Source organism: Desulfurobacterium atlanticum (genome assembly GCF_900188395.1).
GTDB classification, from domain to species: domain Bacteria; phylum Aquificota; class Aquificia; order Desulfurobacteriales; family Desulfurobacteriaceae; genus Desulfurobacterium_A; species Desulfurobacterium_A atlanticum.
This window is the reverse complement of the sequence record NZ_FZOB01000005.1, coordinates 1-56302: the sequence shown is the minus strand read 5'-3', so window position 1 is coordinate 56302 and position 56302 is coordinate 1. Positions and strand designations below refer to the sequence as shown.

Sequence of the window (56302 nt, the reverse complement as noted above, 5' to 3'; positions counted from 1 at the left end):
TAAATTTTTTGGAGAAGAAAAGGTTAACAGAGTTCACCGTTTGTTTGAAGCCTACGAAAGTATGATTATTCTCACAGCAGGATTTACTCCACTCCCCTATAAGCTTTTTACAATTACATCAGGTGTTCTGTATGCAAGCCTTTCAAAACTTATTCTATTTTCAATAATAGGAAGAGGATTAAGATTTTTCGCAGAGGCTGCTCTCTTCTATTTCTACGGAAAGGAGATTACCGATTTTGTGCAACACAATTTAAATCTTATATTTACAATATCTGGAATTTTACTAATAGTTGCATTTATAATTTACAGAAGAGCTAAAAAAGGAACACTTCCATGAGTAGCAGAAGAGATTTTTTTAAAGAACTGTTTACTTCCATAACAAAAGCAGCAGCAGAATTAGCCTATGAGGTGTCAAAGACAACAGACAATGTTGTATATCCTCCTGGAAGCGGAGACGAAGATAGATTTACAGCTCTGTGTGAAAAATGTGGAAAATGCGTAGATGAGTGTAAAAGCGGTGTTCTTGAGAAATACAGTAAACTAAACCCAGTACTTCTTGACCTTCCTGTAATGAACTTTGACAACAACTACTGTGAACAGTGTTTCACCTGTATAGAGGTATGTCAATCAAACGCATTAAGCAGGGAGAACCTTAAAAAGTTCAAATACGTAGCAAAACTTTTAAAAGACAAATGTGTGGCTTTTAAAGAGATGTTCTGCCTTTCCTGCTACTGGAGCTGCCCGAATCTTGATAAAGCCATAACGATAAAAAATAGAAGTTATCCCGAATTTCACAGCAGCGAATGTAAGGGATGCGGAAGATGTATAAACGCCTGTCCCACAGAACCAAAATCCATAATCATGGTAAAGGTTAAAAATGGCTGAAGTCTCTGCTGGAGATTTTATAAAACAGATAAAATCCGGAAAAATCGGTAAAAACAAGATATTCATACACGGTAATGAAATCTACTTAATAAAGCAAGTTATAAAAGCTTTATCCGAAAAGTTTGAAACCGAAAAAGTGGATGTTAATGACAATGACTTTTTAAATAAGCTGTTTAAAGGAACAACTCAGAACCTTTTTACACAAAAAGAACCTTTTTTAATAGTCCTGAATATAAACTCTTTAAATTCCAAAATCAGGAAAAAAACCGATAAAGAAAAATTTATAGGGTTTCTTAAAAACTCTTCTGCTTACCTTCTTGTTTCTGAAACAGAAATAGATAAAAAGACCCTTAATACAGAACTCTTTAAAGAGATATTGAAACATAGTAAACATATAGTAGTTGCCCGGCATTTTGATAGAAAAAAAGTATTTCAAATTCTAAAGAAAAAATTCAAAACAGCAGGAAAAGAGATAGATGATGAAACAATCCTTTTTATTATTGACACTCTCGGAACAGACCTTCAAATCCTTAAAGTTGAAACCGATAAACTTATTTGTTTTCCGGGTAAATTAACAAAAGAAACGATATCTGAACTTATCTTCGCCACAAAAACAACCAACATATTCTCTTTAATTACACACATACTTAAAAGAGAAAAAAGAAATTATATTGAAAATTTAAACATTCTTTTGTCTGAAGGAACTGAACCGTTAAGCCTTATCGCACTTTTACAAACCCAATTAAGACAGATAATTGAGATAAAATCGGGGAAAAGAGTAAGGCTTCCCCAGAAAGTCATAAAGGAATACATTAATCTTACACAGAAAATCTCTTTAAAAGAGCTATACAATCTGCTTAAAACACTCCATGAAGTAGAATTTGCCATAAAAACAGGATACAGAAAACCTGAAGAAGCTCTTAAAGAGATAGTATTTAAGGAGGTTTAATGATAACAATCTTAGCTTTTATAGTTGCCCTTGGAATCTTAATAACTATCCACGAGGCAGGCCACTTTCTGGCGGCAAAATTTTTCGGCGTAAAAGTTGAAACATTCTCAATAGGATTTGGACCTGCAATATTTAAAAAACGTTACGGAGAAACAGAATACGTAATCGCAGCTATTCCCTTAGGCGGATATGTAAAGATGTCAGGAGAAGACCCTGATGAACCTATCAAAAGTGAAAGGGATTTCTATGCCAAACCACCGTGGCAAAGAATAATTATAGCTCTTGCAGGTCCTTTTATGAATTTGGTCCTTGCTATTTTTCTTTTCTGTGCTGTTTACTCAATAGGAAGATACGTCCCAACCTACAGCATTGAAGCGGCAAAGGTTGGATTTGTTCCTGAAAACTCCACACTAAAACAGGGAGATGTGATAGAAAGAGTAAACGGCAAAAAAATTAAAACATGGAAAGAGTTTGAAAAAATAGTAGCACTAAATCCTAACACGGAACTAACCCTCACTGTTGAAAGAGGCGGAAAAGAGATAGATGTTTCTCTGAAAACAGGATTTGATAACCAAACAGGTGTTGGAACTGTAAATGTTGTCCCTGCATTAAAACCTGTAATAGGCCAGATCGTCAAAGGTAGCCCTGCAGAAAAGGCAGGATTAAAAAAGAAAGATGTGATTTTAAAAATAAACGGAAAAGAGATTAGAAGCTGGAATCAGGTGGTTGATGAGATTAAAAACAGCAACGGAAAAGAGATTACCCTTGAGATTTTAAGAAAAGGTAGAAAACTAACTATCAAAGTTAAACCTGAATACAACAAAGAGTATAAAAAGTATGTAATAGGCATAGTCCCTGAAATTGACCAGACCTTTATTAAATATCCCTTCCCAGAAGCTATTAAGATGGGAATAAAAGAGTTTATCTCCCAATCAACTCTATTTTTCACATTTCTTAAAAAATTGATAACAGGAAACGCATCTGTCAAAAGTCTCGGCGGTCCCATAATGATTGCTCAGGTAGCAGGTAAAGCTGCAAAAGCCGGACTTTCAAGCTTCTTATACTTTATGGGATTCATAAGCCTTCAGCTTGGCTACTTTAACCTTCTTCCACTTCCTGTTCTTGATGGCGGATTAATCGTTATGTTCTTGATAGAATGGATAAGAGGCAGGGCTCTTTCTCCTCAATTTAGGGAGAGATTTCAACAGATAGGATTTGCTCTTCTTGGAATACTGATGATTCTGGTGTTTTATAACGATATAATGAGATTGTTCCACTAACCTTATAAGGAAAACACAATGAGGAAAATATTTTTAAGCCTGTTAGCAGCACTTCTTCTAACAGGAAGTGCTGTTGCAGGAACTTTTGAAGAAAGTGTAAACAACTTCAGTTTAAAATTTTTAAACGCTTCTTACAAAAAGAAGAAAAATATCCTTATTTCACCCTACAGTATCTACATAGCATTTTCACCAGTGTATGAAGGAGCAGAGAACAATACAGAAAAAGAGCTTAAAAGAGGCTTTCTATATCCAGAAAAATCTGTTCTCAGAAAACTTATAAAAGAGGAAATAGAAGAGAAAAAATCGGATGAAAATTTAAAACTCTTTAACGGAATCTATATCCAGAAAGGATTTAAACTAAAAGGAAATTTTTTAAAAACTGTAACAAATTTTTATCAACCTGAGATAAAACAGGTTGATTTTAAAAACAAAACAGAAAGGATAAAAACCGTTAACCTTATCAACAGGGATGTGGAAAAAACAACTAAAGGTAAAATAAAAAACCTTTTAAAACCATCCGACGTAAACTCCCTTTCCCGTTTAATAATAGTTAACGCTATCCATTTTAAAGATAACTGGCTGATACCTTTTAAAAAAGAACTAACAGAAAACAAACCTTTTTACACATTAGGTAAAACTGTAAAAGTACCGATGATGAAAACATCAGGAAGGTTTAAAACTTTTGAAAATGAAACGGTGAAAGCGATTTCCCTTTTCTATAAAAATTGTTACAGAATGAACATATTTGTTCCAAAAACGGAAAACTTTAAACTCACATATGAAAACTACAACAATGTTTTAAACAAACTAAATTTTAAAAATGTTGACCTTGAAATGCCAAAATTTAAACTTAAAAACAGAACATATCTTAAAAAACCACTTTCAAAAATCGGAATAAAAGATGTTTTCAACATGGAAGCAGACCTTTCTGAAATGACCGGAAAGAAAAATCTTTACGTTCAGAAAGCGATTCATCAGACATTTATTAATGTGGATGAAAACGGAACAGAAGCTGCCGCTGCAACAGCCGTTGTAATAGGTTTAAAATCTATCCTTCCAAGACCTAAAAAACTGTTTAAAATAGACAGACCATTCTTTTTCACCATAACAGATAAAAAAGGAACTATTTTATTTACAGGATATATAGCTAATCCTCTGGAGGAGTAAAATGGAACTGCTTCCCTTAGAATACGGAAAATTCCTTGTAAAAGTTGCAAGGACAACAGTGGAAGAGCTTCTAATAAACGGAAGAAAATTTCCTATACCGCCAGATACACCACCAGAGCTATTTGAGAAAAGGGGTGTTTTTGTAACCATAAAAACTTTCCCGGCAGACCAGCTCAGAGGATGTATAGGATTTCCAGAACCTGTAATGCCACTTATAGAAGCAACAATAGACGCTGCAATTTCTGCAGCAACAAAAGACCCGAGATTTCCTCCGATGGACCCATCAGAACTTGAAAATGTAACATTTGAAGTTACCGTTTTAACACCACCTGAACTTTTAGATGTTCCACCTGAAAAACTACCTGAAGAAATAAAAGTCGGAAGAGATGGATTGATAGTTCGGTGCGGTTTTGCAAGTGGCCTCCTCCTTCCTCAGGTTCCTGTAGAGTGGGGATGGAATGAAGAAGAGTTTTTATCCCAAACCTGTCTAAAAGCCGGGCTACCGCCGGACTGCTGGAAATCTCCATACTGTCAGGTTTACCGCTTTCAGGGACAGATTTTCAAAGAGGTGGAACCTTACGGAGATATTGTTGAAGAAAAAATTTAAAACCAAATATGAAAGGAGGATATCATAAACGCAACAGAATGGATAATAGGCATCCCTGCAATACTATGGGCATTAACAATCCACGAGTTTGCCCACGGATATGTAGCTTACAGATTGGGAGACCCAACTCCCAAACTTTACGGAAGATTGACTCTAAATCCAATAGCCCATATAGATATTGTTGGATTTATAGCTCTTTTGCTTGTTCATTTTGGCTGGGCAAAACCGGTCCCTGTCAATCCACTTCTATTTAGAAAAATAAAAAATAAAAGGCTTGGAATGTTACTTGTAGCTCTTGCAGGCCCGGCATCAAACTTTATAAGTGCCTTTCTGTTCCTTATATTCCTTAAAGTATTATCTACAGTATACATCCCTGCATCTATAGGTCTGCCCTTAACAATATTCTTTACATGGGGTGCATTTATAAACATCGCATTTGGAGTATTTAACCTTCTTCCCATACCACCTCTTGATGGATACAGAATTCTTGAATATTTCTTACCGGCTGAAACACTTTTAAAAATCAGAAAGTATGAGCCTTATGGAATGTTTATTCTCATAGCAATAATAATGCTTCCGCCGTTTACCTCCATACTAATGAACACAATAAACAGTATAAGCTTTCTCATGGCAAAAGTTGTCGGAGTAAACCTTTTTTAAAGGGAAGTTAAGATGTTGTTTAAAGAGATAATAAAAAAGAAAAGGGACGGATTTGAGTTATCAGAAGAAGAGATAAGAGAAACTGTTAAAAAATATGTAAGTGAAGAGATTCCGGATTATCAAATGGCTGCACTTTTAATGGCAATTTACTTTAAGGGAATGACCGATAGAGAAACACTTTTTCTTACAGATGCAATGCTTAAAAGTGGTGAAACGGTAAATATAAACATTGACGGAACAATCGTTGACAAGCACAGCACAGGAGGAATAGGAGATAAAGTTTCATTTGTTATAGCGCCTGTTCTTGCAGAACTTGGACTGCCTGCTGTGCTTTTATCAGGTAGAGCCCTTGGATTTACCGGCGGAACAGCAGATAAAATGGAAAGTACCGGAATGAAAGTCACCCTAAACAAAAAAGAGATAGAAGATGTGGTGAAAAAGTTTGGATTCTCAATATCCTGCCAGACCCGGGAAATAGCCCCTGCTGACAGAAAAATTTACGCTTTAAGAGATGCAACATCAACAGTTGAAAGTATCCCTTTAATAGTCTCAAGTATTTTAAGTAAAAAGCTGTGTATTAATACAGACGGAATAGTGTTTGATGTAAAAGTTGGATCTGGAGCATTTATGAAAAAGATGGAAGATGCAGAAAAGTTAGCAGAAGGACTGGTGAACGTATCAAAACTTTATGGTAAAAAGGCGGGAGCCGCAATTACAGAGATGAATCAACCACTTGGAAGAACTGCCGGGAATGCCATTGAGATAGAAGAATCTCTTAACGCCCTATCGGGAGATATAGCAAACGATCTTCTTGAAGTAGTAACCACATTGGTGGGAATAATTTTCAAAATTACAAAAAAAGGAACTTTCAAAGAAGGAAAAGAGAAAGCAGAAAACATAATTCTCTCGGGAAAAGCACTACCCCGCTTTTGTGAATGGATAGAATATCTTGGCGGCACAACAAAACTGCCTAAAGGAAAGAACAAAATTTGCGTTAAAAGTAAAAATGAAGGTTACATAACAAAAATTGATGGAGAAACCCTTGGATTTCTTATTGTAGAAATGGGGGGAGGAAGAAAGAAAAAAGAGGATAAAATAGACTACACTGTAGGACTTAGATTTTTCAAAAAAATTGGAAGCTACGTTAAAAAGGGAGAAACAATCGGAGAAATAATTTTCAACTCCGGAGATGAAACAGCTTTTGTTAAGAAATTTCTATCAGCATTTAAAATAGAAAAGGAAAAACGTGAAAAACCTGAACTGATCAAAAAAATTATCTATTGATAAAGATTGTTTAATTGAAGGAAAAATGTTATATTTATGTACGTTTATAAAAAGAGGCTGGCACCTGCAGGTGCCAGCTTTCTCCATATATGGGGAGGGAGGGGGAAAAGGGGGGTATGATGAAGACAAATTTACTCCGCTCCCGCACAAATGTCAACAAGTGGCGTCCCCAGGGGGATTCGAACCCCCGTCGCCGGCGTGAAAGGCCGGTGTCCTAGGCCGGGCTAGACGATGGGGACAACAGCGTAGGAGGAAATATAGGAGAAGTAAGCGTAAGTGTCAACCCTTAAAAAGGAAATTTTTACAAAAAATTTACCTTGCAACGCTTAATTCTTATAACAATTTAATATAATCCCTATAAACACTTTATTAAAAGGGAACTTATGAAACTTCCACTGACAGTTGCAATGATAACCTACAATGAAGAAGAAAATCTGCCCAAAACCCTTGAAGCCATTAAAGATATAGCTTCAGAGATTGTAATAATTGACAGTCACTCAAAAGATAAAACTGTAGAAATAGCTAAAAACTATGGGGCAAGAGTTTTTATTGAAGATTGGAAAGGCTTTAGAGAACAGAAAAACTCTTTAATAGAAAAATGCACACAGAAATGGATTCTATTTCTTGATGCTGACGAAGTTGTTTCTAAAGAACTTAAAAAAGAGATAATTGAAGCTATAAAAAAGAACAAAGCAGATGGATTTATACTTAATAGAAAAACTTTCTACGCAGGTAAATTTCTAAACCATGTATGGCAGCCAGACCGGGTTTTAAGACTTGTAAAAAAGGAAAGTAATCCCAGATGGGAAGGCGGCAACGTTCACGAATACCTTGCAATTGACGGAAAAGTAGAAAAGTTAAACGGTTATCTATTCCACTACACATATAAAAACATCTATGAGCACTATCAGAAATCTATCAAATATGCAAAACTATCTGCTGAAGAGATGTATAAAAGTGGCAAGAAATTTAAAATACATAAACTTTTACTTAACCCAACATGGGCTTTTATAAGAGAATATTTCATACACATGGGATTTTTGGACGGCATAAGGGGACTAACAGTAGCAATTACTACATCTTATTACAAATTTGCTAAATACATATTTCTATGGGAACTTGAAAAAAACAAACAACACTAAAAAATACCTTAAAGTTTAACTCAAGAAAGATAAAACCTTTTCAGTAATTTCTGCCACACTAACCTCCACTTTCTCTCCTGTTTTTCTAATCTTCAACTCCACAACTCCATCAGAAACTTTCTTACCAACAACAATCTGAAAAGGAATACCTATAAGGTCAGCATCTTTAAATTTGAAACCAGCTCTTTCATTTCTATCATCAAGAAGAACGTCAATACCTTTTCTCTTTAACTCCTCATAAATCTTCTCAGCCATTTCCATCTGCTGACTGTTTTTCACATTTACAGGAATTACCTCAACCTCAAAAGGAGCTATTGGAACAGGCCAGATAATTCCCGACTCATCAAAATTTTGCTCAACAGCAGCAGCCATTACTCTTGTCACACCAATTCCGTAACACCCCATTACCATCGGCTTTTCCTTCCCATCCTCATCAACAAAAACACAGTTCATAGCTTCACTGTATTTTGTTCCCAGTTTAAATATGTGACCGACCTCTATTCCTCTCTTCTCTATAAGAGAAGCACCACACTTTGGACATCTATCTCCACCTTTTACCTCAGAAATATCAACAAACTTCTCAACATCAAAATCCCTTCCCCAGTTTACATTTTTTAGATGGTAATCTTTTTTACCACTACCAGCAGTAAAATTAACCATGGAAGCTATAGATACATCAACAACAAGTGGAATCTTAACATCTAAAGGAGATAGAAAGCCCGGCTCCTGACCTGTAAACTCTCTAACTTCTTCATCTGTGGCAAACCTAAAATCTTTAACACCTAAAAGCCTTGATAACTTTAGTTCATTAATCTCCCTGTCACCTCTTAAAAGAACAGCATAAGGTTTTTCATCTGCAATAACAACTATAAGCTTTGCAATTTCACTTTTATCAATTCCTATAAATTCAGCAACATCATCTATACTTTTAACATCAGGTGTATGTATCTCTTCAACAGATGAAAACTTAGATTCTCTATCAGTATCCACTTCTGATTCTGCCTGTTCAGCCTTCTCAGTACTTGCAGCGTATCCGCAGGATTCACAGTAAACAAGCTTTCCTTCTCCTGTATCAGCAATAACCATAAATTCATGGGAAAATTTCCCGCCAATCTCTCCAGTATCAGCTTCAACAGCTTTAAACTCAAGACCCATTCTTTGAAAAATCCTTGAATAGGTTTCATACATATTCCAGTATTCCCTTTCAGCATCCTCATCAGAAACATGAAAAGAGTAAGCATCTTTCATAATAAATTCTCTACATCTCATCAATCCAAACCTTGGTCGTATCTCATCCCTGAACTTCCTACCTATCTGGAAAAGATTGATAGGTAACTGCTTATATGAACGAATCTCCTTTCTCACAAGGTCTGTTATCATCTCTTCGGCTGTTGGTCCAAGAGCATAATCCCTTTCATGTCTATCTTTAAACTTTATCATCTCCTTACCGTAAACATCCCACCTTCCGCTTTCAATCCACAATTCTGCAGGATGCATAATTGGGAGAATAACCTCCAGAGCTCCTGCTCTTTCCATCTCCTCTCTTATTATTTTCTCTATTTTCATAAGAGTTTTCACACCAAGAGGCAAAATATCATAAAGGCCGGCTGCCTTCTTCCTGATAAATCCAGCTCTTATCAAAAGTTTATGACTTGGAATTTCAGCGTCTGAAGGTGACTCTTTAAGTGTTGGAGCAAAAAGTTTAGAAAATCTCATTAAACAACCTCCTGAAACTGCTTTATATTAGGACTATAATTATACCCGGTTTTTTTTAAAAAAAAGATGTTAAATTAACATTAAACTTTTATCTTATTTTTAATAAAAAAGTATGTTTAATTTAAAAATATCTAAATATAGAAAGAAAAACGAAAAACATTTTAAATATCTTCCATTTTTTTAGTCGCATTTTAAAAAAATTTTAAGCGCAAAAGTTTACTTTTAAAAAAAATCTCAAACTCAGTTGTTGTAACAACTGTCCGCCAACTAATAGAATATTGCATAGTTTTTAATAAAATTCTTTAAAACCTTGCAACACTACATTGAATAAGCACATTTTATTGTCAACAAAAGCCAATCAGACAGGATACTAAAGTAGCTCACTACAGTTTTAAACAAGTGACAAACCTTCACAAAAAATTATATATTTACACCCTGCAATTTATCCACACCAAATCTCCAAATTGATAGAATGGTGGATACACATTATGAATTCGTGGGGAGGTATCAAAGTGAAGGCAGTATGGGACAAATGCTTAAACGAGCTTAAAAAAAGCATAAAACCACACGAATACAAAACCTGGATAAAGGACCTTGAATTTATATCTGTATCAGGAAATAGATTAACTTTAAAAGCAAAAGACAATATAACCAAAGAGTTTGTAGAAAAAAGATACCTCCCCCTAATTCAAAACGTGGTTGGAAAAAATTTCGGCAAACCCCTAAAAATATCAATAGTTTTACAGGAAAAAGCATCAAAAGGTGTTATGCTTGAACTTAACTTAAGCACAAAAAAAGCACCAAAAATAGAATCAAACCTTAATCCAAAATACACCTTTGAAAACTTCATAGTCGGTTCAAGTAACCAGTTTGCCCATGCTGCCGCAATAGCTGTTGCCGAAAATCCAGGGAAAGCTTACAACCCTTTGTTTATCTACGGGGGAGTTGGGCTTGGAAAAACCCACCTTATGCAGGCAATTGGAAACTTTGTTAAAGAGCATTTTCCATCAAAAACGGTAGTTTATGTAACAACAGAAAGCTTTATGAACGACCTTATAGATTCTTTAAGAAACGACAGAATGACACAGTTTAGAGAAAAATATAGAACGGTTGATATTCTTCTTATAGACGATATCCAATTTATAAGCGGAAAAGATAGAACACAGATAGAATTTTTCCACACATTTAACGCTCTTTACGATTCAGGAAAACAGGTTGTCCTAACAAGCGACAGGCCACCAAAAGACATTCCAATGTTAACAGAAAGACTGAGAAGCAGATTTGAGTGGGGACTTATAGCCGACATTCAGCCGCCAGATTTTGAAACAAGAATAGCCATACTGAGAAGAAAAGCTGAAGACGAAGGAATAGAAGTGTCTGACGAAGTTCTAAAGCTCATAGCAAGCCGTATAAAGTCAAACATAAGACAGCTTGAAGGAACATTGCTTAAACTTAAAGCAAAGGCACAGCTTGAAGGAAAACCGCTTGACGCAGAACTTGTCAGAACAACTCTAAGTATAGAACCTGGAAATTCTACATCAGTTTCTGAATCATTTTCAGAAACCCTTCCTGTAGATGAAATCAAAAAAGCAGTATCACAGATAATGAACGTGAAAATAGAGGACCTTGACGGAAATTCAAGGAAAAAGCAGATAGCACTGGCAAGGCAGATAGCTATGTATCTGTGTAAAAAACTTGGGAATTACTCCTATCCAAAGATAGCCGCAGCATTTAACAGAAGCGACCACACAACAGCAATGCACGCTTACAACAGAATAAAAGAGCTAAGAGAAAAAGATGCTCAAATTCAATCCCTCTTATATGAGATTGAAGGAGTGTTAACACGCTCAGTTGATAGTGCCCTGTAACTTATCCACATATATTGTGGATAACTACTGTGGATAACTACTGTGGATAATCTTAGACCTGTGGATAAAGCGAAAAACTTTCCACTTATCCACAGTTTATCTTTAAATCTGTGGATAACTTTCTACTTATCCACATGGTTATCCACAAATTTATTCACATCTACACAAAAATTTTTATACAATAGGAAAGCCTACAGGAATTTTGCACATAATATAGTCATTCTACTACTACTATGAATGTAAGGAGGAAGAATGAAATTTAAAATAAACAAAGAGGTAATAAAAGAAGGAGTAAAAAAAGTAGCGCCAGCTGCGGACAAAAAAGGAGCCATTCCAATATTGTCAAATGTTTTACTCAATGTTTCTGATAATACCCTTACTCTTGCAGCAACAGATCTTGATTTGGGTGTTGCTACAGTTGTAAGCTGTGATGCGGTGGAAGAGGGAAGTATAACTGTAAATGCTCAAAAACTGCAGAAACTTGTTTCAAGCCTTTCTGTGGAAGAGATAGAGTGTGAAGTTGAAGAAAATATGTTTATTATAAGGACGATGAAATCGAAATTTGCGCTGGCAACTTTGCCATCTGATGAGTTTCCCCAGATAAAACTTAAAGGTGGTAATGAAGTTTCTATCCTTGTAGATGAACTTGACAAAGCAATTAGAAAAGTAGCTTATGCAGCAAGTAAAGATGAGGTAAGATATAATCTTATGGGTGTTTATTTAAACTCTTCTGGTAACAAAATTGATGCTGTTGCAACAGATGGTCACAGATTAGCTCTATACACTATAGAAGCTAATGTGCCTGAATTTAACGTAATTGTTCCAAGAAGGACACTTTCAGAGCTTAAAAGGCTTATGAGAGGTTCTCAAGAGGTGAAAATCTCAACTGAAGGTAATCAGATATTTTTTGAGTTTGATGATACTTATCTTTTTAGTTCTGTTATAGAGGGTGAATATCCAGATTATATGGCCGTTATTCCTGAAGATAATCCGTTAAAAGCAATTGTAAACAGAGATGAGATTTTAACAGCTCTGAAAGAGGTTTCTGTAATTTATGATAAGGAAGATGCACAACCTGTAGTTATGAAATTTAATCCTGATAATGTAAAGCTTATAGCTAAAAAGTTTGATTCTATAGATGCTGGAGAGGAAGCTGAAGTTGAAATACCCTGTGAGTATACAGGTGAGGAGTTTGAGATAGCTTTCAATATTAGACATATGATAGAGGCTGTAGCAAGTTTTGATGGAGAAACTGTTGAGATAATGATGGATGGACCTATGACTCAGGTTCTTATCTCTTCGCCAGAAGAAATTCAATTAAAATGTGTAATAATGCCGATGAAGATTTAAGATTATGAGCGCTATTCCGAATATTCTAACTATTTTAAGGATTATTTTCATACCTTTTATAGTGTTTTTTATAATAGAAGGGATGTATTTTATATCGATTATTCTTTTCGTTATTTCCGCTTTTACGGATTTTCTTGATGGTTATCTTGCAAGAAAGATGAGAAGTGTTTCAAACTTTGGAAAACTTTTTGACCCGGTAGCGGATAAAATTCTCACGTCTTCTGTTCTAATAGCTCTTTCCTATAAACATCTGTGTGATCCTTATTCTGTTACTGCAATAGTTGCAAGGGAAGAAGCGGTAACAGGATTAAGAGCTATTGCTGCATCAAAAGGTATTGTATTACCTGCTGGAAACCTTGGAAAGATTAAAACGGTTCTTCTAATGGTATCTATAATTACTCTTCTTTCAGGTTTTTTAAAGCTTGGAGGATATCTTCTGCTTTTTTCTGCAGCTGTTGCTGTTTATTCTGGTGTTCTTTATTTTTATCATTTTTTTAAATCTGTAGAGGAGTAGAAATTATGGATAAATCTCTTTTAACTGTTCTTATAGTTGTTTTTTCATTTCTTTCTGGTTCAATTCCTTTTGGATATGTTATAGGTAAATTAAAAGGTGTTGATGTTAGGAAGTACGGAAGTGGAAACATAGGAGCAACAAATGTTTCAAGAGTTCTTGGTAAGAAAATCGGTCTTATCGTTTTAATTCTTGATGCTTTAAAAGGAGCTATTCCTGTACTTACTGTAAAGTATGCAGGATTACCATTAAAGTTTCAGCTTATGGCAGCACTTTTTGCTGTTCTTGGCCACTGCTTTTCCCCTTTTCTTGGGTTTAAAGGCGGTAAAGGTGTTGCAACCGGAATAGGAGCTTTTGCTGTAATTTCTCCAGTTTGTGCAGGAATAGCCGTTGCGGTTTTTATGTTGGTTTTTTTCATCACAAGATATGTTTCTTTAAGTTCCATTACTGCTGTTGCTTCTTATGTTATAGCTTTTAAATTTCTGGTTTCTTCCTCCGATATTTATATTTATGTTGCTCTTGCTGGATTTGTAATAATAGTGAAACACTATAAGAATATAATCAGGCTGATTAGAGGTGAGGAGAAAAAGTATGGAGTTAAAACAGTATCTTAAAGAGCGTAAAGAATTTATAGATGGAATAATTTACAACTTTTTACCTGATAAACCTGCTTATGGGACTAAACTATATGAGGCTGTTGAATACTCTTTAACTGTTGGTGGTAAGAGACTTCGTCCTATTCTTTGCCTTGCAGGGTGTGAAATTGCAGGTGGAAAGCTTGACGATGCTGTTCCTGTTGCAGTTGCTCTGGAGATGATTCATACCTATTCTCTTATTCATGATGACCTTCCGGCAATGGATAATGATGAATTAAGGAGAGGACATCCCACAACGTGGAAAAAGTTTGATGAAGCTACAGCCATTCTTGCCGGCGATGCTTTACTTAACAGGGCTTTTGAAATTTTAGCTGAGTGGGATTTCTCTCCAGAGATAAAAATTGAAGTTATGAAAGAGATAGGAAAAGCTGCCGGGATGAGAGGTATGGTTTTAGGACAGCAGTGTGATATGGAAGCTGAAGGAAGAAGTGATGTTTCACTTGATGAACTAAAGTATATTCATAAACATAAAACAGGAGCGCTTATTACAGCTTCTGTTGTCTCTGGTGCTGTTGTAGGCGGTGCGAATAAAGAGAGTCTAAAAGCTTTGAGAAGATACGGTGAGCTTATAGGTTACGCTTTTCAGATAGTTGACGATGTTCTTGATGTTGTAGGAGATGAGAGTAAGCTTGGTAAGAAAGTTGGTTCCGATTTAGAGAATAATAAGGTTACGTTTGTTACAATTTTTGGAGTTGAAGGTGCAAAAAAAGAAGCTGTTAAAGCTATAGATGAAGCTATTGAATCTTTAAAACTGTTTAAAAAAGAAAAAAGAGAGCCGCTTGAGAAAATTGCCCGTTTCATAGTTGAAAGAGAGTTCTAAAATATAAGTTATAATAATTTAAGATTTGTCTGTTTTGGAGGAATTTTATTGTTACTTGATAGAATAAACTCTCCTGATGATTTAAAAAAGCTTTCGGTTAATGAACTTAAGCAGTTAGCCGATGAGCTACGAACCTTTATAGTTGATGTTGTAACTAAGACCGGTGGGCATCTTGCATCTTCTCTTGGTGTTGTTGAACTTACTTTAGCTTTACTGAAGGTTTTTTCACCTCCTGAAGATGAGATAGTGTGGGATGTAGGCCATCAGGCTTATCCTTACAAAATATTGACAGGAAGAAAAGATAAATTTCCAACTTTAAGGCAGTATAAAGGTATTTCCGGTTTTCCTTCCATTAAAGAGAGTGTTTATGACGCTTTTGGAGCAGGTCATAGCAGTATTTCTATATCGGCTGCTCTTGGGATTAAGGTTGCAAAACGTTTAAAGGGAGAAGATGGAAAGGTTGTTGCTGTTATAGGTGATGGAGCTTTAACAGCTGGTGAAGCTTATGAGGGCTTGAACAATGCAGGCCAGCTTGGAGAGGATTTGATAGTTATTCTTAATGATAATAGAATGTCTATTTCTCCCAATATAGGAGCTATGGCAAACTATCTTATAAAGGTTACAACAGATGAGTGGCTTAGAAAGGCAAAGGGCCATTTTGAATACGTTTCAAAAAAGATATTTGGTGAAAGGGTTTATAAGAAGTTTAAAAGATTTGAAGATTTAATAGTTAAGGGTCTTTTCCCTCCCGGTATGCTTTTTGAAGAGCTTGGATTCAGATATATAGGTCCTGTTGATGGCCATAATCTTGATACTCTTATTCCTGTGTTAGAGAATGTTTCAAAAATGAAGGGGCCAACTCTTGTTCATGTTATAACCAAAAAGGGGAAGGGTTATAAACCGGCTGAAGAGAATCCTGAAAAGTTTCACGGTGTATCAGGGAAGAAGAAAACTGTATTAGTAGAAAAAAAGATACCTAAATGGACATCGATATTTTCTGAGGTGCTTATAGAGCTTGCAGAAAAAGAAGAAAATATAGTGGCTATTACAGCTGCAATGCCAACTGGTACAGGTCTTGATAAGTTTAGAGAGAAATTTCCGGAGCGTTATTTTGATGTTGGGATAGCCGAGCAGCATGCAGTAACGTTTGCAGCTGGTCTTGCAAAGAAAGGATTAAAACCAGTGGTTGCAATATATTCAACATTTTTACAGAGAGCTTATGACCAGATTATTCACGATGTTGCACTGCAAGAGCTCCCTGTTGTTTTTGCAATTGATAGGGGAGGAATAGTTGGTGAGGATGGGCCGACTCACCATGGTGTCTTTGACCTTTCTTATATGAGAATTGTTCCAAATGTGGTTGTTTCAGCACCAAAAGATGAAAATGAGCTTAGAAATCTTTTATATACGGCGATAAAATCAGATTTACCTTTTGCTATAAGGTATCCACGGGGAGCTGCTGTTGGGGTTGATATAGAAAGAGAATTTAAAGAGATACCTATAGGAACATGGGAAATTTTAAAGAAGGGAGGGGAAATTTTAATTATTGCTACAGGATGGGAGGTTTATCAGGTTCTTGAAGCTGAAAAACTTTTAAAAGAAACGGGAATAGAACCCACTATAGTGAATGCAAGGTTTATTAAGCCTATAGATGAAGTAATGTTAACTGAGCTTGCAAAGGGACATAAAATTATAGTTACTGTGGAGGAAAATACGGTAAAAGGCGGGTTAGGTAGTGCAGTAAATGAGTTTCTGGCCAGCTGGTATGATGGCAGGATTTTTAATATAGGTGTTCCTGATATGTTTATAGAGCACGGTGAGCAGAGTCTTTTAAGGGAAAAGTTGGGATTAACAGGAAAAGAACTGGCGGGTAGAATTTTAAAGATATGTAATAATTTTAATCTTTTATCTGATTTAAGATGAAGGACATAAAGTTAGGAAAACTTATTAAAGTAGTTTTTTTCTTTGTAGTTCCTCTACTTTTTTCTGCTACGCTGCATTTACCATCTTATGTTCCTAAAACTTATGAAAAAAAGATAACAAATTCTCCTAAAGCATTTGTGATTTCGGGGGCTCATGGTGATGAAATTGGTGGTTATTTAAGTGCTGTTTACCTTTATAAAACTTTAAAAGTTAAAAATGGAGATATTAAATTTTTACCTTTTTTGAACATTAAATCAGTGGTTAAGACTTACAGATATCTTGACGGAGTTGGAGATATAAATGATAAATTTAGTTTTTCAAAGCAGAATGTTTTAAACCTGCCTGACAATGTGTTTAGAAAGATAGAATTTATTAGAAAGGAAATAAGAGATTTTAAACCTGATGTTGTTTTATCTTTGCATGTAGCCTGGGGTTATTCAGTAATTAATAAAAAAAGATGGGGAAATAGCATTGTTATAGATGAAAAGAGATATAAAAATCTAATTTTATATCCAGTTGCAAAAAAGGTTCTTCAATCTATCAATTCTAATAATAAATACAGATATAGAGATTATTCAATTAAAGTCCTTAATACATTTTCAAAAAATGTGAAATCTGAGATGAACGATTTCAGTGCCTGGGTATTAAAAAGCGGTTTTCCCGTATATACGATTGAAAGTTCAAAACAGCTTGATTTATGGAGACAGATATATAATACATCCTTTGCAGTAGCGGAATTTTTAAAGTTTTACGGTTTTAAAATAGAAAACTTAGATACTGTTTTAAATAAGCGACAAATAGATAAATTTCTTAAATCTATTAAAAAAAGGAAAGTGAAACTTAAATTTTTAATAGACGGAAAGTATTACACGTATGATTGTGAATATAGAGGAAAACTTATAGTCCCTGTGAAAAAGGATAGTGAAATTTTTATACCTGAAGTTGAGATAAATGATATTGGATATTTTATTGTACCAAGAAGCGAAATGAACTATAAAAAAAATTACTTTTTCAGAAACTTTATCAATTTTAAAGTCAAGTATTTAAATGTTAGTAAAAAAAGATATGATGATTATTGTTATATAAGATTTGTGGTAAAGTAAATAATTACCTCAGTTAAGTGATTTATTTACTTTTTTTCTTATCTTTTGTTCTCTATGTTCTATATAAATTTCGTGTTCGGGATATTCATCTGCTGCTGATTCTGCTAAAAGTTCTGCAATTGCAACGGAACGGTGCTGACCACCGGTGCATCCGATGGCAAATGTAAGATAACTTTTTCCTTCCTTTTCGTAATGAGGTATTGTGAAAAGGACAATGTCTTTTAACTTTTCAATAAACGAGACTGTTTCTGGAAATTTTAAAATGAACTCTTTTACTTCTTTATCCATACCTGTTTTTGGTCTAAGTTCTGGAATAAAATGGGGATTGGGAAGGAATCTTACGTCAAATACATTGTCTGCTGTTTGAGGTATGCCGTATTTGAATCCGAAAGAGAGAAATGTGATTGTAAATGTTATTTTTCCACCGCTGATTAGCTCTCTTATGTACTGTTTTAGCTGGTGTGGGGTCAATTTTGATGTGTCTATTACAACAGAAGCTTTTTCTTCTACAGGTTTAAGATATTCTATTTCTTTTTCTATCAGTTCCTGTAAACTTTTATCTTTCTCATATCGTTGAAGTGGATGTGGTCTTCTTGTTTCGCTGAACCTTTTTATAAGGGTATTTTCATCAGCTTTAAGAAACCATATTTCAACGTTTCTATTTTTAAGGTTGTTAAGTATGTTTTCAATTGCATGTCTAAACTTTGGGTTTCTTATGTCAAGTACAAGAGCAGCTTTTTGGATTTCAGGATTTTCATTTATGAGATGAAAAAGATTTGGAATCAGGTCAGGAGGAATATTATCTATACAGTAAAACTCAAGGTCTTCAAGGTATTTTGCAGCAGTTGATTTTCCGCCGCCGGAAAGTCCTGTAAGTACTATTATCTTTTTTTCATCACACATGGCTTAATTTACCTTTTTGATAATAATCTTATTTGCAAAAAATTCTGGAATTGCAAGTTTTCCTTTATTATAACCTATATCTGCGGGAGTTATTAGGTTTTCTATTAACAGTTTTGTTTTTCCATTTCTTATCTCATAAATTTTCCCGTTTTTAAAATCGGAAACTATTAAGTTTCCATTTTCTTCAATAACTAAACCATCAAGATTACCTTTGATGTGCCCTATCTTTTCTATTTTTTCTTTTGAAACTTTTAAAATATCACCGCTGTTCCATGAAACACAGATAAGTTCACCATTTTGGTTAAAAGCTAAACCGTTAGGGCCTTTAAGTTTGTATGATTTTACAAAGATTTCAGGTTTTAAGGTTGATAGTGGTATTTTAAAGATTGTGTTTATCTGGGTATCAGAAACAAACAGTGCTTCCCTGTTTGCTGTTATATCGTTTAAAAATCTGGCTCCTTCTATAGGTATCTTTTTTATTATTTTCCCACTATTTATATCTATAACAACTACTGTATCTATATCTGTAACATACAGTTTATCCTTAACAAATGTTATTCCTTTAGGTGCATTCAAACCTTTTGTTAGAATTTTTTTAAACTTTCCTTTACTGTTTAGTACAGCTATAAAACCGTCTCCGTCTTTTTTATTTGGTGGCAGATTGCCGATGTTTGAAACGTATATTTTATTTTTGTAAAACTGAGCACTTTCAGGTGTTTTAATTTCACCTGCAAAGCTTTTAAATGGTATCAGAATGGCCAGCAGAAGAAAGAAAAATTTTCCCATTTTTATCCCCAGTTAAGCTTTTCTCTGAGTGTTTGGTAGTAAGATTTATCAGGGTCTCTTAAAATTAGAAGGTCATAGGGAGATTTTGCTATGTCAAGTCTGTCTCCTTTTCTAAGCTCTATTCCTTCCTGTCCGTCAAAAATAACCATAACCGTTTCACTTGTTGTTTTAAGCTGTGCAGTTAAAACGATATTTCCATCTATCACAAGTGGCCTCATTGTAAGAGTATGGGGACAGATAGGGGTGATGAGCATTGCGCTCAGTGTTGGCATTATTATAGGTCCTCCAGCTGACAGAGAGTAAGCAGTTGAACCTGTTGGAGTTGCAACTATTAGTCCATCTCCTCTGAAAACACTGACAAACTTTCCGTTTGCTTTTAGTTCTACTTCTATTATCCTTGCCAGTGTATCCCTTTTAATAACAACTTCGTTGACACATCTATAGATTGCTATGTGGCCATTTTTTCTGGTTAATTTTACCCTGATTACAGGTCTGTTTTCAACTATAAATTTTCCTGTGAGAAGTTTTTCAATGCTTTTTTCAATTTCATCCATGGAAAGTTCTGTTAAAAAGCCCAGGGTGCCAAAGTTTACTCCAAGAAGGGGGACGGGTTTTTTATCTATGAGTCTTGCAACGTTAAGGAAAGTTCCATCTCCCCCTAACACTATCATAATTTCAATTTTATCAGGAAGACATGTTCTGTCTATAACTTTTACCTTTTTTCTTAAATTTTCAGGAAGAAGAACGGCAGTTTCCTCTTCGGTCCAGACAGTTACTCCATTTTTAATTAAAATGGAAATGACCTTTTCAACTCCTTTGTGTGCATCTTTCTTGGTAGGATTTGAGATTACTCCTATATTTTTATACTTAAGCTTTCTTTTTTCTGTAGTCATCACCCTCTACCCTCACTATTTTGCACATTTCATATATTCTTGACTCAGTTCTATCGTCAAACCGTGATGCAAAGCTGTTGTCAAGGGGAGAATCAAACATAAGATTTGTTGTGATTATTGTAGGCAAATTTTTTGTGTATCTATAATTTATGATTGTTGATAGTATATCTTTTGCCCAGTCTGTGGTTCTTTCAGCACCAACATCATCAAGGATAAGTAGCGGTATATCCATAATATCTGAAAGGAGTTTTTGAGATGATTCTCTGGTATCAAAGGTTGTTTTTATATCTATCAGGAGATTTCTAAAATCTACAAATTTTCCTTTTAAACCTTTATATTCAATAATATTTCTTAACAGTGCTACCACAAGGTGGGTTTTACCCACACCTGGTTCTCCGTAAAGGACTATTCCCCTGTCGGTAAATGGATAGAGTTTGAAAAATTCTTTGCACTCCTTTAATGCAACCTTTTGAGAAACTGTTTCAGGTTTAAAATTTGAAAATTTACACTTTCTAAACCTGCGCGGAATGCCGGAAGTTTTTAAGAATTCCTTTTTTAGTGTTTCAAACTGACATTTACATCTTCTTGCCTGTTTTATATTGTCACTTTCTACTATAACCCATCCTGTACCTGAACAGTATCTGCAGGTCATCTTATCTCCTTGATTTTTCCTATTCAGTTTTAAAACTATTTTTATTTTGTGTAAACTTCAAGTTTTAAAGAAGATATACCGGTTCAACGTCTATTTTATATCTGATTCCTTTAAATAATAGTTGCATTTCATTTTTTAACAGATTGACCCCTTTTATTAGATTTTCTTCTGAAGATGCTCTTAAAAAGGAAGTAAATCTGTATCTTCCTGCTATTTTTGGTATTGGAGCAGGTGTGAGAGGAGGAACGTTGAAGTAAGGAGATAATTTTTCTTTTAAAACATTGAATTTTGATTCTACAGTTTTAAACTTTGAACTTCTTTCAAGTTGAAATTCTAAGAGAACCGGAAAAGAGAAAGGTGGATAGTTAAATATCTTTCTTGCTTCTATCTCCTCTTTATAAAACAGCTCAAACCTGTATTCTCTAGCATATTTTACAGCTGGATTTTCAGGTTCAAATGCTTGAACAATAGCAGCTCCAGGTTTAAATCTTCCAGCCCTTCCTGTGGTATGAACTATTGTCTGGAATACTCTTTCGGAGGAACGAAAGTCTGGTAAAAGGTAGCCAACGTCAGCAAGTAGAACGGCCACAAGGGTTAATTTTGGAAAATTGTGTCCTTTGCTTGCTATTTGCGTTCCTATAATTATGTTGTATTTTCCTTTTTTAATGTCCGATATAAGTTTTGCTCCTCTTATAGGGTCTTTTACGCTGTCCTGGTCAAGTCTTATTATTTTTCCTTCTGGAAACAGAACTTTTGCTTCTTCCTCTACCCTTTCGGTACCGTATCCTTTAAATTCAAGTTTTGTTTTACACTTCGGGCATCTGTAAACAGGTTTGTAGGTTTTGCCGCATATATGGCAGATAAGTTTTTTTACACTTTTGTGATAAACAAGAGGAACTGCACAGTCGTTACACTCAGCTACAAAACCGCATTCAGGACAAAAACCGGATGAGAAAAAACCCCGTCTGTTTATAAAAAGGAGAACCTGTTCTCCTTTTTTAATGGTATTTTTGATTGCTGTTATAAGTGGTTGGGAAAATATTCCCACTTTTTTTTCTTCTGAAAGATTTACAACCTTTATGTAGGGCAGTGGAATCTCTGAAATTCGTTTTTTAAGTTCAAGGGGTATGTATTCTCCAGTTATTCCTTTATAGTAACTTTCAACTGACGGTGTAGCAGAAACAAGCACTACAGGACAGTTTTCAATTTTTCCCCGTTTAATTGCCATATCTCTTGCGTGGTAAAGGGGTTTCTGCTGCTCCTTATATGAGACATCCTGTTCTTCATCAACAACGATAAGTCCTAAATCTTTTATGGGAAGCATAAGTGCCATTCTTGTTCCTATAAAAACTTTTGTAGTACCTTTGATAGCCTTTATCCACTGGGAAGTAAGTTCTTTTTTGCTTAGCTTACTGTGAAAAACTGCAATGTTTTCTCCAAAATAACTTTCAACTCTTGCTCGCAGTTCTGGTGTAAGAAGTAGTTCTGGAACGAGAATGAGAACACTTTTACCTCTGTTTACAATTTCCCTTGCAGCGTTTAAATAGACTTCCATCTTTCCTGAACCTGTTACTCCGTATAGAAGAAATGTTTCATTTTTTCCGTTGGTTATTTTTTCAAACGCTTTTTTTTGGTCTGATGTCAGGGTTATTTTTCTTTTATCTTCAAGTTCCTGTTTCTTTATGTCTAAAAGTATTTCTTTTTCAAAAATTTCTATAATGCCTTTTTCCTGTAATCTTTTTATGGTATGGCTTTTAATTCCTGATTTTTTTATTTCGTCAACACTTATCTCTTTTTTTTCTTTTAAGAGTTCTATTAGAAGTTTCTCTTTTGCTCCTCTTACAGTTTCTTCTTTTAGAAGTGAGACAAATTTTTTTGATGGAAGTGATGGGTATGTGATAGCCTCCTCTTTTCCGATTAATCCTTTTCGTATCAGGTTTTTAACTGCTTGGTAGACTGAACCTTTAATTCTTCTGTTGAGTGTAACTAACTTTACTTTCCCTTTTTTCTCTTTCAGGAAGTTTAATATATCTCTTTCCGTTTTTCCCTTTACTTTCTCGTCTTTTATCAGGTATATGTAGGTTGATTCATCAATAATAAAACCTGATGGAAGGAAGAAAAAAAGGGTTTCTCCAATTCCTGAAGCATATCTTTTAGCTATTTCTTCTGCAAGTTTCAATGTGTTTTCTGTAAAAAGCGGAAAGGAATCAGGAATATCAAAGATTTCTTTAATGAAGGAGGGATTAACTTCGGTTTTTTCTTTAATATCTGTGATTATTCCTGTTTTTAAAAAGTCTTTCCTTCCAAACGGAACAATAACCCTTTTCCCTTTCTCAAGCTTTTCAACAAGATTTTCCGGTACCCTGTAAACAAATGTTTTATCAATTGGTATGTTAAGGGCTACTTCTGCGTACAACTATTTTTCCTCTCTTTCGTCTTTTTTCTTTCCCGCATACCTCTTACTGTTGTCCCTACCGCCATAAGAACAAGAAGAAATGTGGCAAAGATAACCATGAGTATCACAAACCATTTGAAAATTACAGGTATCATTCTTTTCTCCTGTTAAGTTCTAAAGTGTTATAATCTATATTATGAAAATAATACTACCATCTCCAGCTAAAATTAATCTATCCCTATGGGTTAACGGAAAAAGAGAAGACGGCTACCATAATATATTAACAGTTTTTCATACTATAAATCTTTTTGATTATATATCAATTCAGCGTTCTGGACATCTTGAGCTTAATGTTGCAGGTTCAACTTCTGTTCCGGCTGGTGGAGATAATCTTATTATAAAGGCGTGTGATGTCTTTTATAAACATACAGGGATAAAACCTAAAGTGAGTATTACACTTGATAAGAAAATTCCTGTAGGTGCAGGTCTTGGTGGTGGAAGTTCAAATGCTGCTGTTGTTCTTAAAGGTTTGAATCAACTTTACGATTTTCCTGTTGATGATGAAAAGCTTGTAGAGATGGCTTCTGAAATAGGTTCTGATGTTGCGTTTTTTATAAAAGGTGGGCTTGCCATAGGTTGCCAGAGAGGGGAAAAACTTACATTTTATGGAAGTCAGAATTTTGATATTTTGCTTGTATTTCCTAATATATTCTGCTCTACAGCAGAAGTTTATAAAAATCTTCCACCTTTAAATAGAAATATGGAAATAGAGGATGCTGAGAGATTGATTCTTATTCCTCTCATGAAAAGAGATTATAAAACTTTGAGAAAAAATATGTGGAACGATCTTGAACTTTCACAGGCTGATTGTGTGAGAAAAGTTATGGAAGTTAAAAAAACAATAGAAGATTCAGTTGAAACAAGAGTTATTATGAGCGGTAGTGGTTCAAGTTTGTTTGCGGTTTTAGATAAAGGTAAAAAAGAAAAAATAGATATTACCCCCTTGCAAAGAAAAGGCTGGTGGGTTAAATTTCTTTCTGCAATTTAGTTGGGGCGTAGCCAAGCGGTAAGGCAGCGGACTTTGGATCCGCCATTCGCAGGTTCGAATCCTGCCGCCCCAGCCATTTTTATTTTTCAGTTTTATGGTGGGAGTAGCTCAGTCGGTGGAGCGCCGGGTTGTGGCCCCGGCGGTCGCGGGTTCAAGTCCCGTCTCCCACCCCACTTAAGCGGGAGTGGCGGAACTGGCAGACGCGCTGGACTTAGGATCCAGTGTCCTTGTGGCGTGAGGGTTCGACTCCCTCCTCCCGCACCATAGGGGATTTTTGTATAATATAATTTGTTGATGCGGGCGTAGCTCAGTTGGTAGAGCGAAACCTTGCCAAGGTTTAGGTCGCGGGTTCAAGTCCCGTCGCCCGCTCCAGAGTATGGCGGCGTAGCCAAGTGGCAAGGCAGGGGACTGCAAATCCCTTATTCGGCGGTTCAAATCCGCCCGCCGCCTCCACTATCTTATCTTAACTTTTTCTCTCCGTATTCTTTTTACGTTAAGGACACCTTTTGTCATTTTTATTGCGTTCATGACCTTTTCAAGTTGAGTTTTGTCTTTAACTTGAACTGTAAAGTCAAGTATAGCCCTTCCTCCAATCGTTCTTGTGTATGCTCCGATTATGTTTGTTTTTGTGTCTCCTATTTTTGATGAAACAGCTGCAAGCATTCCCGGCCTGTCTTCTATAAATACTCTTATTTTTGCCTGATACAGTTTGTCTGATGGTTTAAAGTTTACTGTAAGTATTCTTCCTGGAGAACTTTCCATTATCTGCTGTGCTACTACGCAGTTTATCGTATGAACAACAATACCTCTTCCTTTTGTAACAACACCTATAACTTCATCTCCAGGTAGTGGATTGCAGCATTTACCAAGATTAACAAGTATGTTTTCAATACCGTCAATAATTATATCGGCGTCCTCTTTTTTTACAGAAGTTTTTCTTTTTTTCTCCTGTTCTTCCTGTATGTTTAAAAGTCTTCTTACAAGTTTTTCTCCGTCAAGCTTTCCGAATCCTACATCTACAATGGCATACTCAATATTGCTGTATCCTAAAGATTTAAGTTGAGCAGAAAAATCGTTTTCGTAAAGGTAGTTAATTCCTTTTCCTATATATTTACGCAGATACTTTTCTAATATGCTTTCACCTAATTTTTTAGCCCGTTCGTTTTCCTGTTTTTTAATAAAAGATTTTATTGCCGTTCTTGCTTTTGAGGTTTTGACAAATGTAAGCCAGTCTCTTTTAGGATTTTCATTATTTCCTGTTATTATTTCTACCTTGTCACCACTTTTTAAAATGTGGTTTAAGGAAACAAGTTTACCGTTAACTTTAGCTCCTATACATCTGTGTCCTATGCTTGTGTGAATTGAGTATGCAAAATCTACAGGGGTTGCTCCTTTGGGAAGGGTTTTAAGGTCTCCTTTAGGTGTGAAAACGTATATATCTTCTTCATAAAGGTCGCTTTTAACATTTTCCATAAACTCTTTTGTATCTTTTTCCTCTTTAACCCATTCAAGAAGATTTCTGAGCCACAAAAATCTTTCTCTTTCTGATTCAGAAAGTTTTCCTCCTCCCTCTTTATACTTCCAGTGAGCTGCTATTCCCATTTCTGCTACCTGATGCATTTTCCATGTTCTTATTTGAAACTCTATAAACTGTCCTCTTGGACCAACAACTGTTGTATGTAAAGATTGGTACATATTTGGTTTTGGAACTGCTATATAATCTTTTAACCTTCCTGGGACAGGCATCCATAGACTGTGGATTATCCCGGCAATTACATAACAGTTGGGAACTGTGTCTGTGATAATTCTTATACCTGCAATGTCGTATATCTCTTCAAAAGGAATTCCTTTTTTTACCATTTTGTTGTAAATGCCGTAAATGTGCTTAAAACGCCATTGAACTGTGCCTTCTATTCCATTTTCTTTCAATTTCTTTTTAACAGTTTCTATTATTTCAGAAAGGTATGTGCTTATAACCTTTTTCTTTTTCTTAAGCTTTTCCTCTATCTCTTTGTAAATTTCAGGTTCAAGGTATTTAAGGGATAAGTCTTCAAGTTCGTTTTTTATTTTGTAAAGACCGAGTCGGTTTGCAAGAGGAGCATATATTGTTAAAGTTTCATTAGCGGTTCTTTTCTGTCCGTTAGGACTTCTTCCATCCAGTGTTCTCATGTTGTGAAGTCTATCAGCAAGCTTAACTATCAATACTCTTATGTCTTCAGAGAGAGATATGAGCAGTTTTCTGAAACTTTCTGCATTTCTTTCTTCTTTACTTGAAAATTGATACTGTTCAAGTTTTGTTACTCCGGCAACTATGAATGCAATCTCTTTTCCAAAAAGTTTTTCTATCTCTTCAATTGTTGCGTCTGTATCTTCAACAACATCGTGAAGTAATCCGGCTACTATCGTCTGGATGTCCATTTTAAGTTCTGCAAGTATGTATGCTACTTCTGCTGGATGAGAGAAGTATGGTTCTCCAGACTTTCTAAACTGTCCTTCATGTTTCTCTTTTGCGTAGTTGTACGCTTTTTCAATGATTTTTTCATCAAAATTGTTTCTGTATTCTTTAATCTTTTCTATAATTTCATTACAACTTCTCAATTTTACTCCTAATTAACAGTTTTAATAGAGTCTTACATTTAAAAGTAACTCATAATTATTATATTGTAAAGGGAACTTAATAGATGAGTAAAAATCGTCCTATAGGGATATTTGATTCTGGAGTTGGTGGTTTAACTGTATTAAAGGCTTTTAGAGATATGTATCCTGGCGAAAACTATATCTATTTTGGTGATACTGCAAGGGTTCCTTATGGGACAAAGTCTGAAAGAACCGTTATAAGATACAGCATTGAAAATTCAAGGCTTTTAGAAAGATTTAATGTGAAGCTTATAGTTGTAGCATGTAACACTTCTTCCTCTGTTGCTCTTGATATTTTAAATAGAGAGTTTGATGTACCTGTTGTAGGAGTTGTAAAGCCTGGGGCTGTTGCAGCTGTTAAAGCAACACGTTCTAAAAATATTGGAATTATAGGAACTGAAGCAACGATAAATAGTGGTTCTTATAGGAGAGAGATTCTATCAATAGATCCTTTTGTAAATGTTTTTGAAAAATCCTGTCCCCTTTTTGTCCCTCTTATAGAGGAAGGATGGATAGATGACAGTATCACTTTTGAAGTGGCAAAGAGGTATCTTTCTTACCTTAAAGATAAAAATATTGATACGCTTGTTCTTGGGTGTACACATTATCCGTTGATAAAAGATTTGATTCAAAAGGTTCTGGAAGGGGTTTCTCTTGTGGATTCTGCTGAAGAAACTGTTAAAATGACAGCTAAAGTTATGAACGGAAATTTAAAAAAGGATGGAGAGGGAAAGGTTAAAATACTTGTTAGTGATTTAAATAGCAGATTTGAAAAAATAGCAGAAATGATAATGGGAGATACTTTTCAGATAGAAGAGATTTCAATTGAATAATAAATTAAAGGGTGGTAAGATGGAAAAGCTTGTTATAGCAAGTAAAAATAAAGGTAAAGTAAAAGAGATAAAAGCCAGGCTCAGTGAATTAGGGTTGGAAGTCTTATCTATAGCTGACTTTGATGTTCCAGAAGCTCCAGAGACGGGCAATACATTTATAGAAAATGTTTATCAAAAATCTTCCTTTTATGCTACTTATTTAAATCTTCCTGTTCTTTCTGATGATTCCGGGCTTGAGGTGGAAGCCCTCGGAGGATTACCGGGGGTTCACTCTTCAAGGTTTGCCGGCGAAAATGCAACGGATGAGCAGAATCTTCAAAAGCTTATTGCACTTTTAAAAAAGAAAGGTTTAAAAGAGTCACCGGCGGCGTTTAAATGTTTTATGATGATAACTTTTCCTGATTTAAAGGGATTCTGGAGTGAAGGGGAGCTTAAAGGGAAAGTTATTGTTGAACCACGTGGAGAGAAAGGCTTTGGCTATGATCCTGTGTTTATTCCTGATGGAGATACAAGAACCCTTGCTGAGTATGATATTTATGAAAAAAACAAAATAAGCCATAGAGGAAAAGCACTTGAAAAGATAGTTAATCTTTTAAAGGAGAAACTGTAATGGTAAGAGAATTTTTGCATTATATTATTCAGTTTCTTATATGGTTTATAATAATAGGTGCTGTATTTACATGGATTCCTCCGGCTAATAGATCGAAATTTGCTGATAAAATAATAGAGATTACGGATAATTTTCTTGAACCTATTAGAAATATTATTCCTCCGATAGGCGGCATAGATATAAGTCCCTTAATTGCTATAATAATTTTGCAGTTGATAGATAATTTTATTAGAAGAGGGTTTTAAATCATGAAAAATGAAGAATTAAAAATTAAACCGCGAGATATAAGAACAAAGGAATTTTCAAAAAAAGTTTTTGGCTACAATCCTGATGAGGTGGATGCGTTTTTAATAGAAGTGGCAAATGAATTTCAAAATCTCCTTAATAAAATAGAACTTTTAAAGAATTCTACTGCAGAGGCAAAAAAGGAAAAGATTTTAAGAGAGTTGAAACAGGAGATTGATAAAAAGCTTGAAGAAGTTAAACTTGAAAAGAAAAGGCTTGAAGATGAAAAAAAGCAGCTTCAGTTAGAGATAGAGAATTTGAAAAATATTCAGAAAAGGTTTGCAAATAAACTTAAGTTAACGATTATTGAGTTAACCAGAATATTTGAGGAGATAAAGCCTGATGATAAAGATAAACAGAAGTCAGAATTGTCTGACACTGGAATTGAAGGTTCAGCCAAAAGCGAAAATGAATAGAATAGTTAAAGTGGAAAACGGCAAACTGAAAGTTAAAGTTACTGCTCCTCCTGAAAATGGAAAAGCCAATGATAGTGTAATTAATCTTTTGTCAAAAGAGCTTAAAATTTCAAAGTCATCTTTTGAAGTGATTAAGGGATTATTAAACAGAGAGAAGGTTATTCTTATAAAAAGTGAAAAAATTGATGAAGTTGAGAAAAAATTGCAGAATTTATTAAAAAAACTTACATAATCTGGTCTTTATCTCTTGACATAAAAAAATAGAAATAGTATTTTCACTCTTAAAGGACAGTGGGACAAATACTTAGTATGGAGGGAGCGGTATGACAAAAAGTGAACTTATCAGCGCAATTGCCGAGAAGGCAAGTTTAAGGAAGAAGGACGCAGAGGCAGCTCTTAATGCGTTTCTTGAAGTTGTAACAGAAACCCTTAAAAAGGGTGATAAAGTTGAAATCAGAGGTTTCGGAACTTTCCTTATGAAAGAAAGAGCTGCCAGAGTGGCAAGAAATCCAAAAACAGGGAAAGAAGTTAAAGTTCCACCAAAACTGGTACCAGACTTCAAGCCTGGTAAGGATTTAAAAGAAGCTACTGAAAAGGTTTTAAAAGCAAGCAAGTGTAAGAAAAAATAACTGAGGATGTTGCGGGGGAAGAATCATTCCCCCGTGCTCTTAAAATCATTAATAATTCTCTGGAAGAAATCTCTGTTTTCTATTCCTGGGTGTGGGATTTGTAATTGGGTGGTTTTTATAGCTAAATCATCGTAAATTAAAATATCTATATCTATAGTTCTTGGTCCCCATCTGAATGTTTTAAATCTGCCGTTTCTCTTTTCTATCTCTTTTAAAATTTTTAAAAGCAGGAGTGGTGGATGATATGTTTCTATTAGAATGCCCTGATTTAAAAAATATGGCTGGTTGGTTATTCCAAACGGTTTTGTTTCAAGGATCTCTGTTTCTTTTAAAACTTTCCCTGCAAATCTGCTTATTGAGATTATTGCTTTTTTTAAGTTTTCTTTTCTATTTCCTAAGTTTGTTCCAAGGGCAAGTATAACCTTAGCCATTTTTCTCTTCCTTAAGCATTGATACTAAAAGTTTTATCGCTTTTTTTGCTGCTTTTTTTCTTATTCTGTTTCTTCTTTTAACCGGGTCTGAGTGTTTATCTTTAAAAATAAACCTGTAAATTTCTGTTTTTTCGTTTACAGATACACCTATATAGACCAGTCCAACAGGTTTTTCGTTACTTCCTCCTGCTGGTCCTGCTATTCCTGTAGTGGAAATTCCGCAGTTTGTATTAAGCAGTTTTTTTACATTTTTAACCATCTCTTTCGCTGTTTGTTCACTTACTGCTCCATACTTTAGAAGGGTTTCTGCTGATACATTAAGGACTTTCATCTTTATGCTGTTATCGTAGGCAACAATTCCTCCCATAAAGTATTCAGAGCTTCCTGGAACATTTACTATCCTTGCTGCAACAAGTCCTCCTGTGCAGCTTTCTGCAGTTGCAAGTGTAAGTTTCTTTTCTGTTAAAAGTTCTTTAAGTTCAAATTCAACACCCATTTCTATCTCCTTTATTGTTTTGGTGTTATACTTTCAATATAACACATTTGTGAGGTTATGATGATAAGAATTGCCGTTTTGGTCATTATCGCTTTTGTTTTTCTTTATCTTATTTCAACCTATAACAGATTTCAGCAGTTGAAAAACGGGGCTGAAGCTACACTGGGTCAGATAAAGGTTGCTCTTAAAAAGCGCCTTGATATGATTTCTCAGCTTGTGGATACTGTTAAAAGTCATGCTAAGTTTGAAAAAGAGACCTTTGAGAAAATCGCAGCGTTAAGGAGCGGCATAGTAGGGGCAAAAACTCCGGAGGAGATTTCTCGGATAGAAAAGGAAGCAAGAGGGCTTATGGGAGCCATTAATGTTGCTGTTGAGAACTATCCAGAACTTAAAACATCAACGGTTGTTCTTGAGTTAACTCAGGCTATTCAGGATATTGAGAATGAAATATCCCGCCATAGATATACATATAACAATATCGTTCAAGAGATGAACACAAAAATTGATATGTTTCCTTCAAATCTTGTAGCATCTATTTTTGGTTTTAGAAAGCTTTCCTATCTTGAATTTGAAGAAGAGATAGAAAAGCGCCCAAAAACTTCCTGGTAAATTGTTTTCTGGAGAGTGATGGAGGAGAAGAAAAGATTTTTTATTTCAGTTGTTATCTCTTTTTTCCTTATTTTTCTGAATTTTATTGATTTAAGGCTTTTGTTTTCACCTTTAACCGCAGATTACACTGCAGTTTTAACCATTAATAAAACAGTTTCTCTTCAAGAAACTTTTGATTTTAATGTAAGGAAAGGCGGAAAATATTCAATGTTGTTCAGGAACTGGAAGGTTCCTCTTGTTTTCCTGAAAGAAGAGGTTGAGTTTCCGTTTATTTCGCTTCAGTCTCTTAAAAGTGAGGGCTTGTGGTATGTTGTTGATTATAAACACAGAGTTTACTTAAAAATTTCTGATAAAACTGTTGCAGACTATTGTAAAAATAGGGCTTTTGATAATGAGATAGGTATTGTAAATACCGACTTAAAGAAATTTAGTAAAGGGAATTATTCTTTATCTGCTTTTTATAGCATTTTCCCTCCTGTTGAAAGTGATGGAAAATATACTCACATCAATTTAAAACTTGCTGATTCTCATATTTTCTATCCGAAAGTGAAAATCTTTATTAAGGATCCTGAGAGTTTTATTAAAAAGTTATATGTTCACATGGTTGATTATACGATAGAAGAAACTGCAGATGGATATTTTATCTCGGGAACTTCACCGGATAACTCTCTTGTAGAAGTGGAGATGATTTTAAAGAATCGTGTAGCCGGCTTTTACAGAAAAGTTTCAGATGTTGTTTCTTTAGCTGAAAGTTCCAACAGGAATTTTTCTCTTCTTTTTTTGAAAGGAATGGATAAACTTCTGTTTCTATTTTCGTTACTTTTTCCTTTCGGGATGGTTGTTTACTACTGGTATTTTGGAAGAGAGTTTTCTACAACAATTCCTGAATTTGTAAGCTTTATTCCCGATAAAGGTAAAAAGCCCTATCTTGTTAATCTTCTTTTTTCAGGTGATGCTACATCATGTGATGAAAACGGTTTTTATGCAACGTTACTTGATTTAAAAAGAAGAGGATTTATTGATTTGGCTGAGAAAGACGGAAAAGTTGTGGTAAAAGTGTTATCTGGCAGGACAGAAGATCCTTATGAAAAAGCTGTTCTCTCTTTCTTGACAGATTTTTCAGAAAAAATAAATGATAGCAGAATTCTTGACTTTGAAAACCTGAACAAAAAAATCCAAGATTTAATTGATAAAAAGGATATTTCCACTCTTAGAAAGATTAAAAGTCGGTTTGATGCTATTTTAGGATGGAAAGATGGTCTGCTGATTTATAACTATCTTGATTTGAAAGGTTATACCGTTTTTAAAACTGTTGCAGTTTTTGTGATGGCTTTTTTACTCTTTTTTGTTGTCATTAACCTGATTTTGGCAAATCCGTTGATTGATATTTATAAAGTTCTGGTTCACTGTGGAATTTTGTTTTTTCAGCTTCTGATTTTTCTGATTTTACCTCCGCAGGTTCTTGGAAGATGGAAAGAAGATAGGTATAGGGAGAAACTTTTGTGGGAAGGTTTTAAAAACTTTCTTTCAAATTTTGTAATGATGAAAAAGTATGCTCCTTCAGATATTTCAATCTGGAAAGAGTGGCTTGTTTACGCTACTGCCCTTGGTGTTGCTGATAAGGTTGAAAAGGTGATGGAAGAGCTTAAGGTTTCTATACCTGAAATCAGGGAAGAGCGGATACTTCGGACAGGCTTTGGAGGTCTATACTATGGAATAGGCAGGGGAATATCTTCCCTTTCTGCTAATTCTTCAGGTGGAGGAGGCAGTTTCGGAGCTGGTGGCGGATTTGGCGGTGGCGGTGCTGGAGGAAGATAAGCTACTGGTTATTTTTAATGTGCTTTATAAGATGTCCAAGTTTCTCTTTCTTTGTTTTTATGTAGTTTATGTTGTGCTCACAGATACCGACTTCTATAGGAACCCTTTCAACTATTTCAAGCCCATATCCTTCAAGTCCTATAAGCTTTTTAGGGTTGTTTGTTAAAAGTCGCATTTTCTTAACGCCTAAATCCCTTAAAATCTGTGCTCCTATTCCAAAATTTCTCATATCTGGCGGAAATCCTAACTTGAGATTTGCTTCTACCGTGTCAAATCCGTGATCCTGAAGATTATACGCTTTTATTTTGTTTACAAGTCCTATTCCCCTTCCTTCCTGCCTGAGATATACGATTACCCCTTTACCTTCTTTTCCTATCATTTCCATAGCTTTGTGAAGTTGTGACTGGCAGTCACACTTAAGAGAGCCAAACACATCTCCTGTTAAACATTCAGAATGAACTCTTACAAGTACCGGTTCATTTTCGTTAATTTCTCCCATTACAAGGGCAACATGTTCTTTGTTGTCAACGGTGCTGGTGTAGGCGTAAATTTTCCATGTTCCGTATTTTGTTGGCAAGGTAGCTTCTGCTTCCCTTTTTATAAGGCGGTCTGTTTTCATACGGTATTCAATAAGGTCGGCAATGCTTATTATTTTAAGATTATGCTTTTTTGCATATTCCATAAGAGATGGTAATCTCATCATCGTTCCATCTTCATCCATAATTTCGCATATAACACCGGCCGGATAAAGTCCTGCAAGCTTTGCAAGGTCAACGGCAGCTTCTGTGTGTCCTGAGCGCTTTAAAACTCCTCCATTTCTTGCACGAAGGGGAAATATGTGGCCCGGTTTAACAAAATCTTCAGGTTTAGCATCTTTAGATATTGCTCTTTTTATGGTTATTGCTCTGTCGTAAGCCGAAATGCCGGTTGTGGTGCCAAATTTGGGATGGGCATCTATGGATATACCAAAAGCTGTGCCTTTTGGATCGGTCGGTTTTGGTGTCATCATTTCTATACCGAGTTCTTCAAATCTTTCCTCTGTCAGTGCAAGGCAGATTAAACCTCTACCGTGTTTTGCCATAAAGTTTATAGCTTCTGGGGTAACCTTTTCTGCTGCCATAACAAGGTCACCTTCGTTTTCTCTGTTCGGGTCATCAACAACTATAACCATTTTTCCGCTTTTTATATCTTCAATGGCTTCTTCTACAGTATTAAGTTTAAATCTGCCTTCAACCATCTATTCTCCTCTTTTGTAAAGAACTTTGTCTATAAGGCCGTACTCTCTGGCTTCCTCGGCACTCATAAAGAAGTCTCTGTCTGTGTCTTTTTCTATTTTTCTTACAGATTGACCTGTATGTTGTGAAAGGATTTCGTTAAGCATTTTCTTTAGTTTCAGTATCTCTTTTGCATGGATTTCAATGTCTTTTGCTTGTCCCTGAAAACCACCAAGAGGTTGGTGAATCATGATTCTTGAATGGGGAAGGGCAAATCTTTTTCCCGGCGCTCCGGCAGCAAGAAGAACTGCTCCCATACTTGCAGCTTGTCCGAGGCAGATTGTACACACATCAGGTTTAATGTACTGCATCGTATCGTATATGGCAAGCCCTGATGTTACAACTCCACCTGGGCTGTTTATGTAAAGATAGATGTCTTTTTCTGGGTCTTCAGCCTCAAGGAAGAGAAGCTGTGCTATTATAAGATTTGCTATGTTGTCATCTATAGGTGTTCCTAAAAATATTATTCTGTCTTTTAAAAGTCTTGAGTATATATCGTAAGCTCTTTCTCCTCTTCCTGTTTGTTCTATGACCATCGGAATCAGCTGATTAACTGTTTTTTCCATCAATGCCTCCTTTTTGTAATTTATATAGTGTAAATTAAGAAAAGTTGCTCCTTTTTCAAATAAGATTTACTTTCTCAAACAGGAATCCCTGACAGTATAAATTTTCAAAGTTTTCTTCTTCTGCTATTTTTTCTAATGTTTTTTTGATTCCTTCATTTTCCACAAATTCGGCAACAAGAGTTAATTTTTTCTCTTTTGCAAGCTTTATTGTATATGTTATAAAGTGTTTATCAAGAGTGCTGTTTCCTATGTTTTTAACGATGCTTCCTTCAAGTTTGATACCTGATACAGGTAAGGCTCTTAAAAGTTCATAGTTTGCGTATTTTATTCCAAAATCATCTATAAAGATAGATATTCCCCTTCTCTTGAGAATAGAAAGTTTATCCTTTATACGGGGAATTTCTGTAATATCATCTCTTTCGGTTAATTCAACGACTATTTGGGTTTCATCTATGTTAAAGAATTTTAATGTATCCAGAAACCAGCTGAAACTATCCTGCATGAAGTTTGAGGATAAGTTTATGGAAATTTTGAAATCTGGCCGTTTCTCTTTTATATATTCCAGTATTTTTTTTACCATAAGTCTATCAAGTTTCTCTTCTATGTCGGTTTTTGATATTACTTTTATGAATTTCTCTGCGTCAATTATGGTGTCTTTTACTTTGATTCTTGCAAGAGCTTCTTTAAAAAGAATTTTATTGCTATCTTTAACGTGATAAATTCCGTGGAGTCCTGCTTTTATATTTTCGTTTTTTAAAGAGTCTATAACATCTAGCATAAGTTTTCTGTCTAAAATAGATTTGGTTATCTCTTTCGGGTATAGTATGCTTATGCCATTTTTATTTTTTTTCGCTTTTTTCATTCCTTCGTAGAGTACCCACAAAAGATAATCCGGATCGCCTGTAGGACAGAAACTTTCATCAATAACAGAGGCTGAAAATGTTAAAAGGATGTTTTCAGATGTTTTTCCTATTGGAATGGCCGGTGGGTGTTTTGTAAGTTCATTTTGCAGATTTCTTAAATTTAAATATACAGTATTACAGTCTTTTTCTGATAATAAAAGAAATTCATCATTCTGGATTCTTGTTATAAATGCATTTGGAAAGTATGATTGTAGTAAGTTTGAAAAGATGGAAAGTACGGTGTTTCCGGTCTGGAATCCGTAAAAAATGTTTATATTTTTAAATTCTTTAATGTCAATTAAAGCTATTGTATTAGTTTTTTCTATAATTTCGTGGAACTTATTAAAAAATAAACTTTTGGAGTGTAGTTTTGTAATATTGTCTATCTCTTGCGAGTTTTCATATTTGAACTTTTCAATTACGAAGTTAAAGAGTATTATGATAAGTATCATCACAAAGAGTTTAAAGTTTTCTTCCTCTTTTTTAGGGGGGTGAATTTCATCAAGAATAAGTTTTATGAGTTGAAGATACCCTTCTAAAAACTTTTCTGTTTTTCTGTTGTGGTGTATGTTGGTTATATTTTTTATCTGGAGTTCAATCAATTTAATGTTTCCCGTTAAAATGGAGTCTATAAATTCTGAGAGTAATTTTTTAAATGTATCGGTATAGCTTTTGCTGTAATAATGGTTTGTCCCTTTGTGATATAGAAGTTTAATTTTTTCTAAAAGTGTGTTGATAATCTTCTCTTTGTCTTCTGGTTTTATATATTTTTTTAAACTTTGAAGGTTATTAAGTTTGTCTTCGGTTATGTTAAGATTAAGCAGTATCTCTTTTAGCCTCATACTAATTATCTCTGAAGTTCTGTTTGATTTTTAAATTATACTAATTATTTAAGTAAAAGGCCAATTAAAATTCTATACTTAAAGGCTTTTTACTGCAGTTACAGATATAAAGTGTATCTTTGTTAAATTCATCTTTGCCAAAGAAATTTGTAAATTGGTGGTAATGACCGAAAATCCATATACGGTTAAAGTTGTCAATTTTGGTTGTATTTAGTTTTTTTATGTTTCTTGTGGAAACTGGTGGATAATGGGTTATAACTATCTGCGGGTTAAAGGTTTTTATTTTTTTGTGAAGGTTTATTCTTGATGTATTTTCAAGTTTTGTTAGAAAAGAGTTGTCTCCGTTGGCTATTTTTTCTTTATCGTTAGGTGTTAAAAAGTTTCTTGAGAAATATAGCCCTCCGACTATCCTTTTGCCGTTTATTTTGATGCATCTTAAAAAGTTAAGGAGATAAACATTTTTGTTAACAGAGTTTTTAAGTGTTTCAATTTGGTTTGCAGGGTTTTTATGCCAGAGCTCTATGTTCCCAAGTGTAAAGAGAACCGCTTTGTAGTTTTTAGATAGAAAATTCAGGTAGCTGGCGACAATCTCTATGTTATTGCTTATGTCACCAGCTACTACTATTATTTCTCCCGCACCTTTTACTGCTTCTATTTCCCCTTTTTCTTTAAGATGCAGATCCGAAATTATGTCTATTTTCACAAAACTACCTCTATCTTTTCTGCTGCTTTTCTAGCCAGTTCTCTTGCTTCTTCTACATTGCTTCCCGATGCTAATACAACTCCCATTCTTCTACCGGGTGTTGCTTTCGGTTTTCCAAAGAGTCTTACTTTAACATTTTCCATTGCCATCGCTTCTGCTACTCCTTTATATTTTGGATTCCATCCTTCAACAGATGAAAGTATAACTTTTGAAGCTCCGGCAGGATAAAGAAGTTTTGGTGGATTGAGATTGAACCCTAAAATAGCTCTCAGATGCAGTTCAAATTCACTCATATCTTGGGTTATCATTGTTACCATACCTGTATCGTGGGGACGGGGTGAAACTTCGCTGAAGATAACGTTATCTCCTTTTATAAAAAGTTCTACACCAAACACTCCAAGTCCACCAAGTTCATCGGTTATCTTTTTAGCCATCTCTTTAGCCTTTTCTTTTGCTTCTTCGCTTATTCCTGCAGGCTGCCAGCTTTCGTTGTAATCTCCTTTTACCTGAAGATGTCCTATTGGTTCGCAGAAAAATGTTCCATTTACAGCTTTTATTGTTAAAAGAGTGATTTCTGTGTCAAATTCTATAAACTCTTCAACTATTACCCTTGTTCCAAGCCCTCTTTTTGCAGTTTGAGCGTATTCCCACGCTTCTTCTATCTCATCTTTTCTTTTTATAATACTTTGTCCTTTCCCTGAGGAAGACATTATCGGCTTTATGACGGCAGGCAAGCCTACATACTCTACTGCTTTTGCAAGTTCTTCAAGAGAGTCTGCAAATGTATATTTTGCAGTTTTTAGTCCAAGTTTTTCAGCAGCAAGTTTTCTTATTCCTTCTCTATCCATTGTTAAACGTGTTGCTTTTGCTGTTGGTATTACCATATAGTTTTCTTTTTCAAGTTCTTCAAGAGTAGGGGTATGTATAGCTTCTATTTCAGGGACTATAAGTTCTGGTCTTTCTCTTTCCACAATCGCTCTAATGGCTTCACCATCAAGCATATCAATTACATAACTTTTATGGGCAACCTGCATTGCTGGAGCGTTTTGGTATCTATCAACAGCAATAACTTCTATTCCGAGCCTTTGAGCTTCAATAGTTAGTTCCTTTCCGAGTTCTCCAGCTCCAAGAAGTAAAATTTTGTCTGCACTTTCAAAAAGAGGAGTTCCTATCATCCTTCCCTCCTTGTTAAATTTGAAAACTATTATAATAAATGGTGTTTTTGATGGTAGAATATACTTTGCAGGAATAGATTAATTTAAAATCATAAGTTACTTTTAGGAGGAAAATCATGGAATATATGGAAAATAAAGAAAATTTAAATAACAGTGAAAGCGTAAATGAAAATAGCTATAAAGCTGAGCTTGAGAACATTTCAGTTTCACTTTTCAAACTTTTTGAAAAGATGGAAACAGATTATGAGGAGAAAATTCAGGAATTAACGGAAAAATGTGAGGCTCTTGAGCAGGAAAATGTTGAACTTAAGTATAAACTGAAACAGCTTTCTGAGGAGCTTAAAACATTAGGTGAAAGGATAGTTTCGGAGGTTATAAGAAGGACGTCAATTCCTGACTCAGATTTTGGTGATGACGAAAATAACAATGGAGGAGTTCTATAAAAAAAGTTGGGATAACTCTTGGAGATCCGGCCGGAGTTGGGCCAGAGATTTTTATAAAAAGTCTTACCTATTTAGAAGAATATGATGTTTCTTTTAAAGTTTATGGTTCAAAAGCGGTCTTAGACTTTTACTCAAGACTGCTGGGGATATCGCTGGAAAGTTTCCCGGGAAATGTTTTTTTTGAAGATGTTTGTTCCGTTTCTGATTTTATACCCGGGAAAGTTTCAGTAGAAGCTGGAAAAGCTCAGTTTGAGTATCTTAAATCTGCGGTATCTGCAGTTAAAAGCGGCGGTATAGATGCTATTGTTACTCTTCCTATAAATAAAGAGTCTATAAAGTCTGCTGGTTTCAACTTTCCTGGACATACAGAATACTTCGCATCTGAGTTTAAGATTAAAGATTTTGCCATGATGCTTGCAAATAGTAAGTTGAAAGTTGTTCTTGAAACAACTCATATCCCTCTGAATAAAGTTGCAAACAGGATTTCGTCTGACTCTATTTTTAAAAAGCTTCTTCTTATAGATAGATATTTTCCTGGAGAGAAGATTGCTGTTGCGGGTTTAAATCCTCATGCTGGGGAGAGTGGTTTATTCGGTGATGAAGAGGAAAGAGTGATTAAACCTGCCATAAAGAAAGCCAGAGATTTAGGGCTGAAAGTTTACGGTCCTTTCCCTTCGGATACTGTTTTTAACAGGGCAGTTTCTGGTGAATTTGGTACTGTTCTTTGCATGTATCATGATCAGGGATTGATCCCCGTGAAATTAACAGGCTTTGAAGAAACTGTTAATGTTACTCTTGGACTGCCTTTTGTTAGGACCTCTGTAGGTCATGGCACTGCTTATGATATTGCTGGAAAGGGGATAGCCAGTGTAAAAAGTTTCATTTCAGCTGTTGATCTTGCTGTCAAAATGTTGGGCTAAAAAGGCTGTATATACCAATTCTATTGTAGCAAAATTTGACTATCTTGTAAAAATTTTGTAAAAATGGGGGAAAACTTCCTGTGAGGGTGTGATGAAAGAGGATAATCTTTTTTTAATTGAGGAACTTTTGAAGATTCAGGAAGAATCTGGGTTCCATTATATTCCGTCTGAGAAGGTTCTTGATGTGGCAAAAAAGTTTTCTAAAAGTCCTTCAGAAATATATTCTATCATCTCTTTTTATCCGAGACTTTCAAATAAACCTCGTGGAAAGTATCTTATAAGGGTTTGTGAAAACCTTCCGTGTCATATAGAAGGAGCTGAGGAGGTTGTGGAGGCTATAAAGGAGTATCTTGGAATAGATTTTGGAGAAGCAACTCCTGACGGTAAGTTTTATCTTGAAAAAACATCGTGTCTTGGGTTGTGTGCCATTGCTCCTGTTATTCTTATCAATAATAAGCCTTACGGTCATCTTACCCCTGCAAAGGTGAAGGAGGTTTTAAGGGGCTATATGGAGGAGAGGAATGATTGATTTTAAAGTTATTGGTGAACCTATAATTCTTAAGAATGCACGGAAAATATGTCCTGAAAATATAGAAAAATGTATAGAAGCAGGAAGATACAGTGCTTTAAAAAAAGCCCTTACGCAGATGACTCCCTTGCAGGTTATAGAGGAGGTTAAAAAGTCTCAGTTAAGGGGAAGAGGTGGAGCAGGTTTCCCAACAGGATTAAAGCTTGAACTTGCTGCTAAAGAGAGCTCAGATGTTAAATATATAGTTGTTAACGGTGAAGAGGGAGAACCTGGAACTTTTAAAGATAGGATCATAATGGAGGATTCTCCCCATCTTTTAATAGAAGGAACAATTCTGGCCGGATATGCTGTTGGTGCAAAAAAAGCTATAGTGTGTATAAGATGTGATTATGTTCATGCAATTAAAAGGATGGAGAAAGCTATAAAAGATGCTTATGAGAAAGGTTTTCTTGGAGAAAATATTTTTGGTACCGATTTCTCCTTTGATATGGTTATAGAAAGGGGTGCCGGTGCGTATATTTGCGGTGAGGAAACAGCACTTCTTGAGATGATAGAGGGAAAGAGAGGAGAGCCGAGAAAGAAACCTCCGTTTCCTCCCCAAAAAGGACTTTATGGAAAACCTACAGTAGTAAATAATGTTGAAACCCTTGCAAATTTACCTTTTATAATAAATGAAGGTGCTGATAGGTTTTTAGAGTTTGGAGTGGAAGGTTCTCATGGAACGAAACTTTTTTCTCTTTCCGGGGATATAAACTGGAGAGGATTGATAGAGATTCCTTTCGGAGCAACATTACGGGAAATCATCAATCTTGCAGGTGGAATAAGACATAACAGAAGACTTAAAGCTGTTATTTTAGGTGGTGTTTCAGGAACGCTTGTTAGAAGTGATGAGGTGGATATTCCTGTTGATTATAAGTCTCTTGGTATTATTGAAGCAGGACCTGGGTGTGGGACGGTTATTGTTCTTGATGAGACAAGAGATATTGTTGATGTTGCAGAGAATATTATGGAATTTTTTAAAACAGAATCCTGCGGAAAATGTAGGCCTTGTAGTCTTGGAACGGTTACTTTATGTAAGCTGATTCACAAAATCAAGACAGGTGAAGGGACAGTTGAAGATCTTGAGAAGATAGAAAAGGTTTCAATAGGAATGAGAAAGGCATCCTTCTGTGGTCTTGGACAGACGGCACCCAATATAGTTTATCAATCTATTCAAAAGTTTAAAGAGGAGTGGCTTGCCCATATAAAAGGGGGTAATGATGGCTAAAACCGTGAATTTAAAAATAAACGGGAAAAATTATGTTGTGGAATCCGGGCAGACTATTCTTGATGTGTGCAATAAGCTTGGCATTTACATTCCAACTCTCTGTTTTATGAAAGGGATTAGTGAAGGTGGACATTGTGGCCTGTGTGTTGTTGAGGTTAAAGGAGCGAGGACACTTTTAAGGGCCTGTATTACTGAAGTTTTTGAAGGGATGGAAGTAATAACAGATTCTCCGTTCGTAAGAGATGTGAGGAAGACTGTTTTTGAGATGATTCTTGCTGACCATAAAGTAGAATGTCCTGTATGTAAAAGGGACGAAACATGTGAGATAAAGAAAGTTGCAAAGTATATGGGGCTTCCTGAGTTTGACTTTCCAGAGCTCTGTGAAATTGAGTTTAAGGATAACTCCATAATCAGCCGTGAACCTGCAAAGTGTATTAAGTGTAAAAGATGTATATCAACCTGTCAGCTTATTCCCGGAATAGGGATTTACGGATTTGTCGGTAAAGGGCATGAAGCTACGGTTGAGCCGCCGGAATCTGTTTCTATGGATGAAACACCCTGTATAGTTTGTGGTCAGTGTGTTGTTAGGTGTCCCGTAGGAGCTTTAACAGAGAGAGATGATATAGATAAGGTTCTTGAAGTTTTAGCAGATGAAAAGAAAACAGTATTTGTTTCTTTTGCGCCTTCTGTAAGGGTGGCAATAGGGGAAGCTTTTGGAATGGAGCCTGGAACGGTTGTTGTAGGTAAGCTTGTTTCAGCTTTAAGAAAGCTTGGATTTGACAGGGTTTATGATGTTAACTTTGGTGCTGACCTTACAATCGTTGAGGAAGCAAATGAACTTATAGAAAGGATAAAAGGGGATAAGCCTTTACCTATGGCAACTTCCTGCTGTCCGGGATGGGTGAATTTTGTTGAAAGATTTTATCCGGAGTTTATTCCTTATCTTTCAACCTGTAAATCTCCTCAGGCGATGCTTGGTGCTCTTGTGAAGGCTTATATGGTTGAAAAAGAGGGTATTTCAAAAGAAAACATTGTTCATGTTACTGTTATGCCGTGTACAGCTAAAAAGTATGAAGCTGCAAGAGATGAGCTTGCAGGGGATACCGATATTGTTTTAACCACAAGAGAACTGGGAAGACTTTTAAAGATGTTTAATATAGATATCAGAGATTTACCGGAAGATGAAGCTGATAAACCGTTTGGTGAATATACAGGTGCAGGAACGATTTTCGGTGTAACAGGTGGTGTTATGGAAGCAGCTTTGAGAACGGCTGCCGATTGGCTGTCAGGCGGTTCTTTTGATAAGATAGAGTTTGAATCTGTAAGGGGATTTGAGGATTTAAAATTTGCCGATGTTGAGGTCGGAGATAAAAAAATAAAGGTTGCAGTAGCGCACACTCTGTCTGCGGCGGTTCGTCTTCTTGAGATGATAAAAAATAAGGAAGTTGATATCCATTTCTTTGAAGTTATGGCCTGCCCCGGCGGATGTATCGGCGGCGGCGGTCAGCCTATTCCGACGACAAAAGATATTTTGAGAAAAAGGGCTGAAGGTCTTTACAGTGATGATGAGAAAAGAATTCTCAGAAAATCTCATGAAAATCCTTATATAAAAGCTGCGTATGAGATGTTTTTAGGTGAAATTGGCGGAGAGAAGGCTCATAAGCTTCTTCATACCACTTACAGCAGAAGACCCTGCTGGGAAGCTGTGTTTTTGAAGAAATAAACTGTTCCCGTCCTTTTTATGGACGGGATTCTTTTTTTCAGTGGATTATCATCCAGATATAATTGGCAAAATTTCCGGTTTTTCTGTTGTAGCATTCAATGGAGATTCTGTTTTTCCATCTTGTAATTTTTAAAGGTTTTGTGCTTTCTATTCTGTTGCCGATTTTTCTTGCTTTTATCCAGCCTTTTTCTGATATGTAGATGTGGCAGTTTTTGTAGTTTTCCGGGTTTTCTATTTCGGCGTAGATATTTATTAAGTTTTCTTTTATGTAATCTGCCGGTGGATTGTGTTTTATAACAGGTAGGGCTTCCTTTTCAAGCATTTTTCTGAATTTTCTCATTGTGCTCCAGCTTCCAACTACCGGTTTTCTCGGAATGAGATATACGGGGGTTAGATTTGAAACTGCGGCACTGTCTTGAGAGAATATTCCCTTGAAAAGGTTCAGTTCTTTTAGTGCTTCTATGTAGGTTTTATTGTATTCACCGTAGGGAAAGGCGTAGAAAGATGTATTTTTTCCTGTTAATTTTTTTATGATTTCCTGAGCTTTTAGTGTATCTTGTTTTATAAGTTGTTTATACTTTTTTTTATCCATTGTTTTAATGAGTTTGGCAAATCGTTTGTGGCTGTATGAGTGGTTGCCAAAGGAAACTTTTGGATAATTAGCTATCTCTGTTAGTTCTTTAGGTGTGAGATATGCCGGATAATGTCTGCTGATTCCTTCTGCATATAGGAATAAAGTAAAGGGGAAGTTATATTTTTTTAGTATTTTAAAAGCTTTCATTGTGGAGCGGTAGCCGTCATCTATGGTTATGGCAACTGTTTTAGGAGGAATGGGTTTTCCTGTTTTCAGGTAGTCAATGATTTCTTTCAGGGAAACGACGTTGTAATTGTTGTTTTTTAAGTATTCCATCTGCATTTTGAAGTCTTTCATTGATACAGAAGTGGATGGGCTGTTTTTTTCGTCAAATTTGTGATAGATGAGTATATTTGCACTTGAACTGTATGCTTTAAAGGTCAATAGTGCAGTTAGTATAAGTGCATTTATCAAACTTTTGAAGATTGTTTTTTGTGATAACACGTTTTATCCTCCTTACGTACTCTTCTCTTAATATAGAGTAATTTTTTAGATAGTCTGCAAGTATTAATGGGTCTTTTGTCTTTAACCGTGCTTTTCTCAGTTCTTCATACGCCCATCCAGTATTGATGTTATGGTAATAATCTTCTATAGAGTAGAGAGGGGATTTATACTTCTTAACTTTTGCTTTTCCGTATTTTGCTTTGATGTGTTCTGTGCTGTTTGAAAATGTCCATATGCCAAAGAGATTATTTCCCTCTATAAAGAAACGAGATGTTCCCCAGCCACTTTCTATGGCAGCTTGAGCTATAACTATACTTGGAGGCAGGGTGTTTATTCTGTAGTAAAGTTCGTTTAGGTCATTGCTTTCGTAGTTCTTTTTAAGTTTTTCAAGGAGTTGTTTTTCCTTTTCTGTTAGCTGTTTTCCTGATTCTATTTTTCCTTTGATTTTAAGAAAAACTTTTCGTTCTTTTTCTATTATGCAGTTTGCTTTAAGAACAGCAGGTGTTATTATGGATATAAAAAGTTTTTTTCTTTTAGGTGGAGGAAGTTTAAGGAGTCTTTCTTTGTTAAAGTTTGGTGTTGCTGAGATTTCTTCACAGAAGGTTTCACTTTCTACCTTTTTCTCAAGTTGGGCAGGTTTGGTTTTTACGGAACTTTCATACCTTTTTTCTGAAAAGTTTTCCTGCTTCGTTTCACATCCTGAGATTGTAAATAAAATCACAAAGAAAAACAGAAAGAAACAGCTTTTTTTCATATTTACCTCGAAACAGGTTAACTTTCAGATAGGGAAAATTTATCCTTTAATCTTGATAAATCAATAGAAGGGCGAAGCCCCAATTTTTGGGGCTTCTTAAAAGTTTTTAAGCTGGGTTAGGGTTGTATTAAGTTTATTAAACAGTTCTTTTGTTTCTTCGAGTTTATTGCGGTCCTTTTCTATAACTTCTTTAGGTGCACGGGAGAGGAAATTTTCGTTGGAGAGTTTCCTTTCAAGCTTTTCAATCTCTTTGGAAAGGGCTTTAAGTTTCTTTTCTATCTTTTCAATTTCTGCTGCTACATCTATAAGTTCTCCAATTTTTACATACACTTCTGTTCTGGGGAGGAAAAATGAGATGCTTCCTTCCGGTTTTTCTGGTGTAATGCTTATCTCTTTAACTCTTGCAAGTTGCTTGATAGCAGCGTCCATGTTTTCTATAACCTTTAATAATTTTGTATCTTTTGAATTTATTGCTATTTCTACGGCTGTTGAAGGCGGAATGTTTAGTTCAGCTTTAACGTTTCTTATTCCGCGGATTATCTCTTTTACTTTTTCCACAGTTTCTTTCTCTTCAAAGTTGTAATCTTCTTCAGGCCATGGGGCTATAACTATAGATTCAGCATCTTTATTTGGAAGTTTCTGGTATATCTCTTCGCTGATAAACGGCATAAACGGGTGGAGAAGCTTTAAAGAATCTCTTAAGATGGTAAATAGAATGTATGCAGCTGTTCTTTTTTCTATTTCTGTTCCTTTATAAATTCTGTTTTTTGAGAATTCAATGTACCAGTCGGCAAATTCTCCCCATATAAACTGGTAAAGTGCTTTTGATGCGTCGTTAAACCGGTAATTTGTAAGTTCTTTATCAACAGCTTTTGCTGTTTCGGAGAGCTTGGATAATATCCATCTGTCTTCAGGGGCTAATTTTCTTTCCCCTTCAATATCTATTCCTTCTGTGGCTGTGAGGATAAAGCGGGCTATGTTCCATATTTTGTTTGCAAAGTGTCTATATCCTTCAATTATTTTTTCTGATAATCTTATATCTCTTCCCTGTGCTGCGAGGGAGGAAAGGGTGAATCTTAAGGTATCAGCACCGTATTTTTGAATCATATCAAGAGGGTCAATAACGTTTCCTTTTGTTTTACTCATTTTTTGCCCTTTTTCATCTCTTACAAGGGCGTGAACATAAACATCTGAAAACGGCTTCTCTTTCATGAAGTGGTAACCCATCATCATCATTCTGGAAACCCAGAAGAAGATAATGTCAAAGCCTGTAACAAGAAGGTCTGTGGGATAAAACGCTTTAAGGTCATCTGTTTCTTCAGGCCATCCGAGAGTGCCAAATGGCCAGAGCGCCGAGCTAAACCATGTATCAAGTACGTCTTCATCCTGAACTATGTTTTTACTTGCGCATTTTTCACATTTCTCAGGTGTTTCTTCTGTCACTGTAAGGTGTCCGCAATCGTTACAGTACCAGACAGGAATTCGGTGTCCCCACCATATCTGTCTTGATATGCACCAATCTCTTATGTTGTACATCCAGTCAAAGAATGTGTTTTCCCACTGCTTCGGGATAAATTTTATCTCTCCTGTTTTTACAGATTCTATCGCTTTTTCTGCAAGGGGTTTTGTTTTAACAAACCACTGGTCTGAAAGGTAAGGTTCCACTACAGTTTTACATCTGTAACAGTGTCCTACTGCATGGGTATGCTCTTCAACCTTTTCAAGCAGTCCTTCATCTTTAAGCATTTTTACTATGGCTTCTCTTGCTTCATATCTGTCCATTCCTTTAAACGGTTCTACTGTAATTTTTGCCCAATCATCCATTATCTGGATAGGTGTAAGATTGTGTCTGTTTCCTATTTCAAAGTCGTTAAAGTCATGAGCCGGTGTTATTTTCACAGCTCCTGTTCCAAAATCCATGTCAACATATTCATCAGCTATTACAGGTATTTCTCTGTTTACGATTGGAAGAAGCAGTTTTTTACCTATCAAGTCTTTGTATCTTTCATCTTCTGGATTTACGGCTACGGCAACATCACCAAGCATAGTTTCAGGTCTTGTGGTTGCTACTACAATGTATCTGTCTTTTTCTCCCACCACAGGATATTTTATGTACCATAGGTATCCCTTCTCCTCTTCATGTTCAACTTCAAGGTCTGAAAGGGCTGTGTGACATCTGGGACACCAATTTATTAGCCTTTTTCCCCTGTATATAAGCCCTTCCTTATAAAGTTCAACAAAAGCTTTTCTTACAGCTTTTGAAAAACCTTCGTCCATTGTAAATCTTTCTCTATCCCAGTCACAGGAAGTTCCGAGTTTTTTTAGCTGATTGATTATTCTTCCACCGCAGGATTCTTTCCATTCCCATACTCTTTTAAGGAAGTTTTCTCTTCCGATGTCGTGACGTGTTAAGCCTTCCTGTGCCAGCTGTTTCTCCACAACCCATTGGGTTGCTATACCTGCATGGTCTGTTCCTGGTATCCAGCACACTTCATAACCTTTCATTCTTTTCCATCTGCATACGATGTCCTGAAGTGTTGAGTTCAGAGCATGGCCTATATGAAGTACACCTGTAACGTTTGGAGGAGGAAGAACAACGCTAAATTTTTCTTTTTCACCTTTTAAAACTTTTTTTTCGTCGGCGTGGAAATATTTTTTTTCAAGCCAGTAGGAGTACCATTTATCTTCAAACAGTGCAGGATTATAAGTTTTTTCCATCTCCATTGCTTTTCCTCCTTTAAGTTTAGTGGAAAGATTATACTAAAGTAAGCGAGACACTATTTTGTTTGTTAATTCACAAATAAGGGTTAATATTAATAATCAGATTTTAACTTCAGGAGGGATGATGGGTATTGCACAAAAAGCGATGGATGAAATTCCTTTTATTTCAGGTTATGCAGCTGTTAGGTTTAGCGGTGAAGTTATAGATTCAGCAGGTGAATCGGTTTCTGAAATTATAGGGAGTGTTCAGAAGGTTGTGGAAGAATATTTAAAGATGTATAGGATTCTTGGAGAGTATTCTGTGGGTATTCCGAAAGAGATTTTGATGAGCACCACCGAACTTTTCATTCTTGTAAGGGTTTACTACAACGAAGAAGTTTTTCAGGTGGCTGTTTTAAAAAGTGATGCAAATCTTGGCTATACAAGATTTATGCTTCAGCAGTATTTAAAAGAACTTGTCTAAAGGAGAAGCTATGGGACTTAAAATAGGAGAACTAAAGTCTGGTAATTTTGATATAGATAAACCTGTTTTGCTTTATGATAGTGAAAATCATAAGATTTTTTGGGTAGGAAGTTCTGAAAATCATATATTCAGGTGTAATGCTTATCTTGTTGTATCTGAAAAAGGTAATGTTCTTATTGATCCTGGCGGAGTGCTACATTTTAATCAGGTTAAGAAGAGAGTTACTGAAGTTTTAGGTGATCCTTCAAAAGTTACCCATATAGTTTCTCATCATCAAGATCCTGATGTTTCAAGTTCCATTCCTATGTGGTTTAAGATAAATCCTGATGTAACGCTTATTACTACGCCGCGAACCAAGGTTTTGCTACCCTACTTTGGGTTTGATAGGGAAAAAGTTAAATGGCTTGATGTAAGTCCTCTTGATGATACTATACTTGACCTTGGCAACGGAAACGGTCTTCTATTTTTAACATCTCCTTTTCTTCACTTTCCTGATGCTTTTGTTACGTATGATATAGGTGCTAAAGTTCTATTTTCAAGTGATATTTTTGCAGCTATACAGCCTAAGTGGCAGCTTGTTGTTACAGATATGGAAAGGCATAAGAAAGATATGATGTATTTTCATGTTTATTATATGGCTTCTCAGAAAGCTTTAAAGTATTTTGTGGATAAGGTTAAACCTTTCCCTATAGATGCTATTGTTCCACAGCACGGTTCCATTATTCCGAAGGAGTATGTGGAGGAAGCATTTGGATTTCTTGCAAACTTAAGGTGTGGAATTGACCTTCTTACCAAAGAGTCTCCTGTGAAAAGTGTTATGGATGAGCTTTTCGGAGATATTTAATTTTGCCAGTATTTAAAAAGAGTTTATCCCCTTTACAATAATAATATTTGATGATAAATTTGCACCTTGCAATTAGATAAGGAGGTGAGATTATGGCTAAATGCGCTGTATGTGGTAAGGAAACAATCTTTATTAATAAGGTAAGTCACTCTCACAGAGTGTCAAGTAAAAGGCAAAAACCAAACCTTCAAAAGGTTAGAGCGGTTGTGAACGGTGAAAAGAAGAGAATCTGGGTTTGCACAAAGTGTCTTAAGGCTGGAAAGATAGTGAAAGCTAATTGATTTAAGCTTGCGGCTTCGGCCGCTTTCACTTTTATAATTTTTTCAAAATTTTCACAATATTGGTTTCAAATTCCTTTATATCTTTGCTGTTTATCCTGTCTGCATAGAATCGTATAAATCCGTTTTTATCTATGAAAATAGACGCTGGAAGTTTTTTGATTTTTACCTGTTCTTTGAATTTTTTGAGCAGGAAGGAATCTGCCGTTAAAAATAGATTTTTTAAATTCATATCTTTTTTGTATTTTTCAAGGATTGAAAAATCTGCATCGTTTGTGTCCACGCAGAGTATAACTACGTCTTTTTGTGAGGCTATTCTGTCAAGGGTTTTTATAAGTTCCTCTGTTTCTGGTGAATAGGGATTTTCAAAAAAGAAGAGTATAACCTTTTTACCTTTAAGGGATTCTGGAGTGAAAATTTTGTTTATGGTTCTGAATTTAAAATCTGGTGCTGGAATTTTGCTTTTTTCAGTTTTGTACGGTTGTTTGTTTAGTTTCTGCTCAATTTTTTTCTCCTCTGTTTGTGCTCCTCCAGGCCTTTTATCAGGTGGTAGAAGGATATACCAGTCTGCGAAGACTGTTTTCGGTGAAAGGGATATAAATAGTATAAAAGTGAGTAAATGTATCAGTTTTCTATCCATTTTCTTAACATCTCCTCAGGGTTAGAGCTTCTCATAAGGGTTTCACCTATAAGAAATCCGTCCACTCCCGCTGTTTTTAATTTCACTATATCCTCTTTACTTTTAATTCCGCTTTCGGAAATACATATTTTACCGGCATCTTTTATTATCGGTGCTAATTTAATAGAAGTTGATAGGGAAACGGTGAAATTTTCAAGATTCCTGTTGTTTATTCCCACTATTGCGGCTCCAGCATCAAGACTTTTTCGTATTTCCTCTTCTGTGTGTGTTTCAACAAGCGGTTCCATCCCAAGGTCTCTTCCAAGAGAGATAAAATCTGCAAGTGTCTGCTTATCAAGAATGGCTGCTATAAGAAGGAACGATGAAGCTCCCAGGGCTTTTGCTGCATATATCTGGAACGGGTCTATTATAAAATCTTTCCTTAATACTGGAAGTTTTACGGTTTCGGCAATTTCTTTAAGGTAGAGTGGCGAACCTTTAAAAAACTCTACATCCGTTAGAACAGAAATAGCGGCAGCTCCGCCTTTTTCGTAAGCTTTTGCTATCTCTATATAGTTGAAATTTTTACAGATTACACCTTTAGAAGGAGATGCTTTTTTAACTTCAGCTATTATATTAATTCTGTCGTTTGGAAAAACTTTCTTAAAATTGAACGGAGTTTCTGATGTTTCTGCTATCTTCTTTACCGCTTCAAACTTTATCTCCTTCTTTCGCTTTTCAACTTCTGCTTTTTTAAATTCAACTATCTTTTTTAAAATGTTCATCCTTTAACCTCTTATTTTTCTCTCTGATAGTTTCTGCTTTTCCTTCAAGATTTATCTGTTTTGATCTTGCTATAGCAAGGGCATTTTCTGGCACATTTTTTGTGATAACAGAGCCGGCTGCTGTGATTGCGTTGTTCCCCACCTTTACAGGAGCTATGAATAGAGTATTACTTCCAACAAAAACATTTTTTCCTATTTCTGTTCTCCATTTATTGAAACCGTCGTAGTTGCAGGTTATTGTTCCTGCACCTACGTTTGTGTTTTCTCCAACTATGCAGTCTCCAAGGTATGTGAGATGGTTTGCCTTGGCTCCTTTTTTAAGTATTGCCTTTTTTGTTTCAACAAAGCTTCCGACTCTGGAGTTTTCTTCTATTACTGTGCCTTCTCTTATTCTTGAGAATGGACCTGCCGCTCCCTTTATGTGTGCTTTCTCAATGTGAGAATGGGATTTGATGGTTGCACCAGATTCTATAACAGAGTCAACTATTTCGGTAAAAGCTCCGATTGTGCAGTTCTCACCTATTACTGTTTTTCCTTTTATGTAAACCGGGGCAAAGATTTCTGTATCTTTTCCGATAGTTACTTCCGGCTCAATATAACAGCTTTCTGGATTGTGAACGGTAACGCCGCTTAGCTGAAGCTCTTTTATAAGTTTCCTTTTTAGTAGCTCTTCAGCTTTGGACAGTTCGTATCTGTTGTTTACACCCATTATTGAATCAAAATCATTTGTTTTTACCGCTTTTACTTTTAATCCTTTACTCTTAAATATCTTTAAAACATCAGGAAGATAGTACTCTTTCTGAGCGTTGTTGTTGTCTATCTCTTTTAGAGCTTCAAAAAGTAGTTCTGATGAAAAAGCATAGATTCCAGAGTTTACCTCTTTTATCTTTTTCTCCTCTTCTGTTGCATCTTTCTCTTCCACAATTTTTAAGACCTCATCTCCATCCCTTACAACTCTTCCATATCCTGTCGGATTGTCTGTTTCTCCTGTGAGAACCACCATATCGCTATCGATTTCTGAAAGCTTTTTTATATCTTCACTCTTTATTAAAGGGGAGTCTCCGTTTAATACTATAATTTTCCCATCGTAATTCTCAAATAGGTGTTCTGCACAGCTGACTGCGTGGCCGGTTCCAAGCTGCTTTTCCTGTACAACAGTTTTTACATTTTTAAAACCTTCTTTTTTTATAAATTCTTCAACCATCTCTTTTTTATGTCCAACAACCACAACTATCTCTTCCGCTTCTGCTTTTTCAGCAGCTTTTATAACATACCACAGCATCGGTTTTCCTAAAATTTTATGTAAAACCTTTGGAAGGTCAGATTTAAATCTTGTTCCTTTACCTGCTGCAAGAATAATTATTCTAAATCCCATGCTCTCTCCTACTTAAATATTGCATTTTTGTTATGTAGGTAATCTATCAGTATTTTTTTGTGATCAAACACAAGCTTTTCAAAAGGAATTTCTTTGTATGGAACAACTATTGCTTTTTTTGCGTCATCCTGCCCCTGTGGTGTTCCCCGTGCCACACATTCAAATACAACAGATACGGTATGTTGTCTTGGGTCTCTTGCTGGATCTGAATATACATGGAACTGTCTTAATATGATGACGTCAAGTCCTGTTTCTTCTTTCATTTCTCTTATAACAGCCTCTTCCACAGTTTCGCCGTAGTCAACAAATCCGCCGGGAAGAGCGAGACCGATGGGAGGATATTTTCTTTCAATGAGAACAACCCCTGTAAAATTTCCTTTATCATCCTGAATATTTATTATTCCATCTACGGTTAGAAACGGTGTTTTTATGTTTACTACAGGTTTCACTTTTTCACTCCTTTTTTATACCTTATAAGTTCTGCAACGACAGAACCTATGAGAACTTCCCCTTCAATTTTAACAGGAAGGTGCCTTTCATCTGTTGTAAGCCACATATAGACATCTTTATCCATTTTAAACACACCTTTCGGAGTTACTTCTCCTGATAGGGCACACTTGAAGGTTTCAAAGGTTCCTGCAGGCACTTTTACCTTCTCTTTTTTTAAAACTTTCACTTTTGTATTTATAAATCTGCTTCCTGTAAATACCGGGAATACTGTTTCTGCTCCGATTTCAAAAATTCCGTATTTTCTGAAGAAATAGATTCCTGTCATTATATCTTCTACAGGGATTGCCGGTATCTCGTAAGTTTTAATTTTCTCTTTCTCTCCCGGCTTTTTTGATACAACTGTAAGAGTCATGTTTTCAAGGTCATAACTGAAAAGTTTGTCTCTTATGTACCTTTTCTCTCTTTGGGAAAGGAAAGTTTTTCTTGGTGAGAGGAATCTTGTATCCCATAAGCTGTATCCTTCATCTTCAACGCCTTTAAAAAAAGCTACAACACCTGCGGTTTTAACTTTTGACTGGAATTTGTAATAGAGAATTCCGTTTTTATTCTCTTTTGTAATCCAGCTTTTTGCATCAGCTATGTGGAAAATCCACCAGTGTAAGCTGTATTTAAGTTCTTCCCCGTTAAAATCGTAATCTGTTCCTTCAACATTGTAGTTGTGCATCGGGTAAAACTCCTTTGTCTGTTCTTTACCGAAAGCTTTAATAGATAAACATAGCATCGCCATAGCTAAAAAAACGATACCTTTTCTTAACAGCCTCTTCATACGCATTTAGTATCCTCTCTCTGCCTGCAAAAGCTGACACAAGCATAAGTAAAGTTGATTTTGGAAGATGAAAATTTGTAATCAATCCATCAATTACTTTAAAATTATATCCCGGATATATAAAAAGATTTGTTGAACCTTCAAGTGATGTAGCTATTCCTTTTTCGTTAAAGCAGGTTTCAAGAGTTCTTACAACTGTTGTGCCAACAGCTATTACCCTTCTTCCCTCTTTTTTTGCTTTTTCTATTTCAATAGCTGTATCTTTTGGTACTTTATAACTTTCATAGTGCATTTTATGTTCTTCAACTTCTTCAACTTTTACAGGTTTAAATGTTCCAAGTCCGACGTGAAGAGTTATTTCCTTTATTATTACACCTTTTTCTTTAAGCTTTTCAAGAAGTTCTGCTGTAAAGTGGAGTCCTGCTGTTGGTGCTGCTACTGCTCCTTCCTCTTTTGCAAAGACAGTTTGATATTCCTCTTTATCTTTTTCTGTTTCCTCTCTGTTTATATAAGGTGGAAGGGGCATTTTTCCAATTTTATAAATTTTATTTAAGGTTGCCTCTCCATCAGTTGTGAAAAATTCAACGATTCTTTTGCCTTCTTCTTTCCGCTCAACGATTTCACAGTAAAAATTTTCGTCAAAAATAACCTTTTTTCCGGGTTTAAGTTTCCTTCCCGGCTTTCCAATAACTTCCCAGACATTTTCCTTTATCTGTCTTACTAAAAATATTTCTGCACTGCCGCCGGTGGGGAATTTTCCGATCAATCTTGCAGGTATAACTTTCGTATTGTTTATAACAAGAACATCTCCTTTGTTCATATAATGAATAATATCTCTGAAAATTCTGTGTTCTATCTCTCCGGTTTTTCTGTTTAGAACAAGCAGTCTGGCACTGTCTCTTGGCTCTGCCGGTTCTTTTGCTATAAGTTCTTCAGGAAGCTCATAATCAAAAAGGGATACCTTCATTTTTAAACCTCAAAATTCCTTTATCTTTTCATAAAGGGTTGTTCTTTGAACCGGTTTATAACCTGCGTCCTTTATCAATCTGATAATTTCTGAAAGAGGTAACCGATATTTTACTCCAGCTGCGGCAACCACATTTTCCTCTATCATCAATGAACCGAAGTCGTTGGCTCCAAATTTAAGTGCAACCTGCGCTATTTTTCCACCCTGAGTAACCCATGAAGCTTGAATGTTTTCTATGTTATCAAGGTATATTCTGGAAACTGCAAGAACTTTTAGATATCTTATCCCTGAAGCTTTCTCTTTAACTTCTCTTCCAAGTTCTGTAAAATCTGGTTGATAACTCCAGGGAATAAAAGCGGTAAATCCGCCGGTTTCATCCTGAAGCTTCCTTATAACTTTAAGATGAGAAACTATATCTTCATCAGTATCAACACTTCCAAACATCATTGTAGCCGTTGTTCTAAGTCCTAATTTGTGCGCTGTTTTATGGACATTAAGCCACTCTTTTGTTTTTGCTTTTAAGGGAGCTATCTTTTCCCTTACTCTGTCTACCAGTATTTCTGCTCCTCCTCCTGGAATTGAACCAAGCCCTGCTTTTTTTAGCCTTAAAATAGTTTCCTTCACTGAAATATTGGAGTTTATTGCTATATGTAAAATTTCTGGAGCAGAGAATCCATGTATGTGGATTTCCGGAAAATGTTTTTTAATAAAAAGAAGCATCTCTTCAAAAAATTCAATTTTTAAGTCTGGATGTAGTCCACCTTGAATTAAAATAGCTGTTCCACCAAGCTCAATGGTTTCCTCTATTTTTCTTTTCAATTCCTCCTTGGAGAGGATATAGCTTCCTTTATCCTCTTTTTCTTTATAAAATGCACAAAATTTACATTTACAGATACATATATTGGTGTAATTGATGTTTCTGTCTATGACAAATGTTACAGCTTTGTCAGGATGAAGTTTATTCCTAACGAAGTTTGCAAGTATTCCCAATTCTAAAAGATTTTCTATTTCCAATAAATAGATAGCTTCTTCATCAGAAATCCTTTCGTTATTTATTATTTTCTCTTTTATTCTTGCAAGCATTCAACTTCTCCGGTTTCAAATTTTAATTTAGCAATTATACCCTAAATACTTGACACTTTTTGTGCTATGCCTATATTAGTTGTTTGCTCTTTGAGATAACAGATAAATAAGCGGGCGTAGCTCAGTTGGTAGAGCGAAACCTTGCCAAGGTTTAGGTCGCGGGTTCAAGTCCCGTCGCCCGCTCCATATTTTTGCGTTTAATAAGTTGAAGTTAAGAAGCAAAAATATCAACACAACGGTTGACACTTTCTTGAAGACGCCTATATTTACCCCTCGCGGAAAGCGGAGCCGCGTTTTCCTGAGAGAAGTCAGGAGAAAATAGCGGCTTGCCCTTGACAAAGTCGAGAGGAAGG

At 35.5% G+C, this 56302-nt stretch carries 58 protein-coding genes and 7 tRNA genes (1 of these 65 cut by a window edge); 39 read left to right on the top strand and 26 right to left on the bottom strand.

Features of this window, described 5'->3' with window-relative positions:
* From CHB58_RS04705 to CHB58_RS04670, 8 genes are all read left to right on the top strand, one after another.
* Positions 1–337, top strand: partial view of a YqaA family protein gene (locus CHB58_RS04705; RefSeq protein ID WP_089322954.1) — the 3' portion only. 245 nt of this gene lie to the left of the window's left edge; the window shows 337 of its 582 coding nt (coding positions 246–582); the start codon falls outside the window, past its left edge; its stop codon occupies positions 335–337.
* Complete coding sequence (locus tag CHB58_RS04700) at positions 334–885, top strand: 4Fe-4S dicluster domain-containing protein (protein ID WP_089322953.1); 552 nt, start codon at positions 334–336, stop codon at positions 883–885. The genes CHB58_RS04705 and CHB58_RS04700 overlap by 4 nt, the downstream gene beginning before the upstream one ends.
* On the top strand, positions 878–1834 hold the full coding sequence (gene holA, locus CHB58_RS04695; RefSeq protein ID WP_089322952.1) for a DNA polymerase III subunit delta: 957 nt from the start codon (positions 878–880) through the stop codon (positions 1832–1834). Before CHB58_RS04700 ends, holA begins: the two co-directional genes overlap by 8 nt.
* On the top strand, positions 1834–3114 hold the full coding sequence (rseP, locus tag CHB58_RS04690) for an RIP metalloprotease RseP (RefSeq protein WP_089322951.1): 1281 nt from the start codon (positions 1834–1836) through the stop codon (positions 3112–3114). The genes holA and rseP overlap by 1 nt, the downstream gene beginning before the upstream one ends.
* A gap of 18 nt (positions 3115–3132) precedes the next feature.
* On the top strand, positions 3133–4281 hold the full coding sequence (locus tag CHB58_RS04685) for a serpin family protein (protein WP_089322950.1): 1149 nt from the start codon (positions 3133–3135) through the stop codon (positions 4279–4281).
* A 1-nt stretch (position 4282) separates the two neighbouring features.
* Positions 4283–4888 carry a TIGR00296 family protein gene (locus CHB58_RS04680; protein WP_089322949.1) on the top strand — a complete coding sequence of 202 codons (606 nt, stop codon included), beginning with the start codon at positions 4283–4285 and terminating at the stop codon, positions 4886–4888.
* A gap of 114 nt (positions 4889–5002) precedes the next feature.
* Complete coding sequence (locus CHB58_RS04675; RefSeq protein WP_245807336.1) at positions 5003–5548, top strand: site-2 protease family protein; 546 nt, start codon at positions 5003–5005, stop codon at positions 5546–5548.
* Positions 5549–5560: 12 nt separating this feature from the next.
* Positions 5561–6832, top strand: a complete 1272-nt coding sequence (locus CHB58_RS04670) for a thymidine phosphorylase (protein WP_089322947.1) — start codon at positions 5561–5563, stop codon at positions 6830–6832.
* Between the two features lie 161 nt (positions 6833–6993).
* On the opposite strand, the gene CHB58_RS04665 is transcribed toward CHB58_RS04670, so the two are convergent.
* Positions 6994–7071: transfer RNA gene (locus CHB58_RS04665), tRNA-Glu, on the bottom strand.
* Between the two features lie 144 nt (positions 7072–7215).
* Between CHB58_RS04665 and CHB58_RS04660 the strand changes: the two genes are divergently transcribed.
* Entirely contained in the window at positions 7216–7974 is a 759-nt protein-coding gene (locus tag CHB58_RS04660) for a glycosyltransferase family 2 protein (RefSeq protein ID WP_089322946.1), read from the top strand.
* A gap of 15 nt (positions 7975–7989) precedes the next feature.
* Here the strand turns inward: CHB58_RS04660 and CHB58_RS04655 are convergent, their stop codons facing one another.
* Positions 7990–9690 carry a proline--tRNA ligase gene (locus CHB58_RS04655; protein WP_089322945.1) on the bottom strand — a complete coding sequence of 567 codons (1701 nt, stop codon included), beginning with the start codon at positions 9688–9690 and terminating at the stop codon, positions 7990–7992.
* A 512-nt stretch (positions 9691–10202) separates the two neighbouring features.
* Between CHB58_RS04655 and dnaA the strand changes: the two genes are divergently transcribed.
* The 7 genes from dnaA to CHB58_RS04620 all read left to right on the top strand — a co-directional run bounded on the left by dnaA (position 10203) and on the right by CHB58_RS04620 (position 17921).
* Entirely contained in the window at positions 10203–11558 is a 1356-nt protein-coding gene (gene dnaA / locus CHB58_RS04650; protein WP_089322944.1) for a chromosomal replication initiator protein DnaA, read from the top strand.
* A 252-nt stretch (positions 11559–11810) separates the two neighbouring features.
* Positions 11811–12908, top strand: coding sequence for a DNA polymerase III subunit beta (gene dnaN / locus CHB58_RS04645; RefSeq protein WP_089322943.1), 1098 nt, complete (start codon positions 11811–11813; stop codon positions 12906–12908).
* A gap of 4 nt (positions 12909–12912) precedes the next feature.
* Positions 12913–13422: a CDP-diacylglycerol--glycerol-3-phosphate 3-phosphatidyltransferase gene (gene pgsA, locus CHB58_RS04640; RefSeq protein WP_089322942.1), complete on the top strand. Its 510-nt coding sequence runs from the start codon at positions 12913–12915 to the stop codon at positions 13420–13422.
* A gap of 5 nt (positions 13423–13427) precedes the next feature.
* Positions 13428–14033 (top strand): glycerol-3-phosphate 1-O-acyltransferase PlsY, encoded by a 606-nt coding sequence (plsY, locus tag CHB58_RS04635; RefSeq protein ID WP_089322941.1) that lies wholly within the window; start codon positions 13428–13430, stop codon positions 14031–14033.
* Positions 14011–14895, top strand: coding sequence for a polyprenyl synthetase family protein (locus CHB58_RS04630; RefSeq protein WP_089322940.1), 885 nt, complete (start codon positions 14011–14013; stop codon positions 14893–14895). The genes plsY and CHB58_RS04630 overlap by 23 nt, the downstream gene beginning before the upstream one ends.
* Positions 14896–14943: 48 nt before the next feature.
* A complete protein-coding gene (gene dxs / locus CHB58_RS04625; RefSeq protein ID WP_089322939.1) occupies positions 14944–16818 on the top strand; it encodes a 1-deoxy-D-xylulose-5-phosphate synthase in 1875 nt (624 codons plus the stop codon).
* Positions 16815–17921, top strand: coding sequence for a M14/M99 family metallopeptidase (locus CHB58_RS04620; protein WP_089322938.1), 1107 nt, complete (start codon positions 16815–16817; stop codon positions 17919–17921). The genes dxs and CHB58_RS04620 overlap by 4 nt, the downstream gene beginning before the upstream one ends.
* Before the next feature lie 9 nt (positions 17922–17930).
* On the opposite strand, the gene rapZ is transcribed toward CHB58_RS04620, so the two are convergent.
* The 6 genes from rapZ to CHB58_RS09050 all read right to left on the bottom strand — a co-directional run bounded on the left by rapZ (position 17931) and on the right by CHB58_RS09050 (position 23705).
* Complete coding sequence (rapZ, locus tag CHB58_RS04615) at positions 17931–18824, bottom strand: RNase adapter RapZ (RefSeq protein ID WP_089322937.1); 894 nt, start codon at positions 18822–18824, stop codon at positions 17931–17933.
* Positions 18825–18827: 3 nt separating this feature from the next.
* Positions 18828–19610 carry an NHL repeat-containing protein gene (locus CHB58_RS04610; RefSeq protein ID WP_089322936.1) on the bottom strand — a complete coding sequence of 261 codons (783 nt, stop codon included), beginning with the start codon at positions 19608–19610 and terminating at the stop codon, positions 18828–18830.
* A gap of 2 nt (positions 19611–19612) precedes the next feature.
* On the bottom strand, positions 19613–20503 hold the full coding sequence (locus CHB58_RS04605) for an NAD(+)/NADH kinase (RefSeq protein WP_089322935.1): 891 nt from the start codon (positions 20501–20503) through the stop codon (positions 19613–19615).
* Entirely contained in the window at positions 20478–21155 is a 678-nt protein-coding gene (locus tag CHB58_RS04600) for an ATP-binding protein (protein ID WP_089322934.1), read from the bottom strand. The genes CHB58_RS04605 and CHB58_RS04600 overlap by 26 nt, the downstream gene beginning before the upstream one ends.
* Before the next feature lie 64 nt (positions 21156–21219).
* A complete protein-coding gene (gene priA / locus CHB58_RS04595; protein ID WP_089322933.1) occupies positions 21220–23571 on the bottom strand; it encodes a replication restart helicase PriA in 2352 nt (783 codons plus the stop codon).
* On the bottom strand, positions 23556–23705 hold the full coding sequence (locus tag CHB58_RS09050) for a hypothetical protein (protein WP_180706434.1): 150 nt from the start codon (positions 23703–23705) through the stop codon (positions 23556–23558). Before CHB58_RS09050 ends, priA begins: the two co-directional genes overlap by 16 nt.
* A 41-nt stretch (positions 23706–23746) precedes the next feature.
* Here CHB58_RS09050 and ispE point away from each other — a divergent pair, with 41 nt between their 5' ends.
* The 6 genes from ispE to CHB58_RS04565 all read left to right on the top strand — a co-directional run bounded on the left by ispE (position 23747) and on the right by CHB58_RS04565 (position 25051).
* Positions 23747–24598: a 4-(cytidine 5'-diphospho)-2-C-methyl-D-erythritol kinase gene (gene ispE / locus CHB58_RS04590; RefSeq protein WP_089322932.1), complete on the top strand. Its 852-nt coding sequence runs from the start codon at positions 23747–23749 to the stop codon at positions 24596–24598.
* 1 nt (position 24599) lies between these two features.
* Positions 24600–24674 (top strand) — tRNA-Gln (locus tag CHB58_RS04585).
* 21 nt (positions 24675–24695) lie between these two features.
* A tRNA-His gene (locus CHB58_RS04580) sits at positions 24696–24771 on the top strand.
* 5 nt (positions 24772–24776) lie between these two features.
* Positions 24777–24862, top strand: a tRNA-Leu gene (locus CHB58_RS04575).
* Positions 24863–24894: 32 nt separating this feature from the next.
* Positions 24895–24970 (top strand) — tRNA-Gly (locus tag CHB58_RS04570).
* A 6-nt stretch (positions 24971–24976) separates the two neighbouring features.
* Positions 24977–25051: transfer RNA gene (locus CHB58_RS04565), tRNA-Cys, on the top strand.
* On the opposite strand, the gene CHB58_RS04560 is transcribed toward CHB58_RS04565, so the two are convergent.
* Positions 25052–27196, bottom strand: coding sequence for a RelA/SpoT family protein (locus tag CHB58_RS04560; protein ID WP_089322931.1), 2145 nt, complete (start codon positions 27194–27196; stop codon positions 25052–25054).
* Between the two features lie 83 nt (positions 27197–27279).
* Here CHB58_RS04560 and murI point away from each other — a divergent pair, with 83 nt between their 5' ends.
* The 6 genes from murI to CHB58_RS04530 all read left to right on the top strand — a co-directional run bounded on the left by murI (position 27280) and on the right by CHB58_RS04530 (position 30008).
* Positions 27280–28068 (top strand): glutamate racemase, encoded by a 789-nt coding sequence (gene murI, locus CHB58_RS04555; RefSeq protein WP_089322930.1) that lies wholly within the window; start codon positions 27280–27282, stop codon positions 28066–28068.
* Positions 28069–28087: 19 nt separating this feature from the next.
* Complete coding sequence (rdgB, locus tag CHB58_RS04550; RefSeq protein WP_089323037.1) at positions 28088–28678, top strand: RdgB/HAM1 family non-canonical purine NTP pyrophosphatase; 591 nt, start codon at positions 28088–28090, stop codon at positions 28676–28678.
* Entirely contained in the window at positions 28678–28923 is a 246-nt protein-coding gene (locus CHB58_RS04545; protein WP_089322929.1) for a YggT family protein, read from the top strand. Before rdgB ends, CHB58_RS04545 begins: the two co-directional genes overlap by 1 nt.
* A gap of 3 nt (positions 28924–28926) precedes the next feature.
* On the top strand, positions 28927–29379 hold the full coding sequence (locus tag CHB58_RS04540) for a DivIVA domain-containing protein (protein ID WP_089322928.1): 453 nt from the start codon (positions 28927–28929) through the stop codon (positions 29377–29379).
* Positions 29372–29611: a DUF167 domain-containing protein gene (locus tag CHB58_RS04535; RefSeq protein WP_219350079.1), complete on the top strand. Its 240-nt coding sequence runs from the start codon at positions 29372–29374 to the stop codon at positions 29609–29611. The genes CHB58_RS04540 and CHB58_RS04535 overlap by 8 nt, the downstream gene beginning before the upstream one ends.
* Before the next feature lie 91 nt (positions 29612–29702).
* Entirely contained in the window at positions 29703–30008 is a 306-nt protein-coding gene (locus CHB58_RS04530) for an HU family DNA-binding protein (protein ID WP_089322926.1), read from the top strand.
* Positions 30009–30031: 23 nt separating this feature from the next.
* On the opposite strand, the gene folK is transcribed toward CHB58_RS04530, so the two are convergent.
* Together folK and CHB58_RS04520 are read right to left on the bottom strand one after the other, a co-directional pair.
* Positions 30032–30439, bottom strand: a complete 408-nt coding sequence (gene folK, locus CHB58_RS04525; protein ID WP_089322925.1) for a 2-amino-4-hydroxy-6-hydroxymethyldihydropteridine diphosphokinase — start codon at positions 30437–30439, stop codon at positions 30032–30034.
* The gene (locus tag CHB58_RS04520; RefSeq protein ID WP_089322924.1) at positions 30432–30935 is read right to left on the bottom strand and encodes a CinA family protein; all 504 of its coding nucleotides are present in this window, start codon (positions 30933–30935) and stop codon (positions 30432–30434) included. The genes folK and CHB58_RS04520 overlap by 8 nt, the downstream gene beginning before the upstream one ends.
* A gap of 60 nt (positions 30936–30995) precedes the next feature.
* On the opposite strand from CHB58_RS04520, the gene CHB58_RS04515 reads away from it, so the two are divergent.
* Positions 30996–31544 carry a LemA family protein gene (locus CHB58_RS04515; protein WP_219350078.1) on the top strand — a complete coding sequence of 183 codons (549 nt, stop codon included), beginning with the start codon at positions 30996–30998 and terminating at the stop codon, positions 31542–31544.
* A gap of 18 nt (positions 31545–31562) precedes the next feature.
* A complete protein-coding gene (locus CHB58_RS04510) occupies positions 31563–33362 on the top strand; it encodes a DUF2207 family protein (RefSeq protein ID WP_089322922.1) in 1800 nt (599 codons plus the stop codon).
* Between the two features lies 1 nt (position 33363).
* On the opposite strand, the gene CHB58_RS04505 is transcribed toward CHB58_RS04510, so the two are convergent.
* From CHB58_RS04505 to purT, 5 genes are all read right to left on the bottom strand, one after another.
* Entirely contained in the window at positions 33364–34599 is a 1236-nt protein-coding gene (locus CHB58_RS04505) for a bifunctional 3,4-dihydroxy-2-butanone-4-phosphate synthase/GTP cyclohydrolase II (protein ID WP_089322921.1), read from the bottom strand.
* Entirely contained in the window at positions 34600–35202 is a 603-nt protein-coding gene (gene clpP, locus CHB58_RS04500) for an ATP-dependent Clp endopeptidase proteolytic subunit ClpP (RefSeq protein ID WP_089322920.1), read from the bottom strand.
* A 55-nt stretch (positions 35203–35257) separates the two neighbouring features.
* A complete protein-coding gene (locus CHB58_RS04495; RefSeq protein WP_089322919.1) occupies positions 35258–36946 on the bottom strand; it encodes an EAL domain-containing protein in 1689 nt (562 codons plus the stop codon).
* 64 nt (positions 36947–37010) lie between these two features.
* Positions 37011–37649 (bottom strand): metallophosphoesterase family protein, encoded by a 639-nt coding sequence (locus tag CHB58_RS04490; protein ID WP_089322918.1) that lies wholly within the window; start codon positions 37647–37649, stop codon positions 37011–37013.
* Positions 37646–38824, bottom strand: a complete 1179-nt coding sequence (gene purT / locus CHB58_RS04485) for a formate-dependent phosphoribosylglycinamide formyltransferase (protein WP_089322917.1) — start codon at positions 38822–38824, stop codon at positions 37646–37648. Before purT ends, CHB58_RS04490 begins: the two co-directional genes overlap by 4 nt.
* Positions 38825–38940: 116 nt before the next feature.
* Here purT and CHB58_RS04480 point away from each other — a divergent pair, with 116 nt between their 5' ends.
* The 5 genes from CHB58_RS04480 to CHB58_RS04460 all read left to right on the top strand — a co-directional run bounded on the left by CHB58_RS04480 (position 38941) and on the right by CHB58_RS04460 (position 43706).
* Positions 38941–39267: a hypothetical protein gene (locus tag CHB58_RS04480; protein WP_089322916.1), complete on the top strand. Its 327-nt coding sequence runs from the start codon at positions 38941–38943 to the stop codon at positions 39265–39267.
* Positions 39264–40187: a 4-hydroxythreonine-4-phosphate dehydrogenase PdxA gene (gene pdxA, locus CHB58_RS04475; RefSeq protein ID WP_089322915.1), complete on the top strand. Its 924-nt coding sequence runs from the start codon at positions 39264–39266 to the stop codon at positions 40185–40187. Before CHB58_RS04480 ends, pdxA begins: the two co-directional genes overlap by 4 nt.
* Positions 40188–40278: 91 nt before the next feature.
* On the top strand, positions 40279–40716 hold the full coding sequence (locus CHB58_RS04470) for an NADH-quinone oxidoreductase subunit NuoE family protein (protein ID WP_089322914.1): 438 nt from the start codon (positions 40279–40281) through the stop codon (positions 40714–40716).
* A complete protein-coding gene (locus CHB58_RS04465; protein WP_089322913.1) occupies positions 40709–41983 on the top strand; it encodes a complex I 51 kDa subunit family protein in 1275 nt (424 codons plus the stop codon). Before CHB58_RS04470 ends, CHB58_RS04465 begins: the two co-directional genes overlap by 8 nt.
* Positions 41976–43706 (top strand): NADH-dependent [FeFe] hydrogenase, group A6, encoded by a 1731-nt coding sequence (locus CHB58_RS04460; RefSeq protein ID WP_089322912.1) that lies wholly within the window; start codon positions 41976–41978, stop codon positions 43704–43706. Before CHB58_RS04465 ends, CHB58_RS04460 begins: the two co-directional genes overlap by 8 nt.
* 37 nt (positions 43707–43743) lie before the next feature.
* On the opposite strand, the gene CHB58_RS04455 is transcribed toward CHB58_RS04460, so the two are convergent.
* The 3 genes from CHB58_RS04455 to CHB58_RS04445 all read right to left on the bottom strand — a co-directional run bounded on the left by CHB58_RS04455 (position 43744) and on the right by CHB58_RS04445 (position 48262).
* Complete coding sequence (locus CHB58_RS04455) at positions 43744–44784, bottom strand: polysaccharide deacetylase family protein (RefSeq protein ID WP_219350077.1); 1041 nt, start codon at positions 44782–44784, stop codon at positions 43744–43746.
* A complete protein-coding gene (locus tag CHB58_RS04450; RefSeq protein ID WP_089322911.1) occupies positions 44714–45538 on the bottom strand; it encodes a glucosaminidase domain-containing protein in 825 nt (274 codons plus the stop codon). Before CHB58_RS04450 ends, CHB58_RS04455 begins: the two co-directional genes overlap by 71 nt.
* A 96-nt stretch (positions 45539–45634) precedes the next feature.
* A complete protein-coding gene (locus CHB58_RS04445; protein WP_089322910.1) occupies positions 45635–48262 on the bottom strand; it encodes a valine--tRNA ligase in 2628 nt (875 codons plus the stop codon).
* A 121-nt stretch (positions 48263–48383) separates the two neighbouring features.
* On the opposite strand from CHB58_RS04445, the gene CHB58_RS04440 reads away from it, so the two are divergent.
* From CHB58_RS04440 to rpmB, 3 genes are all read left to right on the top strand, one after another.
* Positions 48384–48722 (top strand): hypothetical protein, encoded by a 339-nt coding sequence (locus CHB58_RS04440; protein ID WP_089322909.1) that lies wholly within the window; start codon positions 48384–48386, stop codon positions 48720–48722.
* Positions 48723–48732: 10 nt separating this feature from the next.
* On the top strand, positions 48733–49566 hold the full coding sequence (locus CHB58_RS04435) for an oxygen-binding di-iron domain-containing protein (protein ID WP_089322908.1): 834 nt from the start codon (positions 48733–48735) through the stop codon (positions 49564–49566).
* A gap of 92 nt (positions 49567–49658) precedes the next feature.
* Positions 49659–49847 (top strand): 50S ribosomal protein L28, encoded by a 189-nt coding sequence (gene rpmB, locus CHB58_RS04430; protein WP_089322907.1) that lies wholly within the window; start codon positions 49659–49661, stop codon positions 49845–49847.
* Between the two features lie 31 nt (positions 49848–49878).
* Here rpmB and CHB58_RS04425 read toward each other — a convergent pair whose 3' ends face one another.
* From CHB58_RS04425 to mqnC, 7 genes are read right to left on the bottom strand one after another with little or no spacing between them, the layout of a single operon-like run.
* The gene (locus CHB58_RS04425) at positions 49879–50484 is read right to left on the bottom strand and encodes a TlpA family protein disulfide reductase (RefSeq protein WP_089322906.1); all 606 of its coding nucleotides are present in this window, start codon (positions 50482–50484) and stop codon (positions 49879–49881) included.
* The gene (gene trpC / locus CHB58_RS04420; protein ID WP_089322905.1) at positions 50469–51248 is read right to left on the bottom strand and encodes an indole-3-glycerol phosphate synthase TrpC; all 780 of its coding nucleotides are present in this window, start codon (positions 51246–51248) and stop codon (positions 50469–50471) included. Before trpC ends, CHB58_RS04425 begins: the two co-directional genes overlap by 16 nt.
* Positions 51223–52623, bottom strand: coding sequence for a bifunctional UDP-N-acetylglucosamine diphosphorylase/glucosamine-1-phosphate N-acetyltransferase GlmU (glmU, locus tag CHB58_RS04415; protein WP_089322904.1), 1401 nt, complete (start codon positions 52621–52623; stop codon positions 51223–51225). The genes trpC and glmU overlap by 26 nt, the downstream gene beginning before the upstream one ends.
* Positions 52624–52631: 8 nt before the next feature.
* Complete coding sequence (locus CHB58_RS04410) at positions 52632–53072, bottom strand: NUDIX domain-containing protein (protein ID WP_089322903.1); 441 nt, start codon at positions 53070–53072, stop codon at positions 52632–52634.
* On the bottom strand, positions 53069–53905 hold the full coding sequence (locus tag CHB58_RS04405; RefSeq protein ID WP_089322902.1) for a DUF3108 domain-containing protein: 837 nt from the start codon (positions 53903–53905) through the stop codon (positions 53069–53071). The genes CHB58_RS04410 and CHB58_RS04405 overlap by 4 nt, the downstream gene beginning before the upstream one ends.
* Complete coding sequence (queA, locus tag CHB58_RS04400; RefSeq protein ID WP_089322901.1) at positions 53835–54866, bottom strand: tRNA preQ1(34) S-adenosylmethionine ribosyltransferase-isomerase QueA; 1032 nt, start codon at positions 54864–54866, stop codon at positions 53835–53837. The genes CHB58_RS04405 and queA overlap by 71 nt, the downstream gene beginning before the upstream one ends.
* Positions 54867–54875: 9 nt before the next feature.
* Positions 54876–55949, bottom strand: coding sequence for a cyclic dehypoxanthinyl futalosine synthase (gene mqnC, locus CHB58_RS04395; protein ID WP_089322900.1), 1074 nt, complete (start codon positions 55947–55949; stop codon positions 54876–54878).
* Between the two features lie 110 nt (positions 55950–56059).
* Between mqnC and CHB58_RS04390 the strand changes: the two genes are divergently transcribed.
* Positions 56060–56135: transfer RNA gene (locus CHB58_RS04390), tRNA-Gly, on the top strand.
* The last annotated feature ends 167 nt before the right edge of the window (positions 56136–56302 follow it).

Bases quoted from the DNA above. Each gene is read 5' to 3' on its own strand.
- CHB58_RS04510 (WP_089322922.1), top strand. From the start codon at position 31,563: ATGGAGGAGAAGAAAAGATTTTTTATTTCAGTTGTTATCTCTTTTTTC.
- CHB58_RS04460 (WP_089322912.1), top strand. From the start codon at position 41,976: ATGGCTAAAACCGTGAATTTAAAAATAAACGGGAAAAATTATGTTGTG.
- CHB58_RS04470 (WP_089322914.1), top strand. From the start codon at position 40,279: ATGAAAGAGGATAATCTTTTTTTAATTGAGGAACTTTTGAAGATTCAG.
- CHB58_RS04685 (WP_089322950.1), top strand. From the start codon at position 3,133: ATGAGGAAAATATTTTTAAGCCTGTTAGCAGCACTTCTTCTAACAGGA.
- mqnC (WP_089322900.1), bottom strand. From the start codon at position 55,949: ATGCTTGCAAGAATAAAAGAGAAAATAATAAATAACGAAAGGATTTCT.
- CHB58_RS04540 (WP_089322928.1), top strand. From the start codon at position 28,927: ATGAAAAATGAAGAATTAAAAATTAAACCGCGAGATATAAGAACAAAG.
- CHB58_RS04450 (WP_089322911.1), bottom strand. From the start codon at position 45,538: ATGAAAAAAAGCTGTTTCTTTCTGTTTTTCTTTGTGATTTTATTTACA.
- holA (WP_089322952.1), top strand. From the start codon at position 878: ATGGCTGAAGTCTCTGCTGGAGATTTTATAAAACAGATAAAATCCGGA.
- clpP (WP_089322920.1), bottom strand. From the start codon at position 35,202: ATGGAAAAAACAGTTAATCAGCTGATTCCGATGGTCATAGAACAAACA.
- folK (WP_089322925.1), bottom strand. From the start codon at position 30,439: ATGGCTAAGGTTATACTTGCCCTTGGAACAAACTTAGGAAATAGAAAA.
- trpC (WP_089322905.1), bottom strand. From the start codon at position 51,248: ATGAACATTTTAAAAAAGATAGTTGAATTTAAAAAAGCAGAAGTTGAA.
- purT (WP_089322917.1), bottom strand. From the start codon at position 38,824: ATGATAGGAACTCCTCTTTTTGAAAGTGCAGACAAAATTTTACTTCTT.
- CHB58_RS04680 (WP_089322949.1), top strand. From the start codon at position 4,283: ATGGAACTGCTTCCCTTAGAATACGGAAAATTCCTTGTAAAAGTTGCA.
- rapZ (WP_089322937.1), bottom strand. From the start codon at position 18,824: ATGTGTGATGAAAAAAAGATAATAGTACTTACAGGACTTTCCGGCGGC.
- CHB58_RS04435 (WP_089322908.1), top strand. From the start codon at position 48,733: ATGGGACTTAAAATAGGAGAACTAAAGTCTGGTAATTTTGATATAGAT.
- murI (WP_089322930.1), top strand. From the start codon at position 27,280: ATGAGTAAAAATCGTCCTATAGGGATATTTGATTCTGGAGTTGGTGGT.
- rseP (WP_089322951.1), top strand. From the start codon at position 1,834: ATGATAACAATCTTAGCTTTTATAGTTGCCCTTGGAATCTTAATAACT.
- ispE (WP_089322932.1), top strand. From the start codon at position 23,747: ATGAAAATAATACTACCATCTCCAGCTAAAATTAATCTATCCCTATGG.
- CHB58_RS04480 (WP_089322916.1), top strand. From the start codon at position 38,941: ATGGAATATATGGAAAATAAAGAAAATTTAAATAACAGTGAAAGCGTA.
- CHB58_RS04700 (WP_089322953.1), top strand. From the start codon at position 334: ATGAGTAGCAGAAGAGATTTTTTTAAAGAACTGTTTACTTCCATAACA.
- CHB58_RS04405 (WP_089322902.1), bottom strand. From the start codon at position 53,905: ATGCGTATGAAGAGGCTGTTAAGAAAAGGTATCGTTTTTTTAGCTATG.
- CHB58_RS04620 (WP_089322938.1), top strand. From the start codon at position 16,815: ATGAAGGACATAAAGTTAGGAAAACTTATTAAAGTAGTTTTTTTCTTT.
- rdgB (WP_089323037.1), top strand. From the start codon at position 28,088: ATGGAAAAGCTTGTTATAGCAAGTAAAAATAAAGGTAAAGTAAAAGAG.
- queA (WP_089322901.1), bottom strand. From the start codon at position 54,866: ATGAAGGTATCCCTTTTTGATTATGAGCTTCCTGAAGAACTTATAGCA.
- pgsA (WP_089322942.1), top strand. From the start codon at position 12,913: ATGAGCGCTATTCCGAATATTCTAACTATTTTAAGGATTATTTTCATA.
- CHB58_RS04605 (WP_089322935.1), bottom strand. From the start codon at position 20,503: ATGACTACAGAAAAAAGAAAGCTTAAGTATAAAAATATAGGAGTAATC.
- CHB58_RS04630 (WP_089322940.1), top strand. From the start codon at position 14,011: ATGGAGTTAAAACAGTATCTTAAAGAGCGTAAAGAATTTATAGATGGA.
- CHB58_RS04440 (WP_089322909.1), top strand. From the start codon at position 48,384: ATGGGTATTGCACAAAAAGCGATGGATGAAATTCCTTTTATTTCAGGT.
- CHB58_RS04465 (WP_089322913.1), top strand. From the start codon at position 40,709: ATGATTGATTTTAAAGTTATTGGTGAACCTATAATTCTTAAGAATGCA.
- dnaN (WP_089322943.1), top strand. From the start codon at position 11,811: ATGAAATTTAAAATAAACAAAGAGGTAATAAAAGAAGGAGTAAAAAAA.
- CHB58_RS04610 (WP_089322936.1), bottom strand. From the start codon at position 19,610: ATGGGAAAATTTTTCTTTCTTCTGCTGGCCATTCTGATACCATTTAAA.
- CHB58_RS04495 (WP_089322919.1), bottom strand. From the start codon at position 36,946: ATGAGGCTAAAAGAGATACTGCTTAATCTTAACATAACCGAAGACAAA.
- CHB58_RS04515 (WP_219350078.1), top strand. From the start codon at position 30,996: ATGATAAGAATTGCCGTTTTGGTCATTATCGCTTTTGTTTTTCTTTAT.
- CHB58_RS04505 (WP_089322921.1), bottom strand. From the start codon at position 34,599: ATGGTTGAAGGCAGATTTAAACTTAATACTGTAGAAGAAGCCATTGAA.
- CHB58_RS04535 (WP_219350079.1), top strand. From the start codon at position 29,372: ATGAATAGAATAGTTAAAGTGGAAAACGGCAAACTGAAAGTTAAAGTT.
- CHB58_RS04445 (WP_089322910.1), bottom strand. From the start codon at position 48,262: ATGGAGATGGAAAAAACTTATAATCCTGCACTGTTTGAAGATAAATGG.
- CHB58_RS04425 (WP_089322906.1), bottom strand. From the start codon at position 50,484: ATGGATAGAAAACTGATACATTTACTCACTTTTATACTATTTATATCC.
- CHB58_RS04545 (WP_089322929.1), top strand. From the start codon at position 28,678: ATGGTAAGAGAATTTTTGCATTATATTATTCAGTTTCTTATATGGTTT.
- CHB58_RS04655 (WP_089322945.1), bottom strand. From the start codon at position 9,690: ATGAGATTTTCTAAACTTTTTGCTCCAACACTTAAAGAGTCACCTTCA.
- plsY (WP_089322941.1), top strand. From the start codon at position 13,428: ATGGATAAATCTCTTTTAACTGTTCTTATAGTTGTTTTTTCATTTCTT.
- glmU (WP_089322904.1), bottom strand. From the start codon at position 52,623: ATGGGATTTAGAATAATTATTCTTGCAGCAGGTAAAGGAACAAGATTT.
- CHB58_RS09050 (WP_180706434.1), bottom strand. From the start codon at position 23,705: ATGATACCTGTAATTTTCAAATGGTTTGTGATACTCATGGTTATCTTT.
- CHB58_RS04520 (WP_089322924.1), bottom strand. From the start codon at position 30,935: ATGGGTGTTGAATTTGAACTTAAAGAACTTTTAACAGAAAAGAAACTT.
- CHB58_RS04670 (WP_089322947.1), top strand. From the start codon at position 5,561: ATGTTGTTTAAAGAGATAATAAAAAAGAAAAGGGACGGATTTGAGTTA.
- CHB58_RS04530 (WP_089322926.1), top strand. From the start codon at position 29,703: ATGACAAAAAGTGAACTTATCAGCGCAATTGCCGAGAAGGCAAGTTTA.
- CHB58_RS04660 (WP_089322946.1), top strand. From the start codon at position 7,216: ATGAAACTTCCACTGACAGTTGCAATGATAACCTACAATGAAGAAGAA.
- CHB58_RS04600 (WP_089322934.1), bottom strand. From the start codon at position 21,155: ATGACCTGCAGATACTGTTCAGGTACAGGATGGGTTATAGTAGAAAGT.
- rpmB (WP_089322907.1), top strand. From the start codon at position 49,659: ATGGCTAAATGCGCTGTATGTGGTAAGGAAACAATCTTTATTAATAAG.